Consider the following 57,671-nt stretch of genomic DNA (forward strand, 5'->3'; position numbering starts at 1 on the left):
ACTTCTGTGCGTTCAGCATTACTTTTGGTAATGGTTACCTCTTTCAAGGCATATCGCAACAGATCTCCCTAGGTACCACACGTTTCTTCCTCTCCATCTATCTGCCTCATTTATCATGCATGATTCCGTGTAGTTATTGGGCTTCGACTTGTGGAGCAGCCTCACCCTCATGCATAACCTTATATGAGATTTCTGTTCGTCAGACCAGAGATTTGCCCATGAGTTAGTATGTTCCTCATATCCAGCTTCCTTCAGATTCCATCTCACGATGGACACCCTTGCCTTCGGCTATATCCTTCCCACTACCAGGTGGATTCGGGACTTTAACCCGTTAGAAACGTGCGCCGCTAGGCGCACTCCAAAAAAGTGACCACTATTTTTTAGTGATCACTTTTCATAAAAAATACACTCATTACTTAGCCACGACTTGGCTTCGTGGACATCTATCGCAGGGACCTTTGTAATCTTCTCACCACTTTTTCACAAGGAAGTTCTGCTCTCGCGCTAAGCGCGAGCCAGAACAACAGTCTTCTGTAAACTCAATCTGCGCCTTCAGCTTGATTTCGTTAACAGACAGACTGTTTCTATGCTCCTTGTAAACGGGAACATATCTACCGGAATTGCCTTCTTTACTTTGTAGCCACCCTTTGTGATAAGTTCTAAGTCTCGTGCAAGAGAATCCGGGCTGCAAGAAATATAAACAACCTTCTTGGGCGAAAGATTGATCATTGAATTGATGAATTCAACCGTTGAACCTGAGCGCGGCGGATCCATAAATACAACATCCGCTTTATCTCCGGAGTCAGCCATCTGTTGCATGAATTTAGTGGCATCATTTTTGTAGAAAGTAATATTCTTTACTTCATTTATCTTGGCATTTAATATGGCATCTTTTACCGCATCGCCGTTGAGCTCAACGCTTATGACTTCCTTTACATGGGGACTTGCGATAATTCCGATCGTGCCAACACCGCTGTAGCAGTCAAGCGCGATCTCATCTCCCGTAAGCTCAGCCATATCAATCGCGGTCTTGTACAAAAGCTCTGTCTGCACAGGATTCACCTGATAGAAAGACTTGGGACTTATCTTAAATTTCATTCCGCAGCATGTATCATAGATAAATCCGGGGCCGTAAAGAGGCTTCTCTTTATCGCCCAGTATCATGCTTGTCTGCTTGTCATTTACATTAAGGACGATAGTTGTGATCTCGGGATGCTCTTTTCTGAGCGCCTTAACAAAGTTATTCTTGGATGGGAAAATAGGCGATACCGTAACAAGCACAACCATTATCTCCCCGCTGTATCTGCCTATTCTGATAAGAACATGACGAAGAAGCCCAAAACCGTTGTCTTCATCATAGGTCTTGATCTTAAACGATCGGAGCATTCCTCTGATTGAAGCAATGATCGCATCCGCCTTCTCATCTTCAAGAAGACATTTTTCAACCGGTACCACTTCGTGACTTCCCTCTTTGTATATTCCGGAAATGGGATTTCCTTTTCTGTCATGTGAAAAGACTGCATGAACCTTGCATCTGTAGTGTTCAGGCTCCTCCATTCCGATAAACGACTCTACTTTCGTATAGGGTTCAAGAAGTTCTGCAAGACGTGCGTGCTTTAAGTTAAGCTGTTTCTTATATGGTGTATCTATCATCTGGCATGCACCGCACTTCTTGAAATACGGGCATCTGCTCTTTTTTACGGCAGCACTCTTGTCATTACCGTTTTCTTTAACTCCCGTTCTCTTCTGAGGATTTCCGGGCACACTTTTTCTCGAAGCCTCACCCTTAAAAGGTTTACGTGCCGTCTTTGCCTTTTCAGTATTCTTTTTATAAACATTCTTTTTCTCAGCCATAAGAATCTCCAAAAAAATTTATTTCCTAATCCAATAAAAAAGCATTTCGCTCGCGAAATGCTAGCGCGCGAGCGGATTGCGTAAGCAATATATTCCTTACCGCGAGCTGCGCATCCCTGCGGAGCTTTTTTGTTGAATAGGGAATTTCAGAGAAATTTCCTATTCAACAAAAAAATAGAGGAAACAATGTCTCCCCTATTCTGCATGCTCAACTTATCATTCGTCGTCAGAAATTTCTTCAATCTTTAAAGCAGGTAATATCATAGGATCGGGCTGTGACTTAACAGCTTCGCTTCTTCTGCGAATTCGATCCTCAGCATCAAAATCGCCGTAGTCCTTATACTTGATTCCATCAATTCCTTCGGAAATCTCTTTCGCTCTAGCAAGCTCATTTTTATTTATCTTGAATGTACAAACAATCTTGTTTCCTTTTCTGTCGAACAATCTCTGCAAAAAAGACTTGTCCTGCCATTCTATGAAATATGATATTCTATGCGCAAGAAAGCGCTCCTCAAGCATTTTCTTGGAATCAATGCTGTATACCCTGCAAAAAGGTATCTCATTGTTAAAAACCTGATTTGTCTGGATAATAGATGACATAAAAACCTCACAAAAAAATACAATTTATAGGAAACGCCTAACCTCCCAGCATTCCTACGATATTGATTATACCTTAGAGGTTTCATTCTTTCAATTATTCTTTTAACCAAAAACAACTCAATTATCGATTATTTGATATTCACATCGCCCATATCACATGTGACACTGACTAATCCGCCGCTTCCGGATTTATTGTATTTATTCGAAACAGTATTCCCGTCAACCTTACATCTTCCCAATGAAACTTCAAGCTCCAGGCTATATTCCGAAATATCTCTTACAAGGTTCGCCTCAAAATTACCCATAGCAAGCTCGGCATCGATTTCTCTCACATCAACGTTCTTTACGGACACATCGCCCATATCGGCTTCCATGTCGATTTGGTCTACTGTCAAATCCTCAATGTCAATGTCTCCAAGCGCACACTCGATATTCATCTCTTTTGCCGAAACACCTGTAATATTGGCATTTCCAAGAGCGCACGAAAACTCAATCTTATCAACCCCTGCGTCGGCAGGAACCGTTATTGTAAGCACATTGTCAACGCCATGAAGATTTCTTTTATGCGGTTTAAAAAGATTAATGCCGACATCATCTGATGAATTCTGATTTACAACAAGAGTCTTGTTATCTTCTTTGATCTCAGGCAAAAGCTCTTTTAACCCGGAAAAACTTGCTGAAAACTTATCTCCAGAAACAATATTCATATCGATAAGTCCCGCATCTACATCAATGTTTTCGATAATATCATAGTCATAACTGACATTTACAATTTCACCGGTTGTATTCTTGTTTCCAAAAAGTCCATACATATGATAGGCACAGCCAAAGATCACCGCAAAAAATGTGATAGTTCCCAATATCATCAAATATATCTTTTTCATATATTTCTCCCGCTCCATCACCACTTGGTATTAAAAAGAGACTTCATAATACCGTTAAAAACTGCCGCAAGTGGCCATATGATCCATGTAATATGCCAGTCAAAAGAAATGAAACTCCAGATTATATATATGCATGTGACCGTTCTCCAATAAACAGACATCACTTCAGCCGCTTTCTTCTTGTCTGTATAAGGCTCCTTTGTAGCGCGAACAGCTTCGTAATTGCCGGCAACCGTTCCCGTTCCGTTAAGAGAAAGAAGCTTTGCATATGCGCTGTCTTTGGCCCCGGATGCGATAATAAGAAGCACTCCGATTCCGACAATAACAAACAGCATCGCAGGACCTACAATAACGTAATAATAATCCTTTGCAGAAAACAATCCTTCGAAAATTATAACGGGAATCACGCTTACAATACAGAACATGATTCCAACTGTAAGCATAATGGCTCTGCTCGTCATATTGTTCTTTTTGGCTGCATATACATACTCGGCCGTAGAATAATCAATACAACAAAGCGTGTTATCAAGAAACTTCCACTGCGACATACGAATATTAGCCCACACGATAAGGCCCACTCCGATGCTCACATCGATGAAAAGGAATGCAGCTCCGATATCATTCAGAATAATAGGGAATATGGGAGAAAAAATAATAAGCATAACCCCAAGGCCGATGAGCATTCTGCTCTGCGCCGCATCATAAATATAATTTCTTGCTTCTTCATTGGTCAAAAGACGTCTCTCAGAGATATCCGTACCTCCGACAACACTCTCGATTCCAAGAGATTCGGCAAGTTCCTCGAGATTTCCAAATTCTGAGATTACAATTCCAACAGCTTCATTCTGTGGCTTTCCTTCAGAAATAAGTTCGGTAAACTTGTCCTCCATCATGCTCAAAAGCTCATTCTTCGCGCGCATAACTTCAGGAGTGTTAGGCAAATTTGCAAACATAGATTCCAAATAATTTCTTATCGTTTCCATTACTTGTCTCCTCTAATAAAGTTCTCCACTACTTCTTTGGTAAGTGCCCATTCAAGACACTTTTCTCGGTAATAATTCTTTCCACTCTCAGTTATCTTGTAATATGTTCTCTTCTTACCATTATCTGCATTCTGACTGTAGGACTCTACATATCCGTTTTTCTCCATTCTGGTAAATGCAGAATACAGCGTAGTTTCCTTGATTATATACTTTTCTTCAGACAACGCTCTTATCTTCTTAGATATTTCATAGCCATAGGATGGTTCTTCCATCAATATAAACAAGATCATCGTGTCATTGTATCCTCTAATGACATCACTACTAATCTCTATCATTTACAACCTCCTTGAGATATTTATCCATACTATGCCTGTCGTAGTAAATATACTACGGCTGCCGCAGTATGTCAATAAGAAACGAACCACTCTGTCCGTTTTTTTATCTTAGTATTTATTTATGAAAGATTTTTTTCTTAAAAGCTTTAAAGAGAAACGTCAAGAGTCCTCCAAGAGTCATTGAAAAAAAGCAATAAACAATTGAAGACCAGAACATCTTGTAATCACCTTTAAAATCAAAAAACTTCTTAAAAAACGGGCCGATAACCGGATCCAAAAGATATATTCCAAACGTCAGAGCACCAAGCGCTGAAATAACACCATCTGCACGGTGCCCGCTTTTTAAAACCGATTTTTTTACAAACACAAACACCGATATTACCATGATGAAAACAAATCCGTCAAACGACTCTCCTCCCCCTGATATAAGAAACGCAACGGCCCCGAGAATACCCGCTGCCACAAACAAAGCTGTAAGAAGTATCCTGTTTGAATAAAATGTTTCTTTTTCATCAAAACATCTGTCGAGTCCATAACCAATAAGCGGATAAAAAACGCAATCCACTATGATAATCGCAGGCTGAAATTCATGTGCAATATGAATATTACTGCCCGTTATACTGTTCGCGATCAAAAACAGCATAGGAATAACAGCGCCGATAATAAATCTGACGCCTATCAGATAAAAAACATCTCTCGTGTTCATTCTTACTGCTATGGATCTAAGAAAGGGAAGAATCAAAAGAATCCCCAGATATGCGTACAGATACCAATAAGGCCCTGCACCGTCAACCGTCGCCGACGCAAAATTCCTGATAAATCCGGGAATGTAGAATTCTCCTTTATAACAAAAATGCGAAACGATACTAAATCCCAACAGTATCGCAAACATCTTAAAAATCCTGCCAAATATATCTTTGTAATCCCTGTCTCTGCTAAGAAGCAGGCTTCCCGTTATCATGTAAAAGACAGGAACATTTATCTTTACCGTCATCGCAATAAACAGGCGCACAAACAAAAGAACCGTCAATGCACCCGTATCATATTCATATAACTTTATACACCCTTGCGTGTGATTAAAAACAACCAAAAAACATGCAATCAGTCTAAGCAGATCCAGATGTGCGAATCTGCCGCTCCCCAATGCCTTCTCCTTATGAAGCAAGCACAGTTCCCCCTTCGATTTTCATATTATAATCCCATGTAAAGTCCGGGAATATCCTCTTCACTGATATGGAGTTTGTCGTCGCCGCCTTCGTCCTCGGCAGTCTCCATCTTAACAACGTTAACATAGCCGTCGTTGATCATATCAACCATGTACGGAACGATCTCGGGATCGAACTGACTTCCGGATCCCTTCTGCATCTCTTCTATGATTTCATCCTTACTAAGATGTCTTCTGTACACACGGTTACTTGACATGGCATCGTAAGAATCCGCAACTCCTACTATTCTGGCATAAAGAGGAATCTCACTTCCCTTAAGCCCCTCAGGATATCCCTTTCCGTCAAATCTCTCATGGTGATAAAGAGCTGTCTCTCTGACACCCTTAAGTGACGAAAGCTGCTTAAGCATGTTACCGCCGGCAACCGTATGATTCTGGACAAGCTGTCTTTCCTCATTTGTAAGTTTACCGGGCTTGTTGAGAATTGCATCCGGAACGCTTATCTTACCTGCGTCGTGCAAAAGACCTGCATAATAGACATTCTGTATCTCAGATTCCGTAAGGTGCATTCTCTTTGAAATCTCGGCAGCATACATCGCCACTCTTCTGGAATGGCCCCTTGTATACGGATCCTTGGCATCGATAAAGCTAATGAATGTATTCATAGACTGAAGAATAATCCTGATATCATTCTTCTGTTTCTTCAAGAAGCTGATTGAATTGTACTTTACAACCATGTAACTTGCGCAGAAAACTATCCACAAAACAAATAGTGCGGAAATGAGCTTACTACCTAATGTACTTCCTGTAGGATCAAGTTTAAATCCTGTGATAACCATACTTGTAGGTGCATAATCCACAGACGCATCTATAGACATTCCAAACTCACAGCTCTCACCTGCTTTAATAGTCATATTGTTATAAAGAGGTGAAAAAATATAGCTATCGCCCTCAGGTGCACCTTCAACATTATGTACATCTATAACTTTTACAGTCGGAAAATATGCCATCTTGAGATTCCAGTTTGTTATATCAGTATCTCCCGAATTAACAATCTCAATCTCATATTGGGTTAATGAACCGTTTTCAGTTTTCTGAACCAATGTCTTGGAAACCTTGGCATAAAGATCATCAGAAAGCTTTGCACCGGTAAGACTAAGTTTACTCGTATACACAGATGAAACGTTATTATGTGTAATAAGTCTTTCTACATAAAAAGCTGTTATCAATATCATTAATACTGATAATAGAGTCAAGAATGTATTGACCGTCTTATCAAATTTCATTATTTGATTCCTCACATCTACTTTGTTTCAAACTTTCGCAAATATATTATACAAAAAACACCGTACATTTAACAATGCACGGTGCTAATGTTATTAAAAAAATTTTATAAAAAATAAATTATCTCTGGATACGTCCCGATCCATCTCCGCCAGCAAGCTTATTAACTTCATCAACTGTAACAAGGTTGAAGTCGCCTTCGATTGAGTGCTTAAGAGCAGATGCAGCAACTGCGAACTCGATTGTAGCCTGAGGATCGAATCCGTTTACGCAGCTGTAAATAAGTCCGCCGCCGAATGAATCTCCGCCACCTACACGATCAACGATACGAAGTGCATACTTCTTTGAGAAGTAAGCCTGACCGTCTGTGTAAAGCATTGCGCTCCAGTTGTTATCATTTGCAGAAATTGACTCACGAAGTGTGATGGCAACTTTCTTAAATCCAAATCTCTCTGTAAGCTTCTGAGCAACCTCGATGTAGCCCTCTCTGTTAAGCTTACCTGTAGTAACGTCTGTTGAAGAAGCCTTGATTCCGAATACATCATCGGCATCTTCTTCGTTAGCGATACATACATCAACATACTGGCAAAGCTCAGCCATAACCTTGCCTGCCTTTTCCTTGCTCCAGAGCTTTCCTCTGTAGTTAAGGTCGCAAGAAACTGTAAGTCCATGCTCCTTAGCCTTCTTAGCAGCCTCAAGTGTGATCTCTGCAAGAGAATCACTTACAGCGGGAGTAATTCCTGTGAAGTGGAACCACTCAGCACCCTCGAAGATCTCATCCCAGTTGAAGTCAGCGGGAACTGCCTCAGCGATTGCAGAATGTGCACGGTCATAAATGCACTTTGAACCTCTCTGTGAAGCACCCTTCTCGTTGTAGTAGATACCTACTCTGTCGCCGCCTCTGGCGATCTTTGTTGTGTCAACACCGTACTTTCTGAGTGAATTAACGGCAGCCTGACCGATCTCGTGCTTAGGAAGCTTTGTAACATATACAGAATCAAGTCCGTAGTTTGCAAGAGAAACAGATACGTTAGCTTCTCCGCCACCAAATGTAGCTTCAAGGTGATCAACCTGAACAAATCTTAAATAATTATCGGGCTGCAGACGCAGCATGATCTCACCAAATGTAACAACTTTCTTTGACATAGTTTATTCCTCTCTCTATCTAACTAAAATTATTTATTTTCATCAGGAAGTTCCGCTCTCGGCAATAAATGCCTCGCCGGAACAAAACTTCGCACTAAACTCGAAAAAACCTCGTTAAGTGATCAGTTTTTTACAAGATGTACAGCAAATCCGCCGAACTCATCAGCAAGATATGCAACCTTAAGATGGTTGTCAGCATCATATGCAAATGATGATTCATCAAACTTAACGCCCTGCTTGCCAAGATGATAAACAGCTCTGTCAACATTGTTTGTTCCGATTGCAATGTGTCCGTTTGCTCCGCGTCCCTTAGCCTTCATAACCTCAATCACGCTACCGGCAAATACTGAAGAATTGCCAACCTTCTTAGTGAATCCAAAGAGTGAATCAAACTTATCTGCTACTGACTCAGCTGCAGCTGCATCTGACTCATTGATTCCGATATGCTTCATAGTGAATCCGAGCATTGCATTAACAGCATCTCTTGTCATAGCTTCTATCTCATCGAACTTACCTGCTGAGATAAGATCCTTCTTAACCATCCAGCTTCCGCCACAGCAGAATACCTTATTGAATCCAAGGTAATCATTGAGGTTGTTCTTGTTTACACCACCTGTGGGCATGAAGTGCATCTTTGTATAAGGAGCTGCCATAGCCTTAATCTTGGCTATACCGCCATTCTGCTCGGCAGGGAAGAATTTTACGCAATCAAGACCAAGCTCTATAGCCTGCTCTACCTCACCGGGTGTTGCTGTTCCGGGAACTACCGGTACACCGATGCTCTGAATATACTCAACATTTGATCTGTTAAATCCGGGGCTTACGATAAACTTAGCTCCTGCTGCTTTTGCGCGGTCAGCCTGCTCTGCATTGAGAACAGTTCCTGCACCAACGATCATCTCAGGGTATTTTTCAGAAATAATCTTGATCGCATCCTCAGCTGCAGCTGTACGGAATGTAACTTCTGCTGCGGGAAGTCCACCTTTTATAAGTGCCTCCGCAAGAGGAGCCGCGTCTTTTGCGTCATCGATCGCAATTACTGGCACAATACCAATTTTGTAAAGTTCTTCACAAATCTTATCCATTTCTTTCGCCTTTCTCTTTATAAACTAATGGATCTAAACAAAAGATGTTATCAATCCACATCTTGCATCTTACTCGGATCCAGATTGCCGGGATCCTGTCCGATATAAGCCGTAATTCCTCCGTCGATATAGATTACCTGGCCATTAATGAAATCAGATGCAGGCGAAGCGAGGAACACTGCAAGTCCCATAAGATCTTCTGTCTTGCCCCATCTCTGAGCCGGTGTCTTGGAACGAATGAATCTGTCGAAAGGATGCATCGATCCGTCAGACTGTTTCTCTCTGAGCGGAGCTGTCTGAGGAGTTGCAATATATCCGGGGCCTATGGCATTACACTGGATATTGTACTGGCCGTATTCGGAACAAATATTTCTGGTGAGCATCTTAAGTCCGCCCTTTGCTGCTGCATAAGCAGATACTGTCTCACGTCCGAATTCAGACATCATTGAACAGGCATTTATAATCTTTCCGCTTCCCTTTTTAATCATAGCAGGAAGCACTGCCTTGGAACAGATAAAAGGACCTGTAAGGTCAACATCTATAACCTGATTCCACTGTTCAACGGTCATATCGATCATGGGGATTCTCTTGATGATGCCGGCGTTATTTACAAGAATGTCGATCGTTCCGACATTTTTTTCAACCTGTGCAACGAAATCCTTTACCTGATCTTCCTTCGTAACATCACAAACCGCACCGAATGCATCGATGCCGAGTTTTCTATATTCTTCCAATCCCTTGTCAACAAGTTCACGGTTTATATCATTAAATACTACCTTAGCTCCGCTCTGCGCAAAAGCTGCGGCATAAGCAAGGCCAAGTCCGTATGAAGCGCCTGTGACCCATGCCACCTTGCCTTCAAGTGAAAAATTCTTCAAAAATTCCTGCATATCTATACCTCCGATTATCTAAGCTCTGCCATATCACAATCATCCATATCGTCGAAATCCTGATTTTCTCCGACCATACCCCAAATGAATGTGTACGCCTGTGTTCCGCATCCCGAATGAATAGACCAACTGGGACTTATTACTGCCTGCTCGTTTCTCATTACAATGTGCCTCGTCTCCCTAGGCTCTCCCATAAAGTGCATAATGAGCGCATCCTCGGGGATGTCAAAGTAAAGATAAACTTCCATTCTCCTATCGTGAGTGTGGCACGGCATCGTGTTCCAAACACTGCCGGGCTTGAGCTCCGTCATACCCATCTCAAGCTGACATGACTCAACCTGACCGGGGAGAATGTATTTGTTGATAACTCTGTGATTAGACTGTTCAAGGCTTCCCAGTTCCTTCTTGTTCTCATCTTTAATAATGACAACATCATCCGAAGGTGTGCCCTCTCTTTTTATGAGGACTGTAGGATAAGTCTTGTGTGCAGGTGCGCTGTTTATATAGAATTTGGCAGGCTTTGAAGCCTCCTTGCTTGCAAAAGAAATCTCTTTTGCTCCCATTCCGATATACATGCCCTGTTTGTAATCAACATCATACTTCTTGCCGTCAATGACGATCATACCGGCTCCGCCAATATTGATAACGCCCATTTCCCTTCGCTGCAAAAAATATTCAGCTCTCAGCTCATCTCCTGCCGTAAGATGTAATTCCTCCTTAACAGGAACAGCCGATCCGGTAATAATCCTATCAATCTGACTATATACAAGTTTGATCTCATCCGGCTTAAAAAGGTCATCAATAAGGAATTCTTCCCTAAGCCTTGAAGTATCGTAGTTCTTCTCATCTCTGGGAGAACATGCAGTTCTAAGTTCCATAGCATCTCCATTCCACTGCCGATTGCAGTATCAAAATAATTTTCTGGTTATAGCTATGATACTTGAAAATATTTTCCGTGTCTGCTCGTTTTTATATAAAAAACTTGCAAATCTTGACCTGATGTAAGCACTTTCATGCTTAACTAATTTTATCATATGACTTTAAGTTTGGTATTGCAAAAGTTGTTGTAAAAAATTGATTTTATGGTATTATATAGGACTGAGTAGGATAGATGATCGCTGCCATGCAAACGAAAGGGCATGGGAGAGGAAAGTCCGGGCTTCACAGGGCAGGATGCCAGATAACGTCTGGCGGAGGCAACTCCCGAGACAGTGCAACAGAAAGAAACCGCCAAGCTCTGCTTGGTAAGGGTGGAAAGGCAGTGTAAGAGACTACCGTGCCGGTGGTAACACCGGTAGCCATGTAAACCTCATCCGAAGCAAGACCGAAAAGAAAGCCATGAGCCGGCCCGGTTCGCTTTCAGGTGGGTCGCTTGAGGCTGTCGGCGACGACAGTCCTAGATAGATGATCATCCACGACATAACCCGGCTTACAGTCCTACTCTTAAAGAGAAAAGAAATAGCAATCTTCTTGGAAGATTGCTATTTTTATTTAAAACTATTTGGTTTTCACACCTTCATCAAACAACCCACCAAGCTGCTCTTCCTCGATGTAATCCGAAGGCAGAACCGAGGAATTCCCCTTAAGTTCATCCATTGTATATGTCTTTTCAAAAAGCACTTTCTTATCGGGACTGTTCCTATCAATCACAACAAAACTTACATCATCCGTATCATTTTTCAAAGAATATCCAATGATTATGCCATAAGTCTCATTTATTCCCATTGTTTTTCCCGTCATATTCTCGCCGGAATAAATCTGTTGCAACTTCTCATTTCCCTGATAGCACTCGGTATAACATGACAGTTCGGCATCTTTTTCCGATGCATTCTTTACCTGCGCAATATGGAACACAGAAAGCTTTTTATCAGCCGAATATTCTTTAACAAGAGTCACTTTCTCCTCGTACTCAAATCTCGCACCACTCTGAATAGCAGCATCATCTTTGACTTCCGCTTCTCCTGCTGCCTTAACAGCACTGTCAGAGCTTGCATCACCCTCAATCGCTTCTGCCACATCAACAGGCTCCTCGCTTGCAGCTGCTTCTTCTGTTACCGCGGGTGCAGGCTTAGGTTTATAGCTGTCTTCACTCATTACGGCGGTACTGCTGCTGTGGCTGGGATCGCCGATAATGCTTTTTACAACAATTCCACTTAGGATAAAAACAAGCGCAGCGGCCACATAAGTCGCCCATCTTCCGCGCAGTGAATCTCCAAAGTTACGGATTTTCTTCTCGTTATCTGCCTCATCTATGGAAATTACCTTTTCGATATCGTTGCTACCGCCGCCGTTACTTCCAATTCCGTTTTCGCTACTGCGGTCTCTTTTTTCTCCGCCAAATACATCCGTTCCGTCAAGCTCGAGCTCGATATTTCGAAGGATTCGGCTTTTCATATCTTCAGTAACGACTATATTCTGCATTAACTCATTGTATTTACTCAAAGTCATATCCCTCCTTCAAAATTTCTTTTAACTTCTCTCTCGCCCGCTTCAGATCCGACCTGACGGTAGATTCTTTTTTATTCAATATTCCCGCAATATCAGCGGTTTGATACCCCTCCTGATAGTACAGATGAATAACTTCAGCGTACTTCTCAGGAAGGGTTTTTACAGCTTCCCAGACAAAAGACAATTCCTCTTTTTCCTCGGAAACCAGTTCGTCCATTAGCTCATCGGTCTCCCGGACTTTATTGTATTTCACCTTGTTCTTGCTAAGATTAATGGCAACCCGCAGCAGCCATGCCTTCTCATGCTCCTCATCATTATATTCGGAGTCGGATTTCAGATACTGTATAAGCGTATCCTGCAAGATATCTTCAGCATCCTCCATATTATGGAGGTACGAATACGCCGTTCGAAGTATGGCATTGCCGTATTTTTCCAAAAGAGTTGCCGCTCTCTCCCTGCTTTTTCCCATGCTATCACCCGATATCGAAACCAAGTAAAAGAATTAGCGGTAACATGATAATTATATCATTTACAGCGCTCTCTTAGCCACCATCCTTACAAGCTGAATGAACTCATCCTTGTACTCGTCTTTGTTATTTATCTCTGCATAAGTATCGATAACGTGATCATAGCTTGCATCGCCCTTATAATCGCTGTCAGAAAGAATAAGTGAAAACTCCGCAACGATCTGCGCAAACTTCATGTTATCGGTTGCAGCCTTAACATCCGCATCTGATACGGCGTAGCTTGAAAGCTTTGACTCAGAGCCTTCGGGTTCCTTGTATCTTACGTTTACGGTAGCATACTCATTGCCATAGTCCTTTTTATCGCCTTCCTGATACTTTAAGTCAATCGCTTTCGCACTGTCCGCGGTAGTGATCTCATATAGTGCGATAACGCTGTGACCTGCGCCTACCTCTCCGCCGTCCTTCTTATCATCGTTAAAATCTGCGGCGTCAAGCTGTCTGTTTTCATATCCGATAAGCCTGTAGCTGTTTACCTTTGCGGGGTTAAACTCAACCTGAATCTTTGCATCTTTTGCAACGGTAACCATAGTTGAGCTCATCTCTTCAACAAGAACCTTCTTTGCTTCCATCATTGAATCGATATATGAATAGTTTCCGTTTCCGCAATCAGCTAGTCTCTGCATACTCGCATCCTTAAAGTTGCCTGTACCAAAGCCAAGTACCGACAAAAATACACCTGTATCTTTTTTCTCTTTTATAAAATTCTCAAGTTCATCAGGATCCGATATTCCAACGTTGAGATCACCGTCAGTTGCCATAATAACTCTGTTTACGCCGCCTTCAACAAAGTTATCGGCCGCAATCCGGTAAGCTCTCTCCATTCCGCTCTGTCCGTTGGTGCATCCGTTTGCGCTGAGACTGTTAATGGCTCTCTTTATCTTATCCTTGTTCTTAAGCTCCTCACCCTCAAGGACTACTTTTTCTTCGCCCGAATATGTAACGACAGATACCGTGCCCTCGCCCGTGTAATTGTCGACAAACTCATTCATGCTCTTTTTAAGAAGCGGAAGTTTGTCATCAGAGCGCATGGAACCCGATACATCGATCAGGAAAACAAGATTACTCTTGGGAAGCTTTTCTGTATTTATATCTCCCGTTTTTAACCCCACGAACATCATCTTGTGGTCTTTGTTCCAAGGGCAATCCGAGATCTCTGTTGTTATGCCGAATGCATCGCCGTTCTTCGGTGCATTAAGGTCATATGAAAAATAATTCAAAAACTCCTCGGGTCTTACCGCATCCGCAGGAATGTTGCCTTTTCCGTATCCGTCTTCGATCATTCTTCTTACATTTGCATAAGATGCCGTGTCAACGTCCATCGCAAATGTCGAGAGCGGATTGGTACTAACCAGCGTTGCGCCGTTCTCATCGGGCTTTTCGTATGTCTCATTATTCTCGATCGGATACTCCACAAATCCCGTGTCATCACAAGTTTCGCACATTCCCTCGACGGGCTCCGCCGAATTAAGATCGTATCCGCTTGACTTATCGGAATACGACGGGTTCTCCGCATCTGCCGCAGGTGCACTGTTTGCTCCGCCGCATCCTACAAGTAAGCTTGTTGCAAGCGCCATGCTCACAATTCCATTGAAACCTTTTCTAATTGTCTTTTTCATAATTTTCCCTCCGTGCAGCTTTTTTGTTATAATAATTTGGCTGCTTTACTTTATACACAACGAAGGAACGGAAAATGTTGCAAGAAAAATTAAAAAATAAAAAAAATTTTTTTATACCGATCGCGGTTCTTGTAATTATCGTTGCAATCCCGCTTCTCATCCGGATTTTTCACGATGATAACAAGCCGATAAAGCGTTATATGACAAAAGAGATCCCGGTAAAAAACGCAGACATAAATGCCGCATACGACACTGTTCTCCCCTCGTCGGTCCGCATTGAATCGGGCGACTACATGGGAAGCGGTAACATCTGGGAGATCACGGGTAAAAAGATAAAGATACTGACTGCATCACACGTTGCCGACATAGAAAACTGCAACATCACTTTCTTCGACGGCGTAACATGCGAAGGCACGGTAACTTTCAGAGATGATGTAAAAGACATCGCTCTCATCGAAGTTGATAACTCACTTGTAAAAAAAGCAAAGAAAAAAGACTCACCTTCTTATCAAAGCGTGCGTCCTTCCAAGAATCTTCCCGATTGTGAAGAAAAAATATTCATAATAGATACGCTCACAAATTCGGCATCACAGGGAATCGTCGACACTCCCTCGGTATTTAATCCGTTGATCGGTCACGATGTCATCTACTGCATGTGCGAAGTTGAGGAAGGAATGTCCGGAAGCGGATTATTCGACGCCACCGGACACTACCACGGAATTCTCCTACAGAAATCCGACGGTTCGTGCATATGCCTTCCTGTCAGCGATATTGATATTCCATAAAATTAAAGCTCCGCATCTGCGCGGAGCTTCTTTATATAGTCATCACAAGAACTTCAGTGTTCTCTCTATTCCCTCTTCAAGTCCGAAATAAGCTTTCCACCCAAGACTCTCAATCTTTGTTGCATCAAGAACCGAATTTTTCATCGGATTAAAGCTCTTTTTCTCCTCTTCCGAAGGTATCTCAAACACTACCTTAACGCCACTTTTCTCAGCAAGGCACTCGGCCACGTCTTTTATGGAGACGATCGAGTCTTTGTTTGAGATATTGTATGCTTCGCCGCATTCTCCTTTTACCAAGACACTTAAAAGAGCCGAGGCACAGTCAAGCATGTAGCAGTACGATCTTAGCTGCTCGCCCTTGCTCTTCATAACAATATTTCTTCCCGAAGCCGCATCAAGCGTAAATGCCGCAGACGCCCTGCTGTCGGTCTTAGAAATCGTAGGCCCGTAAATGTACCCGGGTCTTACTATAACGGCATCGACATCATACTCGTCTATGTAGCTTGCACACAGACTCTCAGCTGCCCTCTTCCCCGATGGATAACACGATCTTGAACTTAAGATATCAACATATCCGTACTCATCCTCAGCGATCTCGCCATCCGCCGCATAAGAAAAGCGCTCTCTGTTTCCGTAAACTTCACTGGAAGAAACAAATAAAAGCCTGCTACCCTTATTATCGGCCGCAAGATCAAGAAGTGCCTTAAGTCCTATGATATTGGACAAAAGAGTCTCCACAGGCTCTTTCAAAAACCTTCTGTTGTCAGCGTTACTTGCACCGTGAATAATGTAGTCCGCCTTAACATCAAGCTTAGCTGCGCTGTTTGCATCATACTTCACAAACTTATAATCGCCTGCATCAAGCGCGCCTTTAAACCTGTCGCTGCATCTTTGCTCACTTCTTCCTGCAATCGTAAGCTCTATGCCCGCATTCTTTTCCCTGTTCAAAAGAGAAATAATATCAACCACGGGTGAACAGAGCATCCCTGTTGCGCCCGTGATAAGTATTTTCTTGTTATACAGTTTGTCTATTTCGGGAATGCTGCCGGCTACAAGCCTCACATCATCCCAATATTCCTTACAATATTTCATTATCGTCAAACCTTAAAGCAGCTTCCGCCGACAAACTCTCTGCATATTGAGTTTCTCGGAAGCATTGAGCTGTCTACACTTACAAAATAATCAAGGAACTTAAGAAGTCTCTTTGCCTCATAGTACTCAGGCTCTCCCTTTTCTATGGAGAAAAGAAGCGGCTCTGCGTAAGGCTTGATTACCGCAAGTTCATATATCTGCGCCGAGTTAAACATTTCGTCCGCTTCCTCCTGGAACGGGAAAATATTCTCCTCTTCACCTGCACGAACAGACGCCCACATGCTGATAGTCTTCTTTGCCGAAGCGCCCCTTGTCCTTGCATCTCTGACAATTCGTCTGAGCAGCCTTCCGTCCGTTGTGGGAATTCTGTTGTGTGAATCGATGCTGAGTGTTGTGAGCGCACTGATATAAATCTTAAACTTGGACTCTGCGGGAAGTGCATAAGACATCTTCTCGTTAAGGCCGTGAATACCCTCGATAACAAGAATGTCGTTCTCTCCAAGTTTAAGGAAATTGCCGTTCATTTCTCTTTTACCCGTAATGAAATTAAACTCGGGAAGTTCTATTTCTTCTCCGCGCAAAAGAGCTGACATATCCGCATTAAACTTCTCTATATCCATGGCTCCCAGACACTCAAAGTTGTAGCTTCCGTCCTCGTTAAGCGGCGTAAATTCTCTGTTTACGAAATAATCGTCAAGGCTTATGGGATGCGGATTAAGTCCGTAAGTTCTAAGCTGGATTGAGAGTCTGTTTGCAAAACTCGTCTTTCCGGATGAACTCGGGCCTGCGATCATAACAAACTTTACATCCTTACGCTCCTGGATTCGCTGCGCAATCTCACCTATTCTTCTCTCCTGAAGAGATTCCTGAATAAGTATCATCTCGTTGATCCTGCCCTCGCAAACACGGTTATTAAGGTCACCGACATTGTCGATTCCCATCATTCTTCCCCAGTCGCTTGCAAGCTTCATGGTATTAAAAAGCTTCTCTCTGGGCTCCGACATGATAAGCTTATCCGGACACATCCTTGAAGGAAGTGTCAGCATAATGCCGTCATCGCGCCTTGATATCTTATAATTCTCAATATATGAAGTGTTGGGGAGCATATAACCATAAAAATAGTCATAGAAATCCTCAAGCTTATATATATTGATCTCTGAACTTCTTCTGTATTTAAGTAAAGCGACCTTATCCGCCATGCCCATCTTCTTAAAAAGTTCGATGGCATCGTCAATCGGATAAACGCTCTTTGTGATTGGAATTTTCTGATCGATGAGCTCCTGAAATCTGTCGGATATCTTTTTTACAAGCTCATCTGTAACTTCGGTCTTACCATGAAGTGTGCAGTAATAGCTGTTAGAAATAAGGAATTCAATCTTTGCGGCAGAAGCCTCATCCTTGCCCGCAACGTCCCTTATCGCCTTCACAAACATCATAACTGCGGTTCTTCTCATGGTCTTATGACCTATATTATCTCCGTAAGTAAGGAAAGAAACCTCTCCGTCCTTTTTTACTTCCTTCATCAGTTCTCTTATCTTACCGTTAAAAAGAACTGCCGCGATCCTGTACTTGCACTCAGACTGATACTCTTTAGCTATATCTTCAAACTTCGTGCCTTTTTTGTACTCTTTAGCAACATTGTTGATAGTTATTATAGGCATACGCGTTCCTCCTGCATAACCTTCAAAACGGTATCTATATCGGAAAGTTCGGTAGTTATCTCCTGTATCCTGCCGGAGTGCTCCTTCTCATCGAGGTTCTTCAATATGGATTCACACACTTTTTTGCCGTGTAAAAGATATTTCTCCAAAGTTTTATCCCTGTTAAGAATGTTGCACTCTCCGTATCTGTTGCATATTCTAAGAAGCTGCTCATTATCTGCATTTTCGGCCACTTTTTTAATAAGCGAGATAGCACTTTCAAAACTGCCGCCCGGATTATCGTGTGAGGCTGAAGTTTCTGTAATAACAAGCGAAACCTTCATAGGAAAATAAAACTTCCCATCCTCTTCGATAACTCTTTCATCCGTTGTCACAAATCCGCTGTCCCTAAGGTACTGCCTAAAGTCTGCTATATCTGACTGCGGCTGCAAAACGGCCGTCTTTATCCCAAGCTCTGCAGGCTTCCCCTCTTCGAGGATCTTGCGCATGAGATTTCCTCCCATTCCGGCAATAACAATGGCATCGGCTTCGCCCGGCTTAAGTTCTTTTACCCCGTCGGAAAGACGCGTCCTTATGCTGTCTGAAAGTCCGTATTCATCGATATTATCCTTAGCACCGGAAAGCGGGCCGCTTCTTACATCCATGGCAATGCACTCTTTTGCAATGCCATGTGTAACAAGGTATATAGATACATATCCGTGATCGCATCCGACATCTGCCACTTTGAGCTTTTCGGAGCAGCGAAGAAGCTCCGCTATCTCCTTCAAGCGGACAGACATCTTGAGCACCACGTCATTATTTGTGTCATTTATAGTTTTAGTCATATTCATTAATCAAGGTAATCCTTGAGCTTGCGGCTGCGGCTCGGATGGCGAAGCTTTCTGAGTGCCTTTGCCTCAATCTGTCTGATACGCTCACGGGTTACGTTAAATTCTTTTCCTACTTCTTCAAGAGTTCTTGCTCTTCCGTCATCAAGACCGAAACGGAGTCTAAGAACCTTCTGCTCACGCTCTGTAAGAGTTCCGAGAACTTCAACAAGCTGTTCCTTCAAAAGTGTGAATGCAGCTGCATCCGCAGGTACGGGAACGTTGTCGTCCTGAATGAAATCACCAAGATGGCTGTCTTCCTCTTCACCGATAGGTGTCTCGAGTGATACAGGCTCCTGTGAGATCTTAAGGATTTCTCTGACTCTCTCAACAGGCATGTTCATCTCTTTTGCCACTTCCTCAGGAATAGGCTCGCGTCCGAGTTCCTGAAGGAGCTGACGGCTTACGCGGATGAGCTTGTTGATAGTCTCAACCATGTGTACAGGGATACGGATAGTTCTTGCCTGATCGGCGATAGCTCTTGTGATAGCCTGTCTGATCCACCATGTAGCATATGTTGAGAACTTGAATCCCTTACGGAAATCAAACTTCTCTACCGCTTTGATAAGTCCGAGGTTACCCTCCTGAATAAGGTCAAGGAAAAGCATTCCTCTTCCGACATATCTCTTCGCGATACTTACAACGAGACGGAGGTTTGCTTCGGCAAGGCGCTTCTTAGCCTCATTTCCCTTGTAGATAGCCATCTCGATCTCATCAAGTTTAGCCTTTGAAAGCTTTGTTCCGCTCTCCTTGCTCTCTGCAAGTTCCTTCTCAGCTTCAAGTCCTGCTTCCATCTCTTTTGCAAGATTGATCTCCTGATCTGCCGTAAGAAGCGGAACCTTACCGATTTCCTTAAGGTACATTCTTACAGGATCTTCAATACTGATTCCGTCGGGAACAGAAAGATCGATATTTTCCATATCAACCTCGTCCTCTTCGGAGAGCATCATATCATCATCGTCGGGAATATCATCATCGTCGCTTTCAGATACTCTAAGGACATCTATGCCCGAGTTTTCAAGAACTTCAAGGACATTGTCCATCTGTTCCTCATTTAAACTGAGCTCAGCAAAAAAGTCGTTGATCTCATTATACTCAAGAACATTTTTCTTCTTCTTTGCAAGAGCGAGGATTTCTTTTATCTTCTGTGTAAAGAGCTCTCTTGTAGCATCGTCGAGAACTTCCGACTTTCCGCCCTTTTCTTCTTCAGCCTTCTTTCCGGCCTTCTTCTTTGTTTCTTTTGTTGCATCAGCAGATTCTTTCTTGGGAGTCTTCTTTGTTGCCTTCTTTGGCGCTTCCTTCTCTTCTTCCATAGTTTCTGCTGCCTTCTTAGCAGAGGTATCCTCCTTCTTTACGGTTGCCTTTGCTGAGAGCTTCTTGGTTGTTGTCTTTGTCACTTTCTTCTCTTCCTTCTTTTCTGTTTCTTTTTTTGATGTTACTTTTTTAGCCGTTTCTTTCTTAGCTGTCTCTTTTTTAGTTGTTTCTTTCTTTGTTGCTTCTTTTTTGGATGTTTCCTTTTTGGGTGTTTCTTTTTTAGCTGTTCCCTTTTTTGCCGTTTCCTTCTTATCTGCCTCTTTCTTACCGGAAAGTTTCTCGGCAACTTTCTTTACAAGTGTCTTCTTTGTCTCTTTTTCCGTAGTACCAGTAACTTTTTTTGCCATATGATTCTTCCTTTTCTGTTTTATAGTATTTCCGAATCAGTGCATATTACCTGTAGTTAATCGTCGGGCGAGATATCGGCATGTGCCAGCTTCTCAAGATTCTTTTTGCCCTGTATGGTCTTGGTCAAAAACTCGGGATCGTCAGGCTTAAGTTCTCTCTTCTGTCGTTCGTATCCTGCGGATTTAACTCCGTAGATGATATCTCTAAACGCTTTTTTCCTTTGATCCTTTGTTTCAATCTCAACCAGATTTGTATTGAACATCTCAGCAACTTTGCTGTGTTGCTCCTCATCCGTAAATCTATCCAAAATGGCCGCCGGCGAAAAATTACCGTGCTCCATTCCCTCAAAGAGCTCATTAGCAACATTTCTGTAAAGCTCATCGGTAAAGTCATCGGGAACTATCCACTTCTTTACCTTGGGGAAAATAGCCGGCTCATCCGTAAGCCATGTAAGAAGAAGTCTTTGGTTCTTCCGGGCTCCATCCTCGGGAAGGTTCTTTTTCTGTATACCACTCTTTGGCTTATCGGCAGGTCTTACGAGTCCGCCCTGTGAAGCGTAATGAGCAACAAGTCTTCTTAAGTCGTCAACGGCTATATTGTACTTAGCCGCAACCGCCTCTATATAATTCTCTCTTTCGAGAGCTTCTTCAAACTCACACAATTTCTTGGCAAGAGCTCTGTGGAACTCAGTCTTTGATTCAGGGTCTGACATATCGTATCTCGACTGCATTACTCTTACTTCGAAAAAGAATGTATTTTCCGCGTTTCGTATTCGCTCTTCAAAAGCTTCTTTTCCCTCATTCTTAATAAATTCATCGGGATCTTTGTGTGGCCGAAGGTCAAGCACTTTACCCTTAAGCCCCGCTTCTCTCAGAATCCCTATTCCGCGAAGCGCAGCTTTGGTTCCTGCTTCGTCACTGTCATAAGACAAAATGACTTCATCGGTGTAGCGCTTAAGTATCATTGCCTGCCCCGTCGTAAAAGCAGTTCCGAGCGAAGCTACGGCCATATTAAATCCCGCCTGGTGCATAGCTATGACATCCATGTAACCCTCGCAGATTATCATGTAGCCTGCCCTGGCGTTCTTGGCATAGTTAAGCCCGAACAGATTTCTGCTCTTATCAAATATAAGTGTTTCAGGGGAATTTAGATATTTGGGCTTTCCATCGCCCATAACACGCCCGCCGAATCCTATAACCTTCTGCGATGCGTCCTGAATCGGGAACATTACTCTGTTCCAGAACTTATCATGAGTTCCCATTCTTTCATCATGGGAAGCAAGTCCTGCATCAATTATCTGGCTGTCGTTATACCCAAGACTCTTTAAGTGTTTCACAAGGTCGTTGCTTGAGATATTGGCATAGCCAAGTCCAAAGTGCTGCATGGTCTCATCCGTAAGCTGCCTGTTTTTAAAGTACTCCATGCCCTTTTGGCCGCTCTTTCCCCGAAGCTGATAATAATAGTACTTGGCAGCTTCCTTGTTGATATCAAGAAGAATCTGCCGCTTGTCGCGCATAGCCTTTGCTCCGGGTGAATTGTCTTCATCAGGCAGTTTCACACCGGCTCTCTCGGCAAGCTGTTTTATCGCTTCCTGGAAAGTTAAATTGTCATATTTCATCAAAAAAGTGATGACATTCCCGCCTGCTCCGCATCCAAAGCAGTAATACATCTGTTTATTCGGCGACACGGAGAACGAGCCTGATTTCTCGTTGTGGAACGGGCAAAGCCCGAAATAGTTGGCGCCTTTCTTTTGCAAATGGACATACTGTCCTATCACGTCCACAATGTCACTGCGGGAGCGCACCTCTTCTATTATTTCATCTGAGTAGCGCAATTTGGGTCTCCTGAATATATTGGTTTATTTTATAGTACCGTCCATGAACGGGGGACATATACTTCTTCGAAAACAGAAACAGCATATCTGTCAGTCATGGAACTAACATAATCGCATACAATTCTCTCTTTGGATTCTCCTGCTGCCATCATGGCTTTCAGATAGTCCGGAAGTTTCTCCTCGTGGTCGAGGTAATGATGATAAAGAATCTTTATCATGACTTCTACCTTGCCCTCCTGCCCTTTGGCTTCGGGATTGGTATATACTCTTTCAAACATGAACTTCCTGAGTTTCAGGAAAGCATCATATACTTCCTCCGACATCATAATGTCATCCTTGTCCATGCTTGTCGCGATTATATCGTGTATAAAGGTATCAAGCCACTCTCCGTTCGTATAGCCGATCACCTTTGCAAGTTCCTTTGGAACATCACTCTCTTTCATGATTCCGCCGCGGATCGCATCGTCCATATCGTGATGCATGTACGCTATCTTATCCGAAAGCCTTACAACCTTGCCCTCAAGAGTCGACGGCGTAAGATTAAGCTCGTGATTAAGGATTCCGTCCTTAACTTCTCTCGTAAGGTTAAGTCCCTGTCCATAATTTTCAAGCTTCTCCACGATTCTAAGACTCTGTTCATTGTGCCTGAAGCCTCCCGGAACAACGGCATCAAGCGCCCTCTCTCCGGCATGCCCAAACGGCGTATGTCCAAGATCGTGCCCAAGTGCTATGGCTTCAGTGAGATCCTCATTAAGCATAAGAGCTTTAGAAATAGTTCTCGCATTCTGCGATACTTCAAGAGTATGCGTCATACGGGTTCTGTAATGATCTCCGTCAGGTGCCAGAAAAACCTGCGTCTTATCTTTAAGCCTTCTGAACGATTTGGAATAAAGAATCCTATCCCTGTCTCTTTGGAAACAGGGCCTTATATCACACGGTTTTTCAGCTTTTTCTCTACCTTTGGAATTCATGCTGAGTGTAGCATATTTGCTTAAGATCTGTGTTTCTCTTTCTTCTAGCTTTTCACGAATTTTCAATTTTCGTCTTCTTTCTATTAGAATTTTTTGAGTAGCAAATATTTTTATGGGAAACTACAAAAATGAAACCCACATCTTTATTATTCGACGTGAGTTTCACAATTCCTTTTTTTATTTTAAATTTTTTTGCTTTTTTATTTATACAGCGCAAAACGTGCCTCATACTGCTCGTTTATCCACTCAACAGCCTTGGTAAAGCCTTCTTCGCTCACTTCAAAATTCTCACTCAACATAAGCTTCTTATCAGTCTTAGCATATGAGTAGGGTTCAGGCCACACCGTTGCCATAAGTGTCGCGGGGCCTCTCTGATCCACCGGAACGAACTTTACATTTTCAAGCGGTTCACGCGCAAGTCTGTACCTCATTCCCTTGTAGCTTCCAAAATACGCCTCGCCATATTCGTAGTGCATTAAATTAAAAAAATCTTTTTTCTCTATTGCCATATCTGTTAAAACTCGACTTTTCCGGTATCAGTATGATTTACCACGTAATATGCGGCATTGTCCGAAGGCTTGATGTAAACCTGGATTTCTTTGATAGCGGTAGCTTTATTTCCTTTGCTTATGTAATCCTTTTTTGCACGCTCGATTATATCCGAAGTGTTTATCTCATGATGATTGTACTGCACAAAAACTTCTTCTTTGCACGCGCGCTTTGCAGCCTTTGCGGAAATGTCCCGGCTCGCCTCTTTAGCAACCTTGGCTGCTTTCTGCGATGTTTCCTTTACAGTCTTTGCAGCGGGCGCCGTCTTCTCTTTTGCCTTAGTGATATAAGGCTCCGCTTTTTCCTTGATATCTTTTATATAAGGCTCTGCCTTTGTCTTAACTTCCGCATAAACAGGCTCTGCCTTGTCTTTAATGTCTTTTAAATAAGGCTCGGTCTTCTCTTTAATATCCTTAAAGTATGGCTCCGCCTTTTTGATATATGGTTCAGCTTTACTGGTATATGGCTTGGTAGCTTCTTTAACATCTCTCAAAAAAGGCTCTGCAGCTTTCTTAGCTTCTTTTATAACAGGCTCAGTAGCCTTCGAAAACTCTCTTGCTATCTCTTTTATCTTATCTTCTGTAGAATTCATGCCCATTATAGTTCGTCTCCCTTCTGGAAAAATAATCACCTGAATCCCTTCATAAGTGATGCCATAGGTCCTGCCGCATCCTGAAGATCGGCGATTGCTCTGTTAAGCCCCTCAATATCTATCTGAGACAAAGATGTGACCGCCTGTGTGAGCGATCCGGAATTACCCGAAACCAGCTCATTCAGACTATCAGTCGCGCTTTTTACCCCTTTTGCCATGAGATCGATTTCATCAAGTGAGCTTTCCGCCTTGACCGAAACACTGTTGATGCGCGAAAGCGTTACGATTGCCTTCGGCACAATGATGACGCACGTAAGAAGCACCACCAAAAGCATTCCTGCCATACATCCCGTTGCGATTTTCTGGAAAAAGAGCCGTTTCCTCGAAAGATCACGCATCTCGGTAAGAAGACTCTCAGTAAGACTCTCCGGAGATGCCGCGCCCTGCTCTGTTGCAATTTGCTCATTTCCGATCTGCGGCGTCATACTTTGTACCGCCTCGTCTACTGCCGTTTTTTCCGCGTTTTCCTCAATCGCATTCTCTGCTATATTGCCCCCAACATCCTGCGGTTCCATATTATAGATCCCCCTTTCATATCAAGTTTTAATAAAACGCACCGGTACTGAACTTGTCAGCTTTTTAGAACAGTTACATTAATACAAAATATAAAACAGAAATCATTTAATATATGATACCACATTTATCGCACTATTATCGTTGGTTTTTTATCTCAATCGTCATATTTAAACTCCTTTGTTTCGCCATCTTCCTTGTAATACAAAATCTTCTTTTCCCTGTCTATCTTTTCAAATGCATTAAAATGAAGCGGCGCATATTTTTCCGAATCGGCATGACAATCCACTTTGTCTGCTACATCATAGAAAAAAGACGAAGCGTACGAACTGTTATCAAATCCGCTTATATCCCTTTCACTGTCTGTGAACAAAAAATAAGTAAGCCACAAACTGCCTGTATTATCCCACGATGCGCTCTCACTTTTTAATCCCCAAGTCGGATCGACATGGTAATTCTTCCCATTTAACTTTACAGAAGTCCAGGAGTGCATCATCTCGCCATCACCACCAATTTCAATCGCATCAACATCGCACTGGCAAAGCAAATATGCGTAATAATTAGCAAGCTCGTTGCATATTCCTTTTTTCCTGTAAAGGCATCCGTATACTCCACCCAATGGCATATCGGCAGATTCAAGTTTCTCCAAGTCCGAATAATCATAACTGCAGGTTGATTCTACAAAGTCAAATAGAGCAAGGCATTTCTCAAAATCCGTATAATCGGGCTTCACATTGTCATTCAGAACTTTGCAGATATCTTCCTCAAACTGCACTTCTTTCGCCACAAACTCATCCTTGGGTATCTTGTAAGCAATCTTTCCTACACCGTTTTCAAAGCCTTCATTTCTGACACTCAGATCATCAGTAAAAAGACCTCCAATAGGAAACAACGCATTTAGTGTCGAACAATCCGTAGCCCAATTATAAGCTTCGACATTCTCACACTTAAAAGTATCCTCTCCTGCACGAAGCGCATCGCACAGGTTAAAAAGCGCCTCCCAATGTGCCTCATCATATAAATCCGAAATTCTCTTGGGCCTTAGGTGATAATTAAACGAATAACTGCCCTCTTCTTTTGTATCTGCATCAGTCTGCTCAGTGTCTGTACTTCCGCCATCCTGTGCAATATCAGTATTCTCTGTTTCCGAAGCTTCTACATTTGCTTCATTTGTTCCCGGATTTTTTCCGCACCCCGTAAAAAGCATGGTTGCTACAACAACGCTCGCTATAATTCTTTTCATCTGTTCCTCCCGTATACCTAAAAATCACTACCTGAATTCAGTCTTCAGGTAGTAATTCAAAGCAGTTCTTATTTAAATGAATAGCTGTTCTTTCTGATAAAGTTTCTCACATCAGTTTTCTTAAGAAGATCGGATTTTGTATCCTTATCCGGCGCTTTGGCTGAAAGATAAGCAAAATCTGACTTCTTGTATATCTCCCAAACTTCATCTATCGTCTTGCCTTCAAACTTTGTACCCTTGAAAAGACTCTTCCACATCTCTCCCCACTTTTCTTTCTTGAAGTCAGACATGCAGCAAACCTCAAAGAAGTCGCGGATAATATCACGGCTGGATGAAGATGTTTCCTTATCGAGCCACACCAAAAATCTCACTGAAGTTTCGCGGGTTTTCTGAGTGTTCGCATCGGGAAGCACCCAGTTTTTGTCATTGTATCTTCCGTCTTTGTAAGCATAGATATATCTGCAATAATCTGCAAATACTTCGGAATATTTAGGGAACTCAAGATTATCCCTCACAAAACCTCCATGTACAATATGTGCAAGCTCATGAGTCAGAACATCGAAATGATCGTAGTGCTTATCTAAATACTTATCATGAAGATGAATCCTGTTCTTCTTAGAATTGGCCGAAGCAATCTCATAACCTTCATTTTCAATCGCTATCGTAACATCTGTTGTGGCTTTTTTATAATCACCAAATCTCTTGTACATCTGAGGATATACCTCGTAAAAAAGATTCTCAATATGGTCAAACTGCTCAACATTTGTGTATCCGTCCCACTTAGTAAGGTCAATCGTAAGCGAATACTTTATGCCATCAATGGTCTTGCTTGTCTTAAGCATTTTTCCTGTCTCATCAAGGTCACTTCTTTTTGCAAGTGCCGCCTTATTGTCGGCATTTGAATCTGCGTGAACCTCAAGAGGCGCAGCCGAAGCCAAAACAAGAGCAAAAATCAACATCTTGGGTAAAAATCTTAGTTTCTTCATGTAATTCTCCTTATGTCAAAAAAATCCAAGGGCACTAATACCCCACAAGGGAGTATAACATGTTCTTAACATTTTTTAACCAATTCGATTGGAAAGTTCGCTAAATATTCACATTCAAAAATAAGCAAGACAAATCCCTAATTACTTTTCCTGCCCCCGATACTCTCCATACTTTCTAGATGCTATTATTCTCATTCATAATGCTGATTCAAGTTTCTTTTTTACGGCTTCAAAATCAAGTGGACTTTCTGCGCTTTCTAAAGATATAAGCAATGTATCACCAAGTACAAGTCCGCTTTTCTCGTATGATATCAGCTTTTTTAGATTCTTGACCGCATATTCGGAATCATTAACAAGCCCTAAATGTTCCCAGTAAATTGTTTTATCTTTCCTTACGCTATATATTGCAAAGTCCGGAAAGATATGTCTTCTATCTTTCAACAAAAATTCCGGTTCATATACATACGGTATCTTCATACTATATAAATAATCCGCAATAATCTTCTCCGATTTGGATCTGACCGTTTCCCCTTTAATTGTCTTATGAGCAACAGCCACTTCCACAGAGTTCTTTCCACCATTAAAACTGTTGTACCATTCTTCTATTCTCATTTCTTCCGTAGACCATATAGGACTTATCATCTCTTTCCTTCCGCGACACAGACCACTATAAACTCTGTCAATCATTCCAATGTCATATCCTTTTATAAAAGCCTCCATCCTCTTCATCAGCGGTTTTAATTCACGCAAAAGTTTCTCGTCATAATCTCTCTGAATCAGGAGGCGTATCATATCCCTCCTCGCAGATTTGATGTATTCTCTTTTCTTGTCACCGTTCTTGCGAAAATAGTATTGTGGGACGCCGCGGCATGATGTAACTAGAATTTTGCCGTCATCTAATCCTTTATATCTTGTTTTTCTTTTCTCAAGAGTGTTGATCATCCCTCGAATTTCATTGAATTGTCCAATTAACTCATTTCTGTAATCTATCATTGCTACATTTGTTCCTTTCAAATCTCTGTGTAAAGCTTATTATTTGTCTTTTTTGGCTTTAGGCACCGTACACATCCTCCACAAATTTTCTGTGCGGTGCCTCTTCCCGTTTTCGCACCATACACATCCTCCGCAAACTTTCCGTGCGGTGCCTCTTCGCGCTTTAGCACCGTACACATCCTCCACGGCTTTTCTGTGCGGTGCCTCTTCGCATTTTCGCACCGCACACATCTTCCACAGCTTTTCTGTACGGTGCCCCTAACAAAACATCATCACGACCGGCCCTATTCAATCAAAAATAAATCCCTAAAAATCATTGAATCATTTTGGCGAATGCCAAATGAAAAAACAAGAACAAAAAGTCGCAAAGCTCCTCTTTGTATAACACATCAACGCACATACTGCATATCAAAATAAATGCATACCAATTGTAAACATATAGAGCATATTTATCACCACAAAAATTTAGCACAATTATCAATAAAAAACAAATATTACATGCACCGGTATTCATTCACCCACATTTCTTACCACAAGCTTATATCTATAAGCATGCAAGATAGTTCTTGAGCTGTTTGGCCTTCTTTTCCAACTACTAAACAGACTACTTTTGGAATGAAATAAAGACAATTTTATTTCACATCCAGTATCACAAACTCATATCTTTAAATGGAAAATGTAAAAAATGATAGAAGAAGATAAAAAGAGTGTGGGTTTAATAAAAGCCCGTGTTATGTGGGTTAGGCAAGAAAAAAGGTCTATCACAAAAAGTGATAAACCTTGATAAAATATCGTGCGGAAGATGGGACTTGAACCCACACGACATAAACAGTCACAAGATCCTTAGTCTTGCTCGTCTGCCAATTCCGACACTTCCGCATTCCGTCGTCATCTCTCTCGCGACGACTTGTTTATAATAGCAAAGTATGCGGCTTTCGTCAACACCCATTTTTTATTTTTTTCAAAAATTTTTTTCTGTTATTCCAAAATGTCATTTACCGCAAGCTCACTACCCATCCGCTCAATCAACCTGATCCGTGTAAAAACCCGCAACTCCAAGCGCTTTGTACCTATCCATGTCCTTCTTATCATTGATGGTATGGACAAAAAGCGGCACTCCGGTTTCGTTGATCTCAGACACAAATCCCGCGTCGTCGACCCAGACATCCGGCATTGTAAGTGCGACAAGCTCCATATTTTTGCAGCTCTGTATTATCGCTTCGCTCTCACGCTCATCTTCATCCGCAGCGTAAAGCGTGTAAATAACATACGAAAATCCCGCATCCTGCACGACTTCATACTCTTCGTCATGATAAATCTGAATCAAAAAGCGGTTCATAAGATCCGGAATACATTTTGAGAAAGTCCCGTACACTCCCTTGATTCCGGCACCGGAAGCCTCCTTGATATCGGTAACCACATACATATCATTATGCTCTCGCATAAAATCCGCAAGCGTATAGATATCAAGCGGTGTAAGTCTGTCATAAACCTTTGAATTCATGAACTCATTATGTTTCGGTGCCTTGCCAAAAGAAAATCCCAGTGCCCACGCACCATCTGCATTGTGCGCACAGACAGGATATCCGTCACTTGTGAACATGAAATCCATCTCTATCATTCTTTTGCCCGCATCATATGCATTCTGAAGTGCTTCCAGACTGTTTGTGTAAAAGAGCCCCTCTCCGCCGTCTTCAGAATAGCTTCCCGCAGCATGAATGACAAACTGCTCTTCCCTAAGCTGTTCTCTCATACCGGGAACGTCAAACGCCTCGTATACAGGCTTTCCTTTTTCATATCTTTCTTTTGACTCGGGCGAAATCTCAATATCAAACGGATTGAATCCGTCGATTGCCATTACAAACCACGCTCCGGGGGCTATATGAGGACTGCTGTCATATATCCAGGGAGTACCGTCAAAAAGATCCATTCCCGTGTTTATGCGTTCTCCCGAGCAAGCGGGAATACGACCGTCAACCTTTAAAATTCTGCAAATTGAATCAATCGCTCCGTAAACAGCTCTTCTTTTTCCACACTCCTGATAATAAAGAGCCGTAAACGCCGTTCCTTCTGTCCAGAATCCTCCTGCTGCCTCGTCAAGGCAAAAAGCATATCCGTTGTCGGACGTTTTCATCTTGCCAATATTTTTTCGAACACGTCTGTCCTTGATAACACCGTCAACCGCAAGCGCCGTCCAAACCTGCGCATCAAGAACGACCTGCCCAGTGTTCGGAGTTATACCGTCAGAAGCTGTTCCGATATAGTAATATCCTTTTTTTGCATCATACATACTGTCTATGAATTTCTTTGAATTCTGCGCAGCCTCATTATATTTCTCATCGCCCGTAAGCTCATAGAGCGCATCAAAAGCAACCATACAGTCAACATTGTGCTCAAGAGATTTATAACTAAGCACCTGCGCCTGTGACATGTCATTTTCAGGCCATCCGTTTATACCCGCAATAAATCCGGGATTTTCGTCCGCGCAATTCTCAAGAACCCAGTCCATAAGGGAAACCGCGGTTTTGGTATAAAGATATGTATCCTCTTCTTCTCCGTACAATTTGTCATACCAAAGAAGTGCAAGGGACACCCACGCCAAATTGCCGCTACTGCTGCCGACAAGCGAAGGATCTTCGACCCACATATTCCTCTCATTGTCATAATATCCGGGAAGTCTTACACTTCCGCAAACATCTCCGACAATGTTTCCCGCAGAATAAGCATTTCTTACTCTCTGCACATCTCCCCTGTCATTGACCGCGGCATATATGAAAGCATCAAGAATAGCAGATGCAGACTCTTTATCTCCATCCGCCATAAACGCAAGCGCACACAGCGCATTGTCGTATGAATAAGCTATATCTTTTTGATTCTCCTTATCCGTGTCATAAGAAGCAAGCAAAAAACGCCCATTCTCTTCACCGGATTCTTTTGACATATCACGAAGTGCGGACCTTATCGCAGAAACAGCGAGTTCTTTTTCATTTCCGTACTTCTCTGTCAACTTGACAGAATACTGGTAATAAACAGAATAAACTATGCAAAGGACTGCCAGCAATAAGCTGGCAGCCATTACAAATATGATCGCAACAGGCGTTTTTTTCAGTTTCTCCTTCACTCAGCCCCCACTTTTCTTCTAACCTGTCTTCTGATATCGACTATCTCACGAAAAAAATTTTTACCTTTTGAGTTCTCAATTACTGAAGTTTCGGGTTCTTCCGGGTCCTCGTTTGCCTCTTCCAACCAGCCTTTTATTCCGCTATAGTCCACGTTCTCTCTTACCTTAATGATCTTTTCAAGTGAACTTACATCCATAGGCTTATAGTAATGGTATCCCTGTGCATAGCGGCATCCGAAGTTCTTTAGATATTGCTCATGCTCATCTGTCTCGACCATTTTTACAATAAGCGGAATGTCCATAACCTGTACGCAGTTTGCAACAGTATGAAGTATAACTGCAGCCTTGGTTATATGACCTTCCTCATCATTAAGCACGTTCATGTTGAATGTGATCACTTCGGGCTGCACAGCCTGAAGCATTATCATAGATGAATATCCGCTTCCGAAACCGTCAATAATAAGCGGGAATCCTGCATCTGAAATATCCTTTATCATAGCAAGGATTTCTTTATCAACATCATTATACGTCTTATCCGAAATCTCGATCATAATGAGCCTGCGCGGAACTTTGTATTTTTCGCACAGATCTTTAAGCGTCTTTTTTACATCTATGGAAAAAAGATCCGCACGGGTTAAATTAATCGATACAGGAATGCACTCATCTCCGTCTTTAATTTTTTTGCCCTGCCATGCTATAACCTTCTCCCAGATAAGTTGGTCGACGATAAGCGTAAGTCCTGATTTCTCAAGTACGGGAATGAACTCGCCCGGGCTTACAAATCCGCGTTCTCTGTGATTCCAACGAACAAGTGCCTCACCGCTTATGATCTTTCCTGTATTTATGTCACATCTTGGCTGTATAAAGAATGTAAACTCGTCGCTGTCAATACCTCTGCGGACATCCCTAAGCAGCTTTACTTCCGCATCAAGCTTCTTGTCCATTTCCGAGTTGTAGTGAACAGAACGCTCTTTTAAGTTTCCTCTGAGTCCGTCAAGTGCAAGAAGCGCTCTGTCATACATTTTTTCTACGGCAAGAGTGGTATCACGTATCTCATACACACTGATAAGCGGGAAAAATCCCATGAACTTCGGATCAGTCTTTACATAATCCGACAATTCGCCCTGAATCTGGTTCAAAAGAGCATCTCCGTTCGGCACGATACAGATAAAGTTTCCTCCGGAAATATGTCCCGGAACTCCACCGAATTTGTCAATTATATAAGCAAGCTTATCGCCAATCCTGTCAGCGTATTCTTCTCCGACGTCATGTCCGTACCAAAGATTCAGGACATGGAAGTTGTCAATCTCAACCGCGTACAGGAAAAGATGCTTATCGGTATTCTCATCAATAAATTTTCTTGCTTCTTTGAAGAAAACAGAAGCGTGGTAACATTTAAGCATATTATCAGACTCCCTTCGAACCAAAATTCCACCTTTCTTTCGCTGGAACAACTGCGGTGTCATGAAAAACGGAGCAAATGCTATCAAAAACAGCTCTGATATGCAGGCTGCCTCTGCAGCTCCAACCCGTGAAGAATACAAAAGTATATGATGTATTCTTTCAACGCAGAAAACAAATACAACAAGGACGCCTTTGTTTTTCAGGAAATACTTGTAAATGAATCTCAGTCCTTCTGTAAACGAATATACCAGCGTACTTACTGAAGTAGCGGGAAAAGCGTGTTCCTTCTTGGTTATTACGTTAAGGAAATACTTTACTGCACCTGCTCCTGCAGGGAATGTACATCCGGAAAAAGTGAAAAACATCAGAAAGCTCTCGGAAATCCTAAAGAGGTACTCTTTCTTTATTTTTCTTGAAAGTAATATTGTTCTTAGCGACGGAAGTATGATAAATACTATGCAGCAAAGAGCGTATCCGAGGAACATCAGGTCAAGCATTCCCGTAAGCGTTATGATAACTATGTAAGGTAAGAGCAATGCATTGTTTATTCTTGCAATGAAGTAGATGATCATGTAAAAAGCATCATACCATCTAGTCTTGCCCCACTCCATCGTACCGCTCAGGAACATCTCGATCAGTCCGTATGTATATCTGTATTCCTTCATGGCATCTTCTGAATATGTTCTTGAAGCATACTCGGTAAATTCAAGACCTTGAACCTGTGAGTATTTGCCGTGCCATCCTCTTGCATAAAGTCTTATTGCCAGATCGAAATCTTCGGAAACCCTGTGCTCATGCCAGTATCCAAGCTTGGCAAGCGCTTCTCTTCTTATAAATACGTTATGTCCTACAAGCGGGACAAATATTCCCTTAAGAGCCATGCACGGGAAGACATTCTGATTATTGTTGTTAACCTGTCTTCCGGAAAGTCTTGCAAAGAAGTTTTCCTCCATGTTTGACGCCTTTGTAGCGCACTGAATATATGCAAGCTTATCATCTCTTGTAAATTCAGGTACTATCGCACTTATTATTTCAGGATGAAGACCGGAGTCCTTATCTATGAGAAGTATTATGGAGTTTGTATGGATATTGCCCTCTGCATGTCCACCTTCAAACTCTGCTCCCTCACAAACAAGATCTTTGATCTCATTACCTTCATCAACCCTGCGTCCTATTCTAAGAGTGTAATTAAGATTTGAAGACTTCTTGAATATTCCCGGTCTGTTGTAAGGAGGTCTTACAACAAAGCTTACGTTGACCTTTCTGTAGTAATATACTCTTTCTATAACTCTGTATGCGTCGGAGCCAACTTCCACTCCCGCAACAGTTCCAAACTTGGAGTATTCTTCGATCTTATCCTCCAAAGATTCGATCGTACCTACATTTTTAAGCAGCACTCCTATTCCGTCATCGGAAACTATTACATTACACTCTTTTCCCGTCTGCTTCTTATAATCTTCTGCCGCAAGCTTACTTCTGTATACAGTCTCGAATATAACGCCGTTCTCCTCCATGTACACAGGAATTGAGATCGTAACATCGGGAAGGCTGTCCTTATCATAATCAAGCCACAGAGTATTCATGTAAGCATCGTTATTTATCTTTTTCTTTCCGTTAAGTATCGAAACTACCGGCGGAAGAACCGAAAAGATAAAATCTACGGCAAACACCGTCGCATGAGTAAATGCAATAAATGACCATATATAAAACAGCCAGAAAAGAACGCTGCTCATTGCTTCTACTCTTACAAGCGCGTATTTAAGCACGATCACATGCAGCCATATATTCAAAATGAACGAAAGAACATACAGGCAAATACCCACTACTTTAAAGAAGCGCATTTCACCCTTGTGTATTACTTTCTCTTCTTCAGACTCGTTCACTTTGGAAACATTATTAAATTCTTCAACTGTCATTTTTCTAATCATCGCGGCACCCTAAACAGATCAGGGACATTCCCCTGTCTGTCGCCGATATTGTTATATTCCATATAGAAATATCCTGTAACGTCTATCGGCGCTTCATCATACAAGTGTACAGTTCCATCTGCGTCCATGTATTTCATACCCGATCCAAGCACGGGATACTTTGGCGCTATCTGAGTCATATACTGATAATAAGCAGGTCTGGGGAGCTCAAGCTCCTTTAAAAGTTCAGGAACTATATAATTGGTGCTTACAGTTCCTATACTGTCGATCCATGAATCCGCAGGAATTTCAATGTTGCTCCACATCAAAAACGGTGTTCTTCTTAAGTTATATTCTTCTATGTCGGAATCCATGTCCGAATCAAGCACATCATATGCAAAAGAAGGACAATGATCCCCAAGCATGCAGATAACTACAGGTCTATCAACGTTTTTGTAGTATTGAATGAGATCGTAAAACGCCTTGTCCGATGTCTGCATACAAGACAGATACTCGTTCAAAACAGATGTGGCTGCACCATACTCCTTAACGGAATGGATAATGTCTTCACCGGCAGGATTCTGATCCCAGCCTCCGTGATTCTGTATTGTCAAAAGATACATGAACTGCGGAACATTCTCGCCGCCTGCCTGTTTTGCAACGTTGGATTCATATTTTTTTATCATATTGTCATACAATGATTTATCCGTTGCATAAGCTCTGTTTGCATAATATTCAAGGTCATGAAAATCTTCCCCAAAATATACATTGTCAAAACCAAGCTCCTCATAGCCTCTGTATCTCGAATAATTGGAACCCGATTCCGAATGCATTGCCGTTGTCTCATATTCAAGCTCGTTCAGGATTGATACAACGCTGAGGCTGTTATTCATATCAAGTACGTTAAACGGGGCCATGTTATTTATAAGCTTATTCGAATTTCCTGTAAGAAGCTCATATTCAGTGGCATTTGTGCCGCCTCCGTAGTTCGGAACAACTACATAGCCTTTTTTCACATCATCCATACCTGAAATATAGGGCATGTACTCCGTATCGGTCTCAAGATCGGTCACAACACCGAAATCATAAAATGTCTCATTAAGTATAAGGATAATATCAGGCCGCTCCTGCGAATACCATGTTGAGACATTAAATGTGGGAATATCAGCCACATCATAGTTATCAGGCCTGCTTACAACGTTTCTTAAGTTTTGGAATGACTCAAGGCTGCAAAGTGCATATCCGTATGTGGGATAAACTTCCCTCCACGACCATGCCAGAATACTCTCAGGCTTTTTGGAAACAGGAGAAAGAACAACCATATCAAATATCGCAAAAGTGACTATTGAATAGATAAGTCTCTTCCACAGCCCGTCGCCCCAGACCTCTTTCTTTTTCCCATCAATAAGATACAAAGCAAGTGCAAAAAATATTCCAAAAAAGAATAATCCTATTATCTTAAAGAAAGTCTCATCAGGTGCAAGCGTAGCTCCTCTTATAACATTGAGTGCAGTTCCAAAGTTCTGAATCTCCTGGAATGTAAGAGGCATTCCGTGCAGCAAGATAACATAATGATTTATAATCGCAATGATAGAGGAAATTGTAACGGAAACAACACTACATATGACGTCATTTCCGACAAACAGATACAATATAGACAATAAAAATGCAAAAATAGAAAAATTAAGAAATAAAACACCACTAAAAAACGAAACCGGAATCGCACCTCTAAATGAAGTTACGCTTCCTGTTTCTACTATCAAAAAGCACATGTAAACAACAAGCACGGAGATCAGCAAACGAAGTATGTATCTCCAGCTCATTTTCAAAAGTCGTCTGATATCGAAAGATGCATTCCGCACCCCTCTCTTTGCAATAAGGCTTATATCTCTAGATGTCAATAGGCAATCCTCCTGATATAAACTTTAACGGCTTTCATTTATTACTTATTACTTCTTATCGGTCATTCATTTCAATAACATTAGATTATTTTTTGTATCAATATTATATTACAGACCGGGCTTGTTTTGCGATGAAAAAACGATAAAAAAATAATGCCCCAGGGATAATATTTCCCTAGGGCAACTATAAAAAAAATATCATTATTTTTATTATTCTTTTACACCACCAAGTGTAAGTCCGCTTACAAAGTACTGCTGCAAGAAAGGATAGATACAGATGATAGGAAGCATCGTAACTATAGATGCAGCTGCACGTATTGATGTAGGTGTAATGGAGCTTGTCGAGTTCTTCATCGACTGAGCCGATGTACTCTGGCTTGTTACAGAAGCAAGGAGTTTCATAAGCTCGTACTGAAGAGTTGTAAGCTTATCACTCATTCTGTTGTAAAGCATAACGTCAAACCATGAGTTCCACTGATATACAGCAACGAAAAGAGCTACTGTAGCATAAACAGGCTTACAGAGCGGTGAAATAATATTAAGGAATATAGTCGTATATCCCGCACCGTCCAGCTGCGCCGATTCCTCAAAACTGTTAGGTATTCCGTTCATATATGTTCTTATAACGAGCATATTGAATGCGGATACCATTCCGGGAATTACATATACCCAGAATGAATTTGTAAGGTGAAGTCCCTTGTACAAAAGAAAAACAGGGATCATACCACCATTTACATACATTGTTACTACCCAGAACAATGAAAGGTGTTTTGCAAAAAGGAAATTCTTGCGGCTTACGATAAATGCAAGTATAGCGCAGGCAATAAGCGAAAGGGCTGTTCCCACAACAGTTCTTGCAACCGAAATATATGCACCTACAAGAAGATCGTCCTTCTTAAATACTGTGATGTAGTTCTTGACACTAAATTTTCTTGGAAGAAGGTAAATACCTCCTCTAAGTGCGTCAAGACCATCGTTAAACGAAATAGCAAGTGTATTCAGAACAGGGTAAAGCGTAACAATCACAAACACTGTCATGAATATTGAGTTAAATGTGTAAAAAGCAATGTCGGCTTTCGACATTTTTCTTTTCTTGTTAATTGTATTACTCATCGCGCTTCCCCCTTAGAACAGTCTTTCTTCGCCGTGACGCTTGGCGACTTCATTACATATCAAGATCAGAACGATACTGACTGCACTCTTAAATATACCCGCAGCCGTTCCAAGTGAGTAATCCATCTGGCTAATACCCCATTTAAGAACATAGATATCGATTGTCTGGGATACCTTCTGTACAAGTCCGTTACCAAGCAGATACTGAATCTCAAATCCTGCATTAAGGACGTTACCAACATTCATGATAAGAAGAATAATGATTGTTGACTTAATTCCGGGGATGGTAACATATCTGATCTTATCCCATCTTCCCGCGCCGTCGATAGCTGCTGCTTCATACAAAGCAGGATCGATAGCCGTTATCGCAGCCAAATATATAATTGCATTCCAACCTGTTTCCTTCCAAACATTTGCGAAGGCTACGATAGGCCAGAAATACTTTTCATGTGCAAAGAAGTTAATGGGCTGGGAAACCAAATGAAATTTAGTAAGAAGCTCATTAACAATACCTGCTCCCGAAAGAGCATCGTGAAGAATACCTGTAACAATGATCCATGAAAGGAAGTGAGGCAGATAAGAGATTGTCTGAACAACCTTTTTCTTGCGCATTCCCTTAATCTCATTTAATAAAATAGCAAATAAAATTGCCATTATAGTTGTAGCTACAAGATTGATAACACCCATTGCAAGAGTGTTTCTGATTACTCTGATATATGTTGCATCGGAAAAAAGAGCCTGAAATTTGGCAAGTCCGATCCATTTTGAATGTAAAATTCCATCCTTTGGCTTATACTGCTGGAAGCCCATAAGCCAGCCTATTAAAGGCGCATAACAGAAAAGGATACCGTATGCAAAAAAGAATAATGACCATACGATAAGAACCCACTGTCTTTTAACTTGTTTGATAAATTCATCTTTCGGCATGCCCAAAAGAGTTTTTTTATTCTGCTGAGCCATATAACCACTCCTCGTTTTCTTCAATTTCCCCAAATTAGATAAATATAGCGGGCATTCTTTTGTGAATACCAAGAAAGCCCGCTATAATCTTAGTTTTACTTAGTTAGTATACTTAGCTGCCTCTGCAATTCTGCGCTCCAACTCAGTCTGCATCTCTGAAAGGAAGTCTTCAGGTTTGCACTTCTTGTAAGCTTCCATGTACTCAGCCCATGCGGAGTCGAAGTTATCTGCCATAACTACCTTAGGAAGGTACTCGTGCTTGCACTCATCCATAAGATTGCTTGCTGTACCGCCGGGTGTTGCTGTAGTCATAGTCTGTGAGAATGTGTACATAGGATACCAAGGTCCGGGAGGAGGTGTTGTTCCAAGCATCTCAACGTATGTCTTAACACCGTATGCCTTGAAGCAGTTCTTGAGGTTATCAGAAAGTCCGTCATAGAACTCTGTCTCCTGCTGCTCAGGCTTCATAGCATTTTTGCCATCTCTGCTTGTTCCTTCCCACTGAGGGAAATATGAATACTCACACTTGTGAGAAGCCTTATATCCTGTATCAGCATCGTTGTCTCTCATTTCCTGAGTCTTTGAATACATTCCGTCGTCGCCTACCTGGTAGTCAACGTCCTTAACACCCCAGAATCTGAGATCCATGATTTCCTGACTAAGAAGGTCGTTTACGAACTGAAGTGCACCTTCAACATCCTTACAGCTTGTTGTAATGGCAAGTCCTGAACTTGTGTGTACAATTCCGCCTGAGTTGTGCCACTGGTTCTTCATACCTTCTTCGATCGTGATCGGAAGGGGAACATACTGGCAGCCCTTAGCATCAAGGCCTGCTGCCTTAAGAGCATCACCTGCTGTGTATGCGAAATCCCACCACTGGTCGATCATACCAAGTACACGACCTGTTGAAAGTTTAGCGATATACTCATCATATGTCTGTGTGAATGACTCAGGATCAACGATACCCTTCTTGTACTCTTCATTGAGCTTCTTGAAGTACTTAACAGCTGTATCTGTTGTGTTGTAGTCAACAATCTTCTTGTTATCTACATCAACGATAACTGAACCGTCGTTCGGATATCCGTCAAGGAACTGAGGTGCATTCTCAAGACAGAAGTATCTCCAGTCCTCACAAAGAATTGTATAAGGAATGTTTGCTGTTCCGTCTTCCATTGTAGGATTTTCTGCGTAATATTTTTCGATAAGATCAAAATACTGATCCATTGTATGAATCTGAGGATAACCTGCCCACTCAAGAACTCTTGTCTGGATCCAGAAAGCCTCGTCATTATGTGCGCAGACTCTCTCTTCACCATAGATATTAGAGAACTGAGGGATCCAATAGATGTGTCCATCACTCTGACGAAGTGAATCCCACTCCTGATCCGTGAAGAATTCTTTGATGTTAGGATATTTGTCGATATAATCATCAAGTGCAACAAGTGCGCCTGCCTCATACATCTGTACGGATCCGTCACCTGCATCTACGAAGTCAGGGTATTCACCACCCGCGATAAGAGTACCAACCGCCTCTTCTGCTGTCTGACCAGTGAGCCAAGTTTCTTTTACTTTTACGCCTGTTTTCTCGGCAATGATCTGCTGAATCTCATTATCTTCATTGATTTCAGCATGAGGAACGGAGAAAAATGCTGTGAATTCCTTTACTCCATCTTTTGAGCCGGAATTATCAGCAGATTTTCCATCTGATGAGCTTCCACCCGATCCACACCCTGACAGTGTTGCGAGAATCATGCAAGCTGCCATGAGCATGCTAACAACTTTCTTCTTCATAAAAGATATCCTCCTTATTTTTATATAAATAGTTTATAAAAAATTTATAATCAAAACATGGGAGGAAATATATATAAAAGTAGGACAAATTATTGTTCTTGTTTTCTATACTTTGCCGGGGTACATCCCTTGGCCTCAATGAACTTGTTTACAAAGTAGTCAACGTCCTTATATCCCACTTTTTCTGCGACAAGATAAATCTTATCGTCTGTCTTCTTAAGTAAAAGAGCCGCTTCATCAAGCCTGTGTCTGTTGAGATAATCTTTAAAAGAGCATCCGTACTTCTTTCTGAAAAGCTGCCCCAGATACGCACTGTTTACATAATACTTTTCGCTCAGCCCCTTCAAAGTAAGGTTGCTTGAGTAATTGTTTTTTACCTCTTCCTCAACCTTGGCAAGAACGCCCGTTGAGACATTTTTGCGCAGCTGACCAAGGTAATCGCCATACTCACAGGCCATTCTGTACAGATGCGCCTTAGAGCCCCTACGGATTCCCTGCTCATAAACATTCTCCGAAATATTTCTGAGGATTTCTTCCTGATCGACCTCACTGTCCTGCTCACCCGTAATATGAATAAGCTGGAAAAAGAGATAATTGATATTGAGGTTATATGCCTTTCCGGTGATTCCGGATTTTTTCATCTCATCGTGGAACTCATCAACCTTCTGCTTTATCTTAACTTTCTCATTAAGTTCTATTGCGGAAATAAGCTCATCAAGTTTGTTCTTACAGAGCTGGATTCCCTTATCTTTTATCTGATACTCTTCTTCATAGAAATAAATATCTTTTTTCTCCCTAAATCCCTGCAAAGAATGAAGAATATTCACGCTGGTATAGGATGTGGAAATGGATTCAAGACCCGAAACCGTTCTTCCCACGAGCATTACAATAGGAAGTCCGCTCACTCTTTTGAGATACTTTATCATTTCCTTTAAAAAGACCTCGTCGCTCTGATCTATTTCTTTTCCGATACTGCTCGTGTACAGAAAACCGATGTCATATATGTTTTCATCTCCAAAACCGTATCTCATAAGAAGATAGCTGTCATTTCCGAGATATTCCGCAGCAATGTCGTAGAGCCTGTCCAGACGGTTATTCTTTTCATCATCCATGGTCTCAAGCTCGTCTATTTCAGGCGCAAACTCAATTCCCACATAGCACATATCCTCATATGCATCTATCTTGCTGCTAAGATAATCGATATCCTCGTCGCTGTGTTTTCCCCTGAGTACCCTTTTAAGGCACTGCTCGAAATATGCCTTCTCAAATCTTTTGTTACGGCTTGTCTCCATCTCCTTATCTTCTTTGCTTGCTATCACCTTCTCGACTATGGAGATAAGACTCTCTTTTTCAACAGGTTTTAAGATATATGCGGAGCACTTATGCTTCAGCGCCTCCTGAGCATAGGAAAACTCGGCAAATCCGCTGAGTATCACAAAAGAAACGTCATTGCCGTCTTCTCTTATCTTTTTCAAAAGCTGTATTCCGTCCATGACAGGCATCTTGATATCAGCGATCACAAGATCGTAGTCCTGCTCTCTCATCATGTCATACGCAGTCTTTCCATCCTGCGCGATATACACTTCAAATCCGTAATCATCCCAATCGATCAGGACTTTAAGTCCCTGTAAAATAAATGGTTCATCATCAACCAGTAAAACCTTGAACACCTTAAACTCCCTTCTTCAAACATTCTTCGGGAATAACTATCGTTACTATTGTTCCGATTCCTTCCTCCGAATCAATACCAAAAAGAACTTTATCATCAGTGACCATCTTAAGCCTGATACACGCGTTAACAACGCCTACCCGGCCCTTTTTCTCAAGCATTGAAATATCCGCATTCCGCATGGATGTAAGAAGTTTTTCCACCTCCTGCGAGCTCATTCCGTTTCCGGTATCTTCTATTTCAATGACCATATCATTATCTTTTGTATGAACCCTCAAAAAAATCCATCCGTTCGAAACCTTACTCTCTATTCCATGAATGCAGGCATTCTCAATGAAAGTAACAAGCGTAAGCTTGGGAACAAGATACTTATTACAATCAGGCTCAATATCAACCGAATAAGAGAGCCTATCGCCAAATCTGTACTTCTGAAGCTCCAGATAGTTATTTACAAAATCCGCCTCATTTTCGATCGTGGTATTATCGTCACCCCACTCAGTATACTGCCTCTGGAGTTTTGCTAGCTTTTCGATCATGTATGCAGTCTCAGACTCTTTTTTTATAATGCAGTGCATCCTTATGCTCTCAAGCGCGTTAAAAAGAAAATGCGGATTGATCTGACTGTGCAGTGCCAGAAGCTCGGCGTGCTGCCTCGTCATTATCATAACCTGCTCTCTTAGTGTATAACCGTAAGCGATCCTGTTTATACGGATAAGCAAAAGAACCGGGAAAATAATGTTCATTACCGCAAGGATAAGCAGGTAAATCCCCCAACTTTCCCACCAGTTATTGATTTCCGAATTATTGTCAACAACATGGATCTTAAGGAGCTGGTTATAAATCTGCATATCCATGGTGTATCCTATACTTTCAAGCTGTGACACATAGCTGTAGGGCTTTGCCACACTCATGTCTTTACCGTTTGTCAAAAGGATCTTTTCGTTGTCGCACAGATACGCATCAAGATCATAATTCATATTAACGAGAGCCCGACTGAATTTGCCGTAATCGATATCAATAAGAAGAACATTTTCGGAGCCGTAATCGTAGAAATCCAGCACTTTGAAATAGAAAATTTTTCTCGTATTCGAGTCCAAACCTACCTGTTTGGTATTATAGTCAAAAAAGAGTCCGGACTTAAGCCCTTTCTCCTTCATAAATTTATACCATGGCTCATCATATGCACATTCAATCCTCTGGAACTGAGATCCGTTCACAACAGATTTATTGTCAATGAACAGCTTGTATGACACATCATTCTGTGAAGCCACGACATCAATAAGAGTATCATTAAAGAAGTCTCTGTACCGCATGTAGTAATCAAGCGGTGAATCAAATTCTGTTTTCATGAAGTCATAAATATACTTACTTGTATATATACTGTTCGCAACCTTCACGGCATTTTCAAATTCCGCAGCACAAGCGTATTTTACGGCGCTCGCCACATTCTCCATCTCGTGATAGCGTTTGGTCTGCTCAGCACGCAGAATCCCCCCTATAACGACGGCATCCAAGATTGCAAGTGGAATTATTGTAAAAACCAGATACAAGATTATCAGTTTCTTCTTCATAATTGTTATTTTATCATAACCCAGGATTATTATTGTATATTAAATGTTTTTTGCTATAATGTACTATGAAATTTGGGTTAACTATTGAATTGAGGAGCAGAATTATGGAAAAGAGATTTAGGGATTTTTTAAGACATTTAGACAAACTCGACTGGGACGTCCTCTCAGATGAAGAGCTCAGAGATGAGCGCGAAGGAATTGAGCTTTATATAAATGTAATGAATCAGGAATTACTTAAATGCATTGTAATATTTGCAGCCCTTTTGATATGTGCAAGCGTACTTCTCGGCGCAAGTTTCATAAGTAAGTCGACGCTTTGCTTTGTATTTTCTTTGGCTTTCAGCGTATGCGCCGGTCTTTTGGGCAAAGAATACTTCAAAAACCGTGATACCATGAATCGTCTCTATTCATTTGCCGACAAAATAGCACAGCTTTTTTAAAAACACTTTTCTTGTACCCTTTGTTATCTCGTTTATAAATAATTTAACTCTTGACAGAGCACCAAAAAGTGAGTATTATTAACTACGTTGTTTGCAGGAGTGGCGGAATGGCAGACGCGCATGGTTCAGGTCCATGTGTTGGCAACAACATGAGGGTTCAAGTCCCTTCTCCTGCATTGGATTTCATCCAATGCAATGTGAGTAAGTTGATAGCCCTTCTAGGGCACATATATGCGGAAGTGTCGGAATTGGCAGACGAGCAAGACTAAGGATCTTGTGACTGTTTATGTCGTGTGGGTTCAAGTCCCATCTTCCGCACGAAATAAAAAGGATTAACTCGGTCGAGTTAGTCCTTTTTATTTTGTGTGGAAGGGGGACTCTCGCCCACAGCTTCGCTGCATGGGTTCCGGGATTCTCACTAAGCTAGCTTAAGGAAGTTCTGCTCTCGCTTTGCTCAAAGTCCCATTGGCTCCCCGGATAATATAGAAATCAATTTAGAATTCCAATCTCAAATCTTTTCTTTAGCTTCAAGTCTCACATATGCAATCATAAGCCCTATAACAAGAGCTACAACTCCAATAATCATTACAAAGAAAAGTGGAGAATTTTGTTTTAAAAACAAGAATGGTATGCCTATAACTTCAAGTGCTATTGCAAAAACAAGCCATAGGACAGAAACTGCCTTATTATATTTTTTTATATCTTTAACCATCGGTGGCTTTACAAAAGTAAAAAATCCTACTGCTTCTTCAGCTCTGTAAGTAGAAATGGCAATCACAACAAAAGCTAGTGCTACAATGCTCCAGATAACGAATCCAATAACCATCTCAGCTCCTCCTTTTCCTTCATATGAGTAATAAGTCCCTCTACGTAAATAATACTACTTTGTATTGTAAAAATAAATTACAAGTTTTTTTGACTTATATTTTTTATACTTGTATAGTCAAAAAAAATAAGTCAATCTGATTACCACTTCATAAATCTACAATTTCCTTTATTATCTCAATATTGAATTCATCATTTATCTGCGCTTCTTTTCCTACATCGATACCCTCTTGGTCAGGCGCACATTCGCCGCAGATGTCGACTCCGATGACTTCTCTACTATTAAATAGGTCTTTTATGAACGTGATGAGTTCCTCCTTAGTCATCTCGCCCTGATCCCAGTTTGTCACAAGTTCTTCTCTTCTGACAACGTCTTTATCGACAGATAAGAATACAGGGCATTGAGTTTCGGGAAGCTTCTCTCTCACTTCTGAAACATCATAAAACGTAACGCGTTCGGCGTCATTTTTATCAAGCTTTTCTATAAGCTCTCTGTCAGCACCTATCACATGGACATCTCTGACATAAGGGTTATTCTCAATTACCTTCATTACCCATCCGCCGCATGACAATATGTCCCCAAACATAGGTGGCTGCATATCGGGATGGTGATCGAGAACCACAAGAGAAAAAGGCTCTTTTATCATTTCCGTGATTATCGCGGACATATAGTGGTAATTTCCCGAATCAATAAAGTGGATTCCTTTGGCAAAAGCAGCAAGTCTTTTGTTTTCATCCGCATCTTTCGTCATTTCAAAAGCTTTTTCGCTTATTCTCTTTTTTATCTGTGCAATTGCCTCTTCATCGCACATGCAATTCGTTCCCGGAATATCTCTGCAATTTATAATACAAAAAGGAGAGCTTTTATCGTTTTGATAAAAGCTCTCTTCATTATATATTCCAGAAAAATCAAATAGTGTAATGTAATCATTCATACTGTAAATATTCATCCTCATCTGGAAAGATCTGTTAAATGTATTATCGCATCGCTTCCTACCAGGCGATCTCCATGCTCTCTGACATACATCGCTTCCGTCGCGTTAACCACGAGCATATTTGAATACTCGACTCCTGCTCTTCTGAGATCGTATATAACACTCTCGTCCGATGACAATAGTCCCAATATCATGTAGTAGCCCTCTTCAAGTTTATATAAAGAAGAATCTACTATAGGAAGTTTCTGAACCACTTTTGAAAAACGTTTAGCCTCATCAAAAGTATCAAATTCAACCATGTACTCCGCATATTCTGAAAGTGGCTGATAGCTGGTCTCAGGAGTTTTTGTTGTTTCCTCCGGAAGAGTATAGAACTTATCTCTGCCGTAAATCCTGTTTATCGCCTCGCTGACGTTTGTTATAACTTCGTTTAATGCAATACCTTTATCTCTGCCATTCTTTGACTTGATCTCATCAACCTTTTCCTGAGTAAGAATTCTGAGAACCGTCTCTGCTGCTCCTTTAATACGATCAGATGCTGTCTGTATATCTTCGTTGCTCATCTTAACCGCAAAAATTCTGATACTGCCATCCATCATCATGTTTTTGCTCATCATCATGACCTCAGTCTCTGGATCGTATCCAAGCTGCTGTCCCACTTCTTTATTAAGCTTAGCAAAAAAAGATGATGTATTTTCCGCACCGTTAATAACTGCTTCGGGAGTAAGTCCGATTTCATGAAGCTCTGATGCGGCAATGCTACATTCTACAGTTGTATCATTCATTTTTACTATGATCATCACGCATCAACTCCTCTCCATGGATTCTTTGTACTGTCATTATATAATGTAACATTAGCACTGTCCACAATAGAGTGCTAAAATCTTTATTAACTCTATAAAATATAAGTTTCTTTATTGTGATATATCTTCTATATCGGATTGATGCGTATATAAATGTAGATGCTTTATATTTGTTTTATTTACGTTTCCTAATATGTTTACTTTCTTCAGCAGCCTTTATGACATCGGGAACTTCTCCGACCTGCGATGCTTCTCCTGTAGACTCGCAGCGGATAGTCACTCTGTTTGCTCCACCGATGGTACATGTGAAAAGAGTAAGATCCCAGTCTCCCGACTCCATCTTTTCAGTATCATACGCTCCCAAAGTTTCCATATTAGAAACCTGGAAATAAAAGCTTCTGCCATTCATATCGGTAACAATAACTTTGTCACCTGTTTTCAGTTCTTTAAGTTTGCCGAAATGCTCAATATAATTGTGTCCTGCGACAATAAGATTGTTCTCATATACAGATCCCATGTATCTACATACAGAAACCTTGGCATTGTCATTGCTCCACTCATTCTGAATCGGAAGCAAAAGTCCCTTACATGGTATTTCTACCGTTCCTATAAAACTTCTTCCGTCAACATCTACAATCGGCATGTCTCCGGATAACTCAGGTTCAATAACCCTTCCCGGCATCTGTTCGATAACACCGGTCAGAAGGCTATCAGATGCTGCTCCGGCTTCTGCGTTTTCATCAAAATTGTTCTTAACTATCAGTGCAGCGATAAAAATAAGCACTGCACCAAAAAACATATAGAGATAACCTGGAATCTTTTTCAATTTATTGCCCCTCACATTTTTTATATAGTATTACCCCATGAGTTTTATCCCATGGGGTATATACGTGTATTAAATATTTCTGTTCCTTCTGATTCCCTTTACTATAAGTGCAACACCTACAATAATAAGTATGGGAAGAGGCCACCACAACTGACCTGTCTGTGGAAGTCTTCTTGCACCCAATACTGCAGGAAGCTCGCTGAGCTTTCTTACTGCACCGAGAACATCAGGGAACTCTGTAGCACCGCCGTCTCCGTGGCCGCCGTTATCCTCTTCATGGTGTTCATCACCACCCGGAGGAGGACCTGCTGGAGGAGTATACGTATTTGTAATCGTATAGATCTCTGATGCTGTATTTTCGTCATATGTCTTTGACTCGGAAATTGAAGCCGAATATCCCGAATCTGAAGGTAATACTTCTTCAAAAGTCCATGTATTACCGGGCTTCTCTTTCCAAGAATATGTCCAATTATTTGAATCATTCAAATTAACTGTCTGATAAAGTTCGTTGTTCTTAATAACCTTCACATCAATGGAAGAAGGACGCTTATCTGTATATCCTTCATCATTCCATCTCTTATGAAGCTCAAGATCAACCATTCTGTCGAACTTCTCGCACTTTGTGCCCGCCTGTGCATCATATACCCAGTTGTCATTGTCGTCAAGCTGTGGTACCGATACCAGGAACGGTGCGAAAACATATGTATTTTCAGTTTCCTGATAGTTATCGGCACTTACAAGATAAATACCAAGCTCAAGACCGCTGAACTTAACCTGACCATTTGCTGAAACAGCTGTCTGATCCGGCTGATGCTCGCTTACAGCATACTGTAAAACATCATCTAAGATCTGTTTCCACTCCTGCTGTGCTTTGGCTTCATCTGTAATACCGCTCAAATCCTTTATTGAGGATCTGTTGATATATCCCGCATCAAGCTCAAATGAACCTCCCTCGGTAGCACTTGCGATCTTGTAGATGCGTGAATTAACACCGTCAAACATCTTGTCTGCGCCAAAATTATATGTCACACTAAGCGAACCTTTCTTTGATGTATCAATGGTTCCTCTGGCATTTACCGCCACAGCTGATTGCCCAAAAACCATCAAAGCAGCCATAAGTGTAACTACTGTTCGGCTAATTACTTTTCTTACCTTAATCATAAAACAAATACCTCGTAGAGCAATTACCCTTGCTTTGCTCCCTTTACCCTTTTAGGCTTTGACGTCCTAATAAGATATACTATAAAAGCTATTAAAAGAATCGGTGCCCCGATGAACGGTGCCACTACCATGGTGTTGTACCTTAAGGCATCTGCCGGTACTATAAGTTTTGATTCCTCGCTATAATCAACACGCTTACCTCTTACAAGCATCCTGTGAGTATTAACTCCGTAAGGAGTACAAGTAACAAGCGTGACGAATTCTTCATTATCGACTATTGCAAGATCATTGGTCTCCTCCGGAAGAACAATGTTTATCTTATCAATCTGATACGCAAAAGTCTGGTCTAAAATATGAAGTAAAAACGTATCCCCGACAATCATTTGATCGAGGTCAGAAAAAAGCTTAGAGGACGGAAGTCCTCGGTGTCCCGAAAGGACTGCGTGTGTACTTTTAGTTCCGGTGGGAAACGATGTTCCCTCCAAATGTCCTATACCAACCTGTAAAACCGATTCGTCGGTCCCATGATAAATTGGAAGGTTGACCCCTATATTCTCAATTTCAATATATCCGATTATTCCTGTTCCGGATACATTAAGAATTTTATTGTACTCTTCCCTTTCTTCATCAGAAAGATCGAAATTTAGAGCTTTTTTAGCAAGTTCTTCATTATACGCCTTTGCTTCGCTCCACATCTTTGAATAATCTTCTTCGGAAATGTTATTAACCATTTCCTCGTAGTTAGAAATTGCTCTGCTCTGATTTCGCGAATTGATATAATTACTTACTGAAGGATATAAAAATATACACAGTCCGGCGATAAATATCAATCCAAATATTATGTTGGGTATTTTTTTCTTTAGGTTCTTCTTCATCTAAGCAATTCTTATCTTTTCACCATATCGGTTTATTTTCAAAGAATCTTTAGGATTATGAATATATATATTCTTCAGGGGAAGTAATCTTCCCCCGAAGAATACTGTTATCCAACTAATTCAACAAGATTCAAAACAATTAAACTTTTTCATCCCTTGTATATTATTCAGCGTCAGCTTTTCTGCGAACGATGAAGTATGCAATACCTGCTACAACAAGAATTCCACCGATGATGTAGAAGATTGTTGTACCGATACCACCTGTGTGAGGGAGTGTAATACCTGTTCCGTCCTCAACCGTTGCAGTCTGAACTGCTCCTGTATTGGAAGAAGTTGCTACTGTTACCTGCTGTGCATGCTTATGATTACCTACAGTGCTCTCAAGAAGATTGTAACCCTGAGGAGCCTGTGTCTCTTCAAGAATATAATTCTCTGCATTAAGACCTAAGATTGTAAGAGGCGCTTCAGCAACAGTTACGATTGCATCAACCGATCCATCGGGATCTACCTTGTACTCAGTATCTGAAACCTTTGTGAACTTAAGCTGTGTATCACCGCTCTCTCTGTATACCTTAAATTCTGCTCCGGGAAGAACCTTTCCTGACGCATCACCTCTAGCGATCTTCTTGATCTGAAGAGGATATGTCATTGTCTTTGTTGTAACATGAGTTGTCTCTGTTCCGTTACCATAGATGAGGAAAGCTTCGTTGATGTTTTCCTCAGATGCGATAACCGCATCCTTGTTAACTACTGCCTGATATGTAACAGTTGCAGTTGTATCAGACTTAGGTTCACCCTCAAATGTAATCTTGAATCCCTTATTTCCGTTCTCGTCAACATAAGCATTGTCGATGCTGAAACCAAGAGAACTGTCTGAGAAAGAAACATTGCTGTCCTGTACATCTACAAGTGTAAGTCCGGGTGTCAATGTATCAACGATGGCATAGTTCTCACCGCCAATCTTAAGATCTGCTTCAACAGTGAACTCTACTGTATCACCGATCTGTGCATCATTTCCTGTCTTATCACCGTAAACTGTTGACTCATTTGTAGCAGTATTAACATGCTTTCTGATTTCAGGAACGCTGTTCTTCTCCTGAATACCTGCGTTAGGAGTTGTTGTATCAACTGCTACGGCACTACCAAGTGATGAATCTACTACATAGTAACCATATTCACTAACTGAAATTGTAGCTACGCCATCTTCTGAAGCTGTTGTTGAACCGTCATTTGAGATTCCGTTAGCCTTTGCGTAAGCAAGTACAGCCTTACCAAAAACCTTAGCCTGTTCTGCTGAAGTAAGTCCTGATGTATCAAGGATATCATTATCACCAACCGTGAAGAATGAACTCATTGCTACACTGTTTCCATCATCACTGTATGTGTATGAAGGAAGACCTGAAAACTTAGCTGCAAGCTTGTAAATACCACCTGCATCGGCATTTGCTTCATCAGCAGGTACAAAGTCAAATACGCGGTAAGCGTCATATGTCTGTCCTGCTATTGCATTAGTAATTGTAATTGTTCCGGCAGCCGCATAGGCTGTGATTGCCATTCCAAGCACCATCGCGGATACAAGGAATCCTACTATCAGTTTCTTGATTCTATTCATCTTCTTCTCCTTCTTTGAATCTTGTGTCAGTTTATTTTTTTATAATGTCGTTCAATATATATCCGATGCAAATGAGCACCTGTTTTAAAGCATTTCTGCTCTAAATCCATATTGCTTAAAATCAATTATTCAAAGTTCTCAAGACTCCTCTTTTTCTTCAGATTCATCTTTCTTTTTACGTATGTTGTATGCACTTCCACCAAGAACTGCTGTCAAAGCTGTTCCAAGACCTATTGCAAGAATAGGGAACTCACCGATTCCACCGGAGTTAGGAAGTACATTACCACTTCTCTCGTTAGCAACAACGAGTGTAATGTTTCCACCCTCACCGTAAACTTGTGTCCACTCTGTTGAGGTCATGGTCTGTGCATCTTTGTTATATGCATAGTATGTAATCTTAGGAGCCTGACGGTATTCAACTGCACCTGTAGAATCGCACTCTACAATGTAGTACCTTCCAAGACCCGGTACAGGTACTTCAGCTGTCCACTCGCTACCATAGCTAAGAGCTATAGGTCCTCTTACGAGCTCCGGTGATCCATCACCATTTGACTGATAAAGGTTAACGAATACGGTTCCAAAATCCTTTGTTCCGTTGTAAGGAACATCTACACCGTTAAGTGTCCAACTCTTCTTGATCTTGATGTAAGGATCGTTTGTAAGTTCTACCCTTACATTTCCGCTTTCGTCATATGTTACTGTTACATCTGTAAGCTTGTATCCGTTTACTGATGCTACTGCTTCATCTGCTTCGGAAGACTGTGAAATAACATTTCCGGTAGCATCTGTAGTTACACTCTTAATAGGATTAAGTCTTACAAGTTCTGAGCCGTTGTTGTAATACTCTTCTGCAACGTACTCATATTTATTTCCGTTTGCATCACATGTCTCAAGTTCATCAATTACATACTCATTTGAGCTAATCTTTCCGCCATGCTCGCTGCAATCGGATGCGCTGATAACAACATCCTTGTAATCTTCAAGTTCGCCGCCTTCAACACGTCTCTTGATCTTTACGGTTACATCGAAGATACCGTTTGTTGAATTCTGCTTCCAGTTCTTAACAAGTACAAGTTTTACCGATGACTTGTTATAGAAACCTGCTTTATCCTCAGGTACGGCTGTTGAATCATTGCACTGATCAACGATACCTGCACAGCTGTCGGGACTTGCAAGAATTGCTTCCGCTGTTGCCTGGTCTGTGATTCTGTAATATGTCTTATTAAGGTTTTCACCGTCAACGTAGTAGTCAACCTTTGCTACAACAACTGATTTATCGAGAACAGTCTGCGTAGTATTTGAAGCATCTGCTGAGCCTTCGCCAAATACAAAGTAGTAGGTATTTCCATGCTCAAGTCCCCAAGCTACAGCATCAACAGGATACTCAATCTTGCTTCCGTTGTTGGTAATACTGCTCATAGCTGCAGGATACTTTCTTCTGTCTCCGCCTTCTACTGTTCTTGATCCGTTATTGTCAGTCTTAACAAGTCTTACCCAGAAGTTAAACTTAAGGTTGTTATCCTGAAGAGGACTTCCGTTAAGGAACTTTGTAAGACCAAGGTCAAAGTTCTGTATCTTCTTATTGTTGAAGTTGATATTATCTTTTATTTCATTCTTAAAATACTTCTTATCGAATCTTGTATTAAGCTTATTAGCTTCATCTGCATTTATCTTGTAATATGAAATGCCCTTAATGGCTGCATCGCCCTGGCCTTCTTCATACTCAACCTTTGCAAGAAGAGCCGAAGTATCCTTAATATAAGTACCTGTTGTATCATTCTCAGTAAACATGAAGTAATATACATTGCCCTTACCATACTCCATACCTACTGACTGAGGATCGTCTATTGTATAGCTGATCTTATCAAAATCATTATGTATATCATTAGAAAGCGTCTGCCATCCCTTGTTCTTCTCATCATATTTCTTCAATGTGAATGAGAATACGTCCTCTGCTTCAGGAGTCTTGCCATCAACAAGCTTTCCAACCTTAAGTTCTACAGGAACACGTGTTGCATCTGTGTTTGTAATTGTTGTTGAAGCCATCATGCTAAGATGCTTTCTGACAACCATCTTGTGAATCTCACATCTCTTGATAACACTATTTGCGATGATTGTTCCACTGTATGATCCTGTACATTCAACAGTACATTTTGGTGCTACAAGAGCTCCGGATGAAATATCTACATTAAGCTTTCCTTCATAAGGAACATATCGTGAACACTTATCAACTACAGGGTTAAGAACTATCTGGTTTGCAACTTCACTCCAGTCACCTGTTCCCAAGCCGTTAACCTTGATCTTGTTAAATGTATATGAACGAACATTTGTAAGATCTACGTTAATAACAAGGAGCTTACTTCCAACACTAAATCCCTGATTTACAGCATAGTTATCTTCATTCTTATTAAAGTAATATCTTGTAAGATCCGAACAAAGGTTTCCGCCATCCGTTGCTATAACGTTTGCAACTTCAACACTTCCGTTTGACTTAGCAAGTGCAATTTCACTTGCAGCATTCGTCGCTTTTGAAAGTAAATTGTCAATATTAACAGGGAACTCTCCGTTAAAGGTATATTCCAGATACTGGCTTCCGCTACTTGCACGATGATCGTAAGTAACACATCCGTACGCTCCGCCGGACTTCTTATAATAAATTGTTGCTCCGTCAATATGCTGGATCAGTCTTCCAATCTGTTCTCTTGTTCTGCCGCCGATATTCTCAACAAAGTTGTCGGTATATAACGCCATACTGTCATTTAAGCCATCAAATCCGTTAGCGCCGTAAGTAACAGTATACGATCCATACTTTTCATTGTTCTTTACCGGCTTTCCGCCTTCTTTGTCAAGCTCAAAGACATACAATCTGGGAGAATTCTGTCCAAGGTGCTTGTAATCTAAAGTATAAGATCCCTTTCCGTCAGCACCTGTTGTAATACTAAAGTCGCTTCCCTGAATCTTTCTGGTTCCTTCAGCATCCTGATATACCGCGAAGAAGAACTTTCCTGTCTTCTTTGCACCATTTACAACTTTATTAACCGTAATCTTATAATCGCCAATTTTCTGATATGTCTGTGTCGAGTTACCAATTGTATAGTCTTGAACATTTTTAATATTCTTAACGGCTATGTTTGCTTCACTGTGGTTATTACATCCGTCGTAGTCGTTCGCAACGACACCGAAGTATGTAGAATCACCGAGCATATCTATGATCTCGTTTGCGGAATAGTCCTTTGTTCCCACCCAGGAACGTCCGTTTGCACTCTTTATAACACCGAAAACACAGAATGAATCAGTCTGGAATGAAACGTTATCACTTGAATCGCCAAGATCGACTTTTCCGTCATCAAAAACTTCTACTTGAATATCATTGGCTGAAATACTTGTAGCTTCACTTGTTGAATCAAATTTCTCTTTTACTTCATCTGTAAGAGGAAGGTGTACTATAGTAACTTCCTCTGAATTGTCTGTATCAAGATCTGCTGAGATCTTGTTGTTTGTATACTCAATCGAAACAGAAGCTGTTCCATCTGTAAGATCGTACTCTACATTGTCAAGCAGGAATGCAATATCCAGAAGTACAGTATTCTTCTCATCAAATTCTACAGCCGCTGCGTCTTCTTCTCCGCCATCACCGGCAATCTCACCTGCCTTGCTGTTAAGTGCGGCAAGATAAGCATCGTAATTATATCCCTTTGTATTGCGTTCAACTTCTGTAACTGTAAGCTCAATTCCCTCAGGGAATACATCAGGCTTAGTAAGTACAACCTTAACCTTTGCATCACCATCCGAGTATACAAACTCTGTCTTTGTATTTGCAGGATAGTATACAAGATCAAGCTCTGTATCTTCTTCAAGCTCTCTTACTTCGCCGTCAGCAGTTGTTACTTTATATATATAATGTTCAACTGTTCCGTCTTTTACATCGGTAAGAAGTGAAGCGCTGTCCTTATTCTCTTCGCTGTTAGCAGATGCAGCAAACTCTTTGGTCTCTTTCTCAACTTTCACGATCTCGTCATCACCGATAACCGCTTTGTTAAAGAAATAGCCCTCAAAATTCTTAGCATCCTTCTTGATATCAAAGGAGTCTGTGATAGAAAGTTCTTTTGATTCCGCAATCTCTTTATCATGTGAATCCACATATTTTACTGTTACGATCACATCTTTGTAATCTTCCAGGGATTCAATTGAAGATGCTTCTGTTGATGCTTCGGTAGACATCTCAGATGATGCCGTACTTGCAGCGTCCGATGCTTCTGTTGATGCAGTAGAAGCTAAATCAGATTCTTCCTCTTCTTTAACGGTTGTTCCATTAGAAGCAGCAGACTCAACAGTGTTTTCTTTGTCAGCTTCATCGGTCTTTTCCTCTTCAGCTTTCTTCTCTTCACTGTCGTCCTTATTCTCCACAATGGAATCATCAGAGTTATTCTCATCCTCGGGAGTAGCGTTTTCCTCAACAGTAACTTCTTCAGCGTTACTGTTGCCATCACCGTCGCCAGATTCATCACCGGCATCGGCGTCGTCCCCGCTGTCTTCGCTCTCCTGATTCATCTCTTCGATCAAACCGCTCTCAAAATCGTCATCAGCCGTTTCCATTACAAGACCAACTGACTGTGCTCCCTCTTCAGTCATCGCAGCAGCAGGTTTGTTAAGCACATACAATGTGATAGAACCTGTAATGATTGCAACGCATAAAACAAAAGCAAGCCATTTCTTGTAATTCTGATGCTTTTTGATGTAGTTTTCTGCGCGGTGTTCATAATCTTTGCGCATATCTCTTATCCTCTTACCCTTTTACCCATTATTGTCTGCTAGTTACATTTTTTGCTTACAGTCCTCCGAATTTGCTGAACGGATAAACTCTAAACACAACTTTCCCGATAAGTTGTTCCTTGGTTACACATCCGACCACGCTGCTTCGTGAATCAATCGAAGCACTTCTGTGATCTCCAAGTACAAAATACCTGTTTTCCGGAACCTGATATGGAAATGTCAGGTCAGTCGGTTCAAAACTCTTTTCTACATACGGCTCATCAAGTAATTCCCCATTTACAGATACATTGCCGTCTGCGTCGAGATTGATCCAATCTCCGGGTGAACCCACGACTCTTTTTACCAGAACTTTGTTGTTGTAGTAAAAAGCTATCAGCTCTCCGGGTTCGAATGATGTTCTAGTATAAGCTACCACCAGATCTCCGGTTTCCAGTGTCGGCGTCATACTATCTCCTGTTACTTTTAATACTGCTATGAAAAAGCTGGAAACAAGTACCGCAAGTGCCGCGACTACAACGACTACTATCAACGTATTTCTCAGCACTTTCTTGTATTCCTTTTTGCTGTTTTCCCTTTTCAGTTCGCTTTTTAACTGATCCAGAGAAGGCTTAACCTGCTCCTGCTGCTCCTGCAAAGGATTTGCCTGTTCTTTCTTTTGTTTACCCATCTGTGCTCTCAGTCTTTTTCTCTTTTATATATCCTAGGCTTTTCTATTGCGCCTGAGTATGCTTCACCACGTGTCATCGGTCTGCCCAATGTTCCGGTGTAAGCTTCTTCATGTGTCCGGGCTCTTTCAATGGAACCTGTACGAGACAATCTTTGTGCAACTGCCTTTTCCACAGCTTGATTGACCTTTGCATCTATGTTTTCCATCTGCGTCTTCTCGTACATTGCCATTCTGAGCTTGCTTTCTTTAATGCCCTTCATAAGCTCTTTGTACTCAGCTTCCGCATTCTTTTTAACATTATCAACATAGATGTTGGCTGCTCTCTGAGCTGCTTCCATAATGCCGCCCAACTGAATGGACGCTTCGGCGAGTGACTGCGAGTTTTCAATCTTCTCAAGTGCATCGTCAACCTGTTGTTGTAACTCCGCTTTTTCTCTGGCGAGCCTTGCTTTCAGACCGGTTATGTCCTTGTCGAACTTCTCCTGCATCTGATTCTTTTGTTCATTGAACTTGGCTCTCATCTGTGCCTTTTCTTCGTCGAAACTCTTTAACAGGTTACTTCTTTCTTCCGCAAGTTCCTTAAGAAGTTGTTGCTTCTCTTTCTCGACTTCTTCTTTAATTTCTTGTTCACGCCTCTTAGCTTCGTCGGCCTCTTCCGAGAAGTTGATCATCATCTCCAAAAGTTCCGCTCTG

Annotated in this window: 46 protein-coding genes, 3 tRNA genes and 1 other RNA gene (1 of these 50 running past the window's edge); 5 read left to right on the forward strand and 45 right to left on the reverse strand. The window is 41.4% G+C overall.

From position 1 onward, the window contains the following. Nucleotides 1-552 precede the first annotated feature (552 nt). The 11 genes from rlmD to kduI all read right to left on the reverse strand — a co-directional run bounded on the left by rlmD (nucleotide 553) and on the right by kduI (nucleotide 11,104). Nucleotides 553-1,854, reverse strand: a complete 1,302-nt coding sequence (gene rlmD / locus DL92_RS0109315) for a 23S rRNA (uracil(1939)-C(5))-methyltransferase RlmD (protein ID WP_026655300.1) — start codon at nucleotides 1,852-1,854, stop codon at nucleotides 553-555. Between the two features lie 216 nt (nucleotides 1,855-2,070). Beyond that, nucleotides 2,071-2,454 carry a hypothetical protein gene (locus DL92_RS0109320; RefSeq protein ID WP_026655301.1) on the reverse strand — a complete coding sequence of 128 codons (384 nt, stop codon included), beginning with the start codon at nucleotides 2,452-2,454 and terminating at the stop codon, nucleotides 2,071-2,073. 128 nt (nucleotides 2,455-2,582) lie between these two features. Beyond that, nucleotides 2,583-3,338: a DUF4097 family beta strand repeat-containing protein gene (locus DL92_RS0109325; RefSeq protein WP_026655302.1), complete on the reverse strand. Its 756-nt coding sequence runs from the start codon at nucleotides 3,336-3,338 to the stop codon at nucleotides 2,583-2,585. 17 nt (nucleotides 3,339-3,355) lie between these two features. After that, nucleotides 3,356-4,321, reverse strand: coding sequence for a permease prefix domain 1-containing protein (locus DL92_RS0109330; RefSeq protein WP_026655303.1), 966 nt, complete (start codon nucleotides 4,319-4,321; stop codon nucleotides 3,356-3,358). Continuing rightward, nucleotides 4,321-4,656, reverse strand: a complete 336-nt coding sequence (locus DL92_RS0109335) for a PadR family transcriptional regulator (RefSeq protein ID WP_026655305.1) — start codon at nucleotides 4,654-4,656, stop codon at nucleotides 4,321-4,323. Before DL92_RS0109335 ends, DL92_RS0109330 begins: the two co-directional genes overlap by 1 nt. Nucleotides 4,657-4,771: 115 nt before the next feature. Next, the gene (locus DL92_RS0109340; RefSeq protein WP_026655306.1) at nucleotides 4,772-5,821 is read right to left on the reverse strand and encodes an acyltransferase; all 1,050 of its coding nucleotides are present in this window, start codon (nucleotides 5,819-5,821) and stop codon (nucleotides 4,772-4,774) included. Nucleotides 5,822-5,847: 26 nt separating this feature from the next. Beyond that, nucleotides 5,848-7,107, reverse strand: coding sequence for an HD domain-containing phosphohydrolase (locus tag DL92_RS20255; protein WP_051594110.1), 1,260 nt, complete (start codon nucleotides 7,105-7,107; stop codon nucleotides 5,848-5,850). A gap of 118 nt (nucleotides 7,108-7,225) precedes the next feature. Continuing rightward, the gene (locus tag DL92_RS0109350) at nucleotides 7,226-8,251 is read right to left on the reverse strand and encodes a sugar kinase (protein ID WP_026655307.1); all 1,026 of its coding nucleotides are present in this window, start codon (nucleotides 8,249-8,251) and stop codon (nucleotides 7,226-7,228) included. Nucleotides 8,252-8,373: 122 nt separating this feature from the next. Then, the gene (locus tag DL92_RS0109355) at nucleotides 8,374-9,336 is read right to left on the reverse strand and encodes a bifunctional 4-hydroxy-2-oxoglutarate aldolase/2-dehydro-3-deoxy-phosphogluconate aldolase (protein ID WP_026667501.1); all 963 of its coding nucleotides are present in this window, start codon (nucleotides 9,334-9,336) and stop codon (nucleotides 8,374-8,376) included. Nucleotides 9,337-9,386: 50 nt separating this feature from the next. After that, the gene (locus DL92_RS18845) at nucleotides 9,387-10,226 is read right to left on the reverse strand and encodes a gluconate 5-dehydrogenase (RefSeq protein ID WP_197027248.1); all 840 of its coding nucleotides are present in this window, start codon (nucleotides 10,224-10,226) and stop codon (nucleotides 9,387-9,389) included. A 14-nt stretch (nucleotides 10,227-10,240) separates the two neighbouring features. Further along, the gene (gene kduI, locus DL92_RS0109365) at nucleotides 10,241-11,104 is read right to left on the reverse strand and encodes a 5-dehydro-4-deoxy-D-glucuronate isomerase (protein WP_026655309.1); all 864 of its coding nucleotides are present in this window, start codon (nucleotides 11,102-11,104) and stop codon (nucleotides 10,241-10,243) included. Between the two features lie 221 nt (nucleotides 11,105-11,325). On the opposite strand from kduI, the gene rnpB reads away from it, so the two are divergent. Further along, nucleotides 11,326-11,674: RNase P RNA component class A (rnpB, locus tag DL92_RS20300), an RNA gene on the forward strand. A 49-nt stretch (nucleotides 11,675-11,723) separates the two neighbouring features. Here the strand turns inward: rnpB and DL92_RS0109375 are convergent. From DL92_RS0109375 to DL92_RS0109385, 3 genes are read right to left on the reverse strand one after another with little or no spacing between them, the layout of a single operon-like run. Next, nucleotides 11,724-12,668 carry a hypothetical protein gene (locus tag DL92_RS0109375; protein ID WP_155841090.1) on the reverse strand — a complete coding sequence of 315 codons (945 nt, stop codon included), beginning with the start codon at nucleotides 12,666-12,668 and terminating at the stop codon, nucleotides 11,724-11,726. Further along, nucleotides 12,661-13,143, reverse strand: coding sequence for an RNA polymerase sigma factor (locus DL92_RS0109380; RefSeq protein ID WP_026667503.1), 483 nt, complete (start codon nucleotides 13,141-13,143; stop codon nucleotides 12,661-12,663). Before DL92_RS0109380 ends, DL92_RS0109375 begins: the two co-directional genes overlap by 8 nt. Before the next feature lie 60 nt (nucleotides 13,144-13,203). After that, complete coding sequence (locus DL92_RS0109385; RefSeq protein ID WP_034468887.1) at nucleotides 13,204-14,817, reverse strand: vWA domain-containing protein; 1,614 nt, start codon at nucleotides 14,815-14,817, stop codon at nucleotides 13,204-13,206. A gap of 74 nt (nucleotides 14,818-14,891) precedes the next feature. Between DL92_RS0109385 and DL92_RS0109390 the strand changes: the two genes are divergently transcribed. Beyond that, nucleotides 14,892-15,602, forward strand: coding sequence for a S1 family peptidase (locus DL92_RS0109390; RefSeq protein ID WP_026667505.1), 711 nt, complete (start codon nucleotides 14,892-14,894; stop codon nucleotides 15,600-15,602). 42 nt (nucleotides 15,603-15,644) lie between these two features. Here DL92_RS0109390 and DL92_RS0109395 read toward each other — a convergent pair whose 3' ends face one another. The 21 genes from DL92_RS0109395 to DL92_RS0109510 all read right to left on the reverse strand — a co-directional run bounded on the left by DL92_RS0109395 (nucleotide 15,645) and on the right by DL92_RS0109510 (nucleotide 44,061). Beyond that, nucleotides 15,645-16,694 carry an NAD-dependent epimerase/dehydratase family protein gene (locus DL92_RS0109395; RefSeq protein WP_034468905.1) on the reverse strand — a complete coding sequence of 350 codons (1,050 nt, stop codon included), beginning with the start codon at nucleotides 16,692-16,694 and terminating at the stop codon, nucleotides 15,645-15,647. Nucleotides 16,695-16,699: 5 nt separating this feature from the next. Then, a complete protein-coding gene (locus tag DL92_RS0109400) occupies nucleotides 16,700-18,355 on the reverse strand; it encodes a nucleoside kinase (protein WP_026655316.1) in 1,656 nt (551 codons plus the stop codon). Then, a complete protein-coding gene (locus tag DL92_RS20265; protein WP_051625287.1) occupies nucleotides 18,346-19,185 on the reverse strand; it encodes a class I SAM-dependent methyltransferase in 840 nt (279 codons plus the stop codon). Before DL92_RS20265 ends, DL92_RS0109400 begins: the two co-directional genes overlap by 10 nt. Next, nucleotides 19,185-20,534: an RNA polymerase sigma factor RpoD gene (gene rpoD / locus DL92_RS0109410; RefSeq protein ID WP_081670527.1), complete on the reverse strand. Its 1,350-nt coding sequence runs from the start codon at nucleotides 20,532-20,534 to the stop codon at nucleotides 19,185-19,187. The genes DL92_RS20265 and rpoD overlap by 1 nt, the downstream gene beginning before the upstream one ends. Nucleotides 20,535-20,938: 404 nt before the next feature. Beyond that, on the reverse strand, nucleotides 20,939-22,717 hold the full coding sequence (gene dnaG, locus DL92_RS0109415; RefSeq protein ID WP_026667507.1) for a DNA primase: 1,779 nt from the start codon (nucleotides 22,715-22,717) through the stop codon (nucleotides 20,939-20,941). A gap of 29 nt (nucleotides 22,718-22,746) precedes the next feature. Further along, nucleotides 22,747-23,754, reverse strand: coding sequence for a deoxyguanosinetriphosphate triphosphohydrolase (locus DL92_RS0109420; protein ID WP_026655321.1), 1,008 nt, complete (start codon nucleotides 23,752-23,754; stop codon nucleotides 22,747-22,749). A gap of 134 nt (nucleotides 23,755-23,888) precedes the next feature. Further along, on the reverse strand, nucleotides 23,889-24,197 hold the full coding sequence (locus DL92_RS18855) for a hypothetical protein (protein WP_027208174.1): 309 nt from the start codon (nucleotides 24,195-24,197) through the stop codon (nucleotides 23,889-23,891). Between the two features lie 5 nt (nucleotides 24,198-24,202). Next, nucleotides 24,203-24,835 carry a DUF6465 family protein gene (locus DL92_RS20270; RefSeq protein WP_051198916.1) on the reverse strand — a complete coding sequence of 211 codons (633 nt, stop codon included), beginning with the start codon at nucleotides 24,833-24,835 and terminating at the stop codon, nucleotides 24,203-24,205. Nucleotides 24,836-24,864: 29 nt separating this feature from the next. Continuing rightward, nucleotides 24,865-25,404, reverse strand: a complete 540-nt coding sequence (locus tag DL92_RS0109440) for a hypothetical protein (protein ID WP_026667508.1) — start codon at nucleotides 25,402-25,404, stop codon at nucleotides 24,865-24,867. 155 nt (nucleotides 25,405-25,559) lie between these two features. After that, nucleotides 25,560-26,645, reverse strand: coding sequence for a transglutaminase-like domain-containing protein (locus tag DL92_RS0109445; protein WP_026667509.1), 1,086 nt, complete (start codon nucleotides 26,643-26,645; stop codon nucleotides 25,560-25,562). 68 nt (nucleotides 26,646-26,713) lie between these two features. Next, a complete protein-coding gene (locus DL92_RS0109450; RefSeq protein WP_026655325.1) occupies nucleotides 26,714-27,631 on the reverse strand; it encodes a hypothetical protein in 918 nt (305 codons plus the stop codon). A gap of 195 nt (nucleotides 27,632-27,826) precedes the next feature. After that, the gene (locus DL92_RS0109455) at nucleotides 27,827-28,624 is read right to left on the reverse strand and encodes a hypothetical protein (RefSeq protein ID WP_197027249.1); all 798 of its coding nucleotides are present in this window, start codon (nucleotides 28,622-28,624) and stop codon (nucleotides 27,827-27,829) included. A gap of 794 nt (nucleotides 28,625-29,418) precedes the next feature. Continuing rightward, nucleotides 29,419-29,503, reverse strand: a tRNA-Leu gene (locus tag DL92_RS0109470). A gap of 142 nt (nucleotides 29,504-29,645) precedes the next feature. Continuing rightward, entirely contained in the window at nucleotides 29,646-31,745 is a 2,100-nt protein-coding gene (locus DL92_RS0109475; protein ID WP_026667511.1) for a glycerophosphodiester phosphodiesterase family protein, read from the reverse strand. Continuing rightward, nucleotides 31,742-35,077 (reverse strand): EAL domain-containing protein, encoded by a 3,336-nt coding sequence (locus DL92_RS0109480; protein ID WP_026667512.1) that lies wholly within the window; start codon nucleotides 35,075-35,077, stop codon nucleotides 31,742-31,744. Before DL92_RS0109480 ends, DL92_RS0109475 begins: the two co-directional genes overlap by 4 nt. Next, entirely contained in the window at nucleotides 35,074-36,957 is a 1,884-nt protein-coding gene (locus DL92_RS0109485) for an LTA synthase family protein (protein ID WP_026667513.1), read from the reverse strand. Before DL92_RS0109485 ends, DL92_RS0109480 begins: the two co-directional genes overlap by 4 nt. A gap of 210 nt (nucleotides 36,958-37,167) precedes the next feature. Next, nucleotides 37,168-38,040 carry a carbohydrate ABC transporter permease gene (locus DL92_RS0109490; protein ID WP_051198972.1) on the reverse strand — a complete coding sequence of 291 codons (873 nt, stop codon included), beginning with the start codon at nucleotides 38,038-38,040 and terminating at the stop codon, nucleotides 37,168-37,170. A gap of 42 nt (nucleotides 38,041-38,082) precedes the next feature. After that, nucleotides 38,083-39,030: an ABC transporter permease gene (locus DL92_RS0109495; RefSeq protein ID WP_026667515.1), complete on the reverse strand. Its 948-nt coding sequence runs from the start codon at nucleotides 39,028-39,030 to the stop codon at nucleotides 38,083-38,085. A 99-nt stretch (nucleotides 39,031-39,129) separates the two neighbouring features. Then, on the reverse strand, nucleotides 39,130-40,821 hold the full coding sequence (locus DL92_RS0109500) for a type 2 periplasmic-binding domain-containing protein (protein ID WP_026667516.1): 1,692 nt from the start codon (nucleotides 40,819-40,821) through the stop codon (nucleotides 39,130-39,132). Between the two features lie 89 nt (nucleotides 40,822-40,910). After that, on the reverse strand, nucleotides 40,911-42,491 hold the full coding sequence (locus DL92_RS0109505) for a response regulator transcription factor (protein WP_026667517.1): 1,581 nt from the start codon (nucleotides 42,489-42,491) through the stop codon (nucleotides 40,911-40,913). Nucleotide 42,492: 1 nt separating this feature from the next. Then, the gene (locus DL92_RS0109510) at nucleotides 42,493-44,061 is read right to left on the reverse strand and encodes a sensor histidine kinase (RefSeq protein ID WP_051625288.1); all 1,569 of its coding nucleotides are present in this window, start codon (nucleotides 44,059-44,061) and stop codon (nucleotides 42,493-42,495) included. A 104-nt stretch (nucleotides 44,062-44,165) separates the two neighbouring features. Here DL92_RS0109510 and DL92_RS0109515 point away from each other — a divergent pair, with 104 nt between their 5' ends. The 3 genes from DL92_RS0109515 to DL92_RS0109525 all read left to right on the forward strand — a co-directional run bounded on the left by DL92_RS0109515 (nucleotide 44,166) and on the right by DL92_RS0109525 (nucleotide 44,819). Next, complete coding sequence (locus DL92_RS0109515; RefSeq protein WP_026667519.1) at nucleotides 44,166-44,501, forward strand: hypothetical protein; 336 nt, start codon at nucleotides 44,166-44,168, stop codon at nucleotides 44,499-44,501. Nucleotides 44,502-44,594: 93 nt separating this feature from the next. Beyond that, a tRNA-Leu gene (locus DL92_RS0109520) sits at nucleotides 44,595-44,677 on the forward strand. 57 nt (nucleotides 44,678-44,734) lie between these two features. Further along, nucleotides 44,735-44,819, forward strand: a tRNA-Leu gene (locus DL92_RS0109525). A gap of 190 nt (nucleotides 44,820-45,009) precedes the next feature. Here DL92_RS0109525 and DL92_RS0109530 read toward each other — a convergent pair. From DL92_RS0109530 to DL92_RS18870, 10 genes are all read right to left on the reverse strand, one after another. Continuing rightward, the gene (locus DL92_RS0109530; RefSeq protein WP_026667520.1) at nucleotides 45,010-45,327 is read right to left on the reverse strand and encodes a hypothetical protein; all 318 of its coding nucleotides are present in this window, start codon (nucleotides 45,325-45,327) and stop codon (nucleotides 45,010-45,012) included. A gap of 148 nt (nucleotides 45,328-45,475) precedes the next feature. Next, nucleotides 45,476-46,261 (reverse strand): arginase family protein, encoded by a 786-nt coding sequence (locus DL92_RS0109535; RefSeq protein WP_026667521.1) that lies wholly within the window; start codon nucleotides 46,259-46,261, stop codon nucleotides 45,476-45,478. Nucleotides 46,262-46,278: 17 nt separating this feature from the next. After that, nucleotides 46,279-47,061: an adaptor protein MecA gene (locus tag DL92_RS0109540; protein WP_026667522.1), complete on the reverse strand. Its 783-nt coding sequence runs from the start codon at nucleotides 47,059-47,061 to the stop codon at nucleotides 46,279-46,281. A gap of 178 nt (nucleotides 47,062-47,239) precedes the next feature. Next, nucleotides 47,240-47,890 (reverse strand): sortase, encoded by a 651-nt coding sequence (locus tag DL92_RS20275; protein ID WP_051198914.1) that lies wholly within the window; start codon nucleotides 47,888-47,890, stop codon nucleotides 47,240-47,242. Nucleotides 47,891-47,959: 69 nt separating this feature from the next. After that, a complete protein-coding gene (locus DL92_RS0109550) occupies nucleotides 47,960-49,051 on the reverse strand; it encodes a Cna B-type domain-containing protein (RefSeq protein ID WP_026667523.1) in 1,092 nt (363 codons plus the stop codon). 23 nt (nucleotides 49,052-49,074) lie between these two features. Next, nucleotides 49,075-49,926 carry a class C sortase gene (locus DL92_RS0109555; RefSeq protein WP_026655348.1) on the reverse strand — a complete coding sequence of 284 codons (852 nt, stop codon included), beginning with the start codon at nucleotides 49,924-49,926 and terminating at the stop codon, nucleotides 49,075-49,077. A 163-nt stretch (nucleotides 49,927-50,089) separates the two neighbouring features. After that, on the reverse strand, nucleotides 50,090-51,538 hold the full coding sequence (locus DL92_RS0109560) for a SpaH/EbpB family LPXTG-anchored major pilin (RefSeq protein ID WP_026667524.1): 1,449 nt from the start codon (nucleotides 51,536-51,538) through the stop codon (nucleotides 50,090-50,092). Nucleotides 51,539-51,676: 138 nt separating this feature from the next. Next, nucleotides 51,677-56,311, reverse strand: a complete 4,635-nt coding sequence (locus DL92_RS0109565) for a hypothetical protein (protein ID WP_026667525.1) — start codon at nucleotides 56,309-56,311, stop codon at nucleotides 51,677-51,679. Between the two features lie 55 nt (nucleotides 56,312-56,366). Next, nucleotides 56,367-56,978 (reverse strand): signal peptidase I, encoded by a 612-nt coding sequence (lepB, locus tag DL92_RS0109570; RefSeq protein WP_051198912.1) that lies wholly within the window; start codon nucleotides 56,976-56,978, stop codon nucleotides 56,367-56,369. A gap of 8 nt (nucleotides 56,979-56,986) precedes the next feature. Next, on the reverse strand, nucleotides 56,987-57,671 hold the 3' portion of the coding sequence (locus tag DL92_RS18870; protein WP_034462022.1) for a hypothetical protein. 29 nt of this gene lie beyond the right edge of the window; 685 of the gene's 714 nt are visible here — the last part of the coding sequence; the start codon falls outside the window, past its right edge — the gene reads right to left on this strand; its stop codon occupies nucleotides 56,987-56,989.

The sequence above is a fragment of the Butyrivibrio sp. AE2005 genome, assembly GCF_000686965.1.
Classification (GTDB): Bacteria; Bacillota; Clostridia; order Lachnospirales; family Lachnospiraceae; genus Butyrivibrio; species Butyrivibrio hungatei_A.

What these genes read in the sequence shown, in the direction of transcription:
- rlmD (WP_026655300.1), bottom strand. Translation starts at nt 1,854, where the DNA reads ATGGCTGAGAAAAAGAATGTTTATAAAAAGAATACTGAAAAGGCAAAG.
- DL92_RS0109320 (WP_026655301.1), bottom strand. Translation starts at nt 2,454, where the DNA reads ATGTCATCTATTATCCAGACAAATCAGGTTTTTAACAATGAGATACCT.
- DL92_RS0109325 (WP_026655302.1), bottom strand. Translation starts at nt 3,338, where the DNA reads ATGAAAAAGATATATTTGATGATATTGGGAACTATCACATTTTTTGCG.
- DL92_RS0109330 (WP_026655303.1), bottom strand. Translation starts at nt 4,321, where the DNA reads ATGGAAACGATAAGAAATTATTTGGAATCTATGTTTGCAAATTTGCCT.
- DL92_RS0109335 (WP_026655305.1), bottom strand. Translation starts at nt 4,656, where the DNA reads ATGATAGAGATTAGTAGTGATGTCATTAGAGGATACAATGACACGATG.
- DL92_RS20255 (WP_051594110.1), bottom strand. Translation starts at nt 7,107, where the DNA reads ATGAAATTTGATAAGACGGTCAATACATTCTTGACTCTATTATCAGTA.
- DL92_RS0109350 (WP_026655307.1), bottom strand. Translation starts at nt 8,251, where the DNA reads ATGTCAAAGAAAGTTGTTACATTTGGTGAGATCATGCTGCGTCTGCAG.
- DL92_RS0109355 (WP_026667501.1), bottom strand. Translation starts at nt 9,336, where the DNA reads ATGGATAAGATTTGTGAAGAACTTTACAAAATTGGTATTGTGCCAGTA.
- DL92_RS18845 (WP_197027248.1), bottom strand. Translation starts at nt 10,226, where the DNA reads ATGCAGGAATTTTTGAAGAATTTTTCACTTGAAGGCAAGGTGGCATGG.
- kduI (WP_026655309.1), bottom strand. Translation starts at nt 11,104, where the DNA reads ATGGAACTTAGAACTGCATGTTCTCCCAGAGATGAGAAGAACTACGAT.
- DL92_RS0109380 (WP_026667503.1), bottom strand. Translation starts at nt 13,143, where the DNA reads ATGGGAAAAAGCAGGGAGAGAGCGGCAACTCTTTTGGAAAAATACGGC.
- DL92_RS0109385 (WP_034468887.1), bottom strand. Translation starts at nt 14,817, where the DNA reads ATGAAAAAGACAATTAGAAAAGGTTTCAATGGAATTGTGAGCATGGCG.
- DL92_RS0109390 (WP_026667505.1), top strand. Translation starts at nt 14,892, where the DNA reads ATGTTGCAAGAAAAATTAAAAAATAAAAAAAATTTTTTTATACCGATC.
- DL92_RS0109395 (WP_034468905.1), bottom strand. Translation starts at nt 16,694, where the DNA reads ATGAAATATTGTAAGGAATATTGGGATGATGTGAGGCTTGTAGCCGGC.
- DL92_RS0109400 (WP_026655316.1), bottom strand. Translation starts at nt 18,355, where the DNA reads ATGCCTATAATAACTATCAACAATGTTGCTAAAGAGTACAAAAAAGGC.
- DL92_RS20265 (WP_051625287.1), bottom strand. Translation starts at nt 19,185, where the DNA reads ATGAATATGACTAAAACTATAAATGACACAAATAATGACGTGGTGCTC.
- rpoD (WP_081670527.1), bottom strand. Translation starts at nt 20,534, where the DNA reads ATGGAAGAAGAGAAGGAAGCGCCAAAGAAGGCAACAAAGAAGACTCCC.
- DL92_RS18855 (WP_027208174.1), bottom strand. Translation starts at nt 24,197, where the DNA reads ATGGCAATAGAGAAAAAAGATTTTTTTAATTTAATGCACTACGAATAT.
- DL92_RS20270 (WP_051198916.1), bottom strand. Translation starts at nt 24,835, where the DNA reads ATGGGCATGAATTCTACAGAAGATAAGATAAAAGAGATAGCAAGAGAG.
- DL92_RS0109440 (WP_026667508.1), bottom strand. Translation starts at nt 25,404, where the DNA reads ATGGAACCGCAGGATGTTGGGGGCAATATAGCAGAGAATGCGATTGAG.
- DL92_RS0109445 (WP_026667509.1), bottom strand. Translation starts at nt 26,645, where the DNA reads ATGAAAAGAATTATAGCGAGCGTTGTTGTAGCAACCATGCTTTTTACG.
- DL92_RS0109450 (WP_026655325.1), bottom strand. Translation starts at nt 27,631, where the DNA reads ATGAAGAAACTAAGATTTTTACCCAAGATGTTGATTTTTGCTCTTGTT.
- DL92_RS0109455 (WP_197027249.1), bottom strand. Translation starts at nt 28,624, where the DNA reads ATGATAGATTACAGAAATGAGTTAATTGGACAATTCAATGAAATTCGA.
- DL92_RS0109480 (WP_026667512.1), bottom strand. Translation starts at nt 35,077, where the DNA reads ATGATTAGAAAAATGACAGTTGAAGAATTTAATAATGTTTCCAAAGTG.
- DL92_RS0109490 (WP_051198972.1), bottom strand. Translation starts at nt 38,040, where the DNA reads ATGTCGAAAGCCGACATTGCTTTTTACACATTTAACTCAATATTCATG.
- DL92_RS0109495 (WP_026667515.1), bottom strand. Translation starts at nt 39,030, where the DNA reads ATGGCTCAGCAGAATAAAAAAACTCTTTTGGGCATGCCGAAAGATGAA.
- DL92_RS0109500 (WP_026667516.1), bottom strand. Translation starts at nt 40,821, where the DNA reads ATGAAGAAGAAAGTTGTTAGCATGCTCATGGCAGCTTGCATGATTCTC.
- DL92_RS0109510 (WP_051625288.1), bottom strand. Translation starts at nt 44,061, where the DNA reads ATGAAGAAGAAACTGATAATCTTGTATCTGGTTTTTACAATAATTCCA.
- DL92_RS0109515 (WP_026667519.1), top strand. Translation starts at nt 44,166, where the DNA reads ATGGAAAAGAGATTTAGGGATTTTTTAAGACATTTAGACAAACTCGAC.
- DL92_RS0109530 (WP_026667520.1), bottom strand. Translation starts at nt 45,327, where the DNA reads ATGGTTATTGGATTCGTTATCTGGAGCATTGTAGCACTAGCTTTTGTT.
- DL92_RS0109535 (WP_026667521.1), bottom strand. Translation starts at nt 46,261, where the DNA reads ATGAATGATTACATTACACTATTTGATTTTTCTGGAATATATAATGAA.
- DL92_RS0109540 (WP_026667522.1), bottom strand. Translation starts at nt 47,061, where the DNA reads ATGATCATAGTAAAAATGAATGATACAACTGTAGAATGTAGCATTGCC.
- DL92_RS0109550 (WP_026667523.1), bottom strand. Translation starts at nt 49,051, where the DNA reads ATGATTAAGGTAAGAAAAGTAATTAGCCGAACAGTAGTTACACTTATG.
- DL92_RS0109555 (WP_026655348.1), bottom strand. Translation starts at nt 49,926, where the DNA reads ATGAAGAAGAACCTAAAGAAAAAAATACCCAACATAATATTTGGATTG.
- DL92_RS0109560 (WP_026667524.1), bottom strand. Translation starts at nt 51,538, where the DNA reads ATGAATAGAATCAAGAAACTGATAGTAGGATTCCTTGTATCCGCGATG.
- DL92_RS0109565 (WP_026667525.1), bottom strand. Translation starts at nt 56,311, where the DNA reads ATGCGCAAAGATTATGAACACCGCGCAGAAAACTACATCAAAAAGCAT.
- lepB (WP_051198912.1), bottom strand. Translation starts at nt 56,978, where the DNA reads ATGGGTAAACAAAAGAAAGAACAGGCAAATCCTTTGCAGGAGCAGCAG.